This is a genomic window from Pseudomonas sp. W22_MBD1_FP4 (genome assembly GCF_052113765.1).
GTDB classification, from domain to species: Bacteria; Pseudomonadota; Gammaproteobacteria; order Pseudomonadales; family Pseudomonadaceae; genus Aquipseudomonas; species Aquipseudomonas sivasensis.
Genome location: NZ_JBGQOI010000001.1, coordinates 1 through 56,856, shown reverse-complemented (window position 1 = coordinate 56,856; position 56,856 = coordinate 1). Strand labels below are relative to the sequence as shown.

Annotated in this window: 51 protein-coding genes and 1 pseudogene (1 of these 52 only partly in view); 29 read left to right on the top strand and 23 right to left on the bottom strand. The window is 60.8% G+C overall.

All coding sequences use genetic code 11. The annotated features are described in order from the left end of the window. Window positions 1-461: the 3' portion of an MFS transporter gene (locus ACEN2T_RS00260; protein WP_442116045.1), read on the top strand. The gene continues 715 nt to the left of window position 1, outside the view; only the last 461 of its 1,176 coding nucleotides appear in the window; the start codon falls outside the window, past its left edge; its stop codon occupies window positions 459-461. On the opposite strand, the gene ACEN2T_RS00255 is transcribed toward ACEN2T_RS00260, so the two are convergent. Continuing rightward, a complete protein-coding gene (locus ACEN2T_RS00255) occupies window positions 455-1,492 on the bottom strand; it encodes an alpha/beta hydrolase family protein (RefSeq protein WP_032891141.1) in 1,038 nt (345 codons plus the stop codon). The genes ACEN2T_RS00260 and ACEN2T_RS00255 overlap by 7 nt on opposite strands. A gap of 211 nt (window positions 1,493-1,703) precedes the next feature. Next, entirely contained in the window at window positions 1,704-2,315 is a 612-nt protein-coding gene (locus ACEN2T_RS00250) for an FMN-dependent NADH-azoreductase (protein WP_032891140.1), read from the bottom strand. 125 nt (window positions 2,316-2,440) lie between these two features. Here ACEN2T_RS00250 and ACEN2T_RS00245 point away from each other — a divergent pair, with 125 nt between their 5' ends. Both ACEN2T_RS00245 and ACEN2T_RS00240 read left to right on the top strand, forming a co-directional pair. After that, window positions 2,441-3,349, top strand: coding sequence for a LysR substrate-binding domain-containing protein (locus ACEN2T_RS00245; protein WP_099602839.1), 909 nt, complete (start codon window positions 2,441-2,443; stop codon window positions 3,347-3,349). Continuing rightward, a complete protein-coding gene (locus tag ACEN2T_RS00240) occupies window positions 3,346-3,702 on the top strand; it encodes an MmcQ/YjbR family DNA-binding protein (RefSeq protein ID WP_012723994.1) in 357 nt (118 codons plus the stop codon). The genes ACEN2T_RS00245 and ACEN2T_RS00240 overlap by 4 nt, the downstream gene beginning before the upstream one ends. On the opposite strand, the gene ACEN2T_RS00235 is transcribed toward ACEN2T_RS00240, so the two are convergent. Together ACEN2T_RS00235 and ACEN2T_RS00230 are read right to left on the bottom strand one after the other, a co-directional pair. After that, complete coding sequence (locus ACEN2T_RS00235; RefSeq protein ID WP_032891498.1) at window positions 3,691-4,074, bottom strand: DUF1294 domain-containing protein; 384 nt, start codon at window positions 4,072-4,074, stop codon at window positions 3,691-3,693. The genes ACEN2T_RS00240 and ACEN2T_RS00235 overlap by 12 nt on opposite strands. Next, the gene (locus ACEN2T_RS00230; protein ID WP_032891138.1) at window positions 4,071-4,901 is read right to left on the bottom strand and encodes an undecaprenyl-diphosphate phosphatase; all 831 of its coding nucleotides are present in this window, start codon (window positions 4,899-4,901) and stop codon (window positions 4,071-4,073) included. The genes ACEN2T_RS00235 and ACEN2T_RS00230 overlap by 4 nt, the downstream gene beginning before the upstream one ends. Window positions 4,902-5,133: 232 nt before the next feature. On the opposite strand from ACEN2T_RS00230, the gene ACEN2T_RS00225 reads away from it, so the two are divergent. The 3 genes from ACEN2T_RS00225 (at window position 5,134) to ACEN2T_RS00215 (ending at window position 8,028) form a co-directional block, all read left to right on the top strand. Next, complete coding sequence (locus ACEN2T_RS00225; protein WP_442116044.1) at window positions 5,134-6,768, top strand: methyl-accepting chemotaxis protein; 1,635 nt, start codon at window positions 5,134-5,136, stop codon at window positions 6,766-6,768. Between the two features lie 178 nt (window positions 6,769-6,946). Then, on the top strand, window positions 6,947-7,510 hold the full coding sequence (pnuC, locus tag ACEN2T_RS00220; protein ID WP_442116043.1) for a nicotinamide riboside transporter PnuC: 564 nt from the start codon (window positions 6,947-6,949) through the stop codon (window positions 7,508-7,510). Continuing rightward, window positions 7,507-8,028 carry an AAA family ATPase gene (locus tag ACEN2T_RS00215; protein WP_032891135.1) on the top strand — a complete coding sequence of 174 codons (522 nt, stop codon included), beginning with the start codon at window positions 7,507-7,509 and terminating at the stop codon, window positions 8,026-8,028. Before pnuC ends, ACEN2T_RS00215 begins: the two co-directional genes overlap by 4 nt. A gap of 111 nt (window positions 8,029-8,139) precedes the next feature. Here the strand turns inward: ACEN2T_RS00215 and ggt are convergent, their stop codons facing one another. Continuing rightward, window positions 8,140-9,864 (bottom strand): gamma-glutamyltransferase, encoded by a 1,725-nt coding sequence (gene ggt, locus ACEN2T_RS00210; RefSeq protein WP_032891134.1) that lies wholly within the window; start codon window positions 9,862-9,864, stop codon window positions 8,140-8,142. A 221-nt stretch (window positions 9,865-10,085) separates the two neighbouring features. Here ggt and ACEN2T_RS00205 point away from each other — a divergent pair. The 4 genes and pseudogenes from ACEN2T_RS00205 to ACEN2T_RS00190 form a co-directional block, all read left to right on the top strand. Continuing rightward, window positions 10,086-10,301, top strand: a pseudogene (locus tag ACEN2T_RS00205) (isochorismatase); the annotation flags it as partial. Window positions 10,302-10,323: 22 nt separating this feature from the next. Further along, entirely contained in the window at window positions 10,324-11,634 is a 1,311-nt protein-coding gene (locus ACEN2T_RS00200) for an MFS transporter (RefSeq protein ID WP_442116042.1), read from the top strand. Window positions 11,635-11,882: 248 nt separating this feature from the next. Next, window positions 11,883-15,587, top strand: coding sequence for a hypothetical protein (locus ACEN2T_RS00195; RefSeq protein ID WP_442116041.1), 3,705 nt, complete (start codon window positions 11,883-11,885; stop codon window positions 15,585-15,587). 182 nt (window positions 15,588-15,769) lie between these two features. Beyond that, window positions 15,770-16,915 (top strand): MalY/PatB family protein, encoded by a 1,146-nt coding sequence (locus ACEN2T_RS00190; RefSeq protein ID WP_095184987.1) that lies wholly within the window; start codon window positions 15,770-15,772, stop codon window positions 16,913-16,915. A 44-nt stretch (window positions 16,916-16,959) separates the two neighbouring features. On the opposite strand, the gene ACEN2T_RS00185 is transcribed toward ACEN2T_RS00190, so the two are convergent. Next, window positions 16,960-17,175 (bottom strand): TOBE domain-containing protein, encoded by a 216-nt coding sequence (locus ACEN2T_RS00185; RefSeq protein ID WP_003173733.1) that lies wholly within the window; start codon window positions 17,173-17,175, stop codon window positions 16,960-16,962. 319 nt (window positions 17,176-17,494) lie between these two features. On the opposite strand from ACEN2T_RS00185, the gene ACEN2T_RS00180 reads away from it, so the two are divergent. The 3 genes from ACEN2T_RS00180 to ACEN2T_RS00170 are packed head-to-tail and all read left to right on the top strand — an operon-like array spanning window position 17,495 to window position 20,017. Continuing rightward, window positions 17,495-18,466, top strand: a complete 972-nt coding sequence (locus ACEN2T_RS00180; protein WP_095184988.1) for an aliphatic sulfonate ABC transporter substrate-binding protein — start codon at window positions 17,495-17,497, stop codon at window positions 18,464-18,466. Window positions 18,467-18,476: 10 nt separating this feature from the next. Continuing rightward, the gene (locus ACEN2T_RS00175) at window positions 18,477-19,304 is read left to right on the top strand and encodes an ABC transporter permease (protein ID WP_442116040.1); all 828 of its coding nucleotides are present in this window, start codon (window positions 18,477-18,479) and stop codon (window positions 19,302-19,304) included. Then, a complete protein-coding gene (locus ACEN2T_RS00170; protein ID WP_181639917.1) occupies window positions 19,301-20,017 on the top strand; it encodes an ABC transporter ATP-binding protein in 717 nt (238 codons plus the stop codon). Before ACEN2T_RS00175 ends, ACEN2T_RS00170 begins: the two co-directional genes overlap by 4 nt. A gap of 79 nt (window positions 20,018-20,096) precedes the next feature. On the opposite strand, the gene ACEN2T_RS00165 is transcribed toward ACEN2T_RS00170, so the two are convergent. The 3 genes from ACEN2T_RS00165 to ACEN2T_RS00155 form a co-directional block, all read right to left on the bottom strand. Further along, window positions 20,097-21,011, bottom strand: a complete 915-nt coding sequence (locus tag ACEN2T_RS00165; protein ID WP_442116039.1) for a FecR domain-containing protein — start codon at window positions 21,009-21,011, stop codon at window positions 20,097-20,099. Continuing rightward, window positions 21,008-21,526 carry a sigma-70 family RNA polymerase sigma factor gene (locus ACEN2T_RS00160; RefSeq protein ID WP_122681659.1) on the bottom strand — a complete coding sequence of 173 codons (519 nt, stop codon included), beginning with the start codon at window positions 21,524-21,526 and terminating at the stop codon, window positions 21,008-21,010. Before ACEN2T_RS00160 ends, ACEN2T_RS00165 begins: the two co-directional genes overlap by 4 nt. Window positions 21,527-21,617: 91 nt before the next feature. Next, a complete protein-coding gene (locus ACEN2T_RS00155) occupies window positions 21,618-22,559 on the bottom strand; it encodes a LysR family transcriptional regulator (RefSeq protein WP_032891124.1) in 942 nt (313 codons plus the stop codon). Between the two features lie 115 nt (window positions 22,560-22,674). On the opposite strand from ACEN2T_RS00155, the gene ACEN2T_RS00150 reads away from it, so the two are divergent. The 9 genes from ACEN2T_RS00150 to ACEN2T_RS00110 all read left to right on the top strand — a co-directional run bounded on the left by ACEN2T_RS00150 (window position 22,675) and on the right by ACEN2T_RS00110 (window position 32,034). Then, complete coding sequence (locus tag ACEN2T_RS00150) at window positions 22,675-23,970, top strand: MFS transporter (protein ID WP_032891123.1); 1,296 nt, start codon at window positions 22,675-22,677, stop codon at window positions 23,968-23,970. Between the two features lie 16 nt (window positions 23,971-23,986). After that, window positions 23,987-25,171, top strand: coding sequence for an L-rhamnonate dehydratase (gene rhmD, locus ACEN2T_RS00145; RefSeq protein ID WP_095184994.1), 1,185 nt, complete (start codon window positions 23,987-23,989; stop codon window positions 25,169-25,171). A 10-nt stretch (window positions 25,172-25,181) separates the two neighbouring features. Next, window positions 25,182-25,982, top strand: a complete 801-nt coding sequence (locus ACEN2T_RS00140) for an aldolase/citrate lyase family protein (protein WP_099602830.1) — start codon at window positions 25,182-25,184, stop codon at window positions 25,980-25,982. Between the two features lie 10 nt (window positions 25,983-25,992). Further along, window positions 25,993-27,426 carry an aldehyde dehydrogenase gene (gene aldA, locus ACEN2T_RS00135; protein ID WP_122763753.1) on the top strand — a complete coding sequence of 478 codons (1,434 nt, stop codon included), beginning with the start codon at window positions 25,993-25,995 and terminating at the stop codon, window positions 27,424-27,426. Between the two features lie 69 nt (window positions 27,427-27,495). Then, complete coding sequence (locus tag ACEN2T_RS00130) at window positions 27,496-28,371, top strand: amidohydrolase family protein (RefSeq protein ID WP_122754017.1); 876 nt, start codon at window positions 27,496-27,498, stop codon at window positions 28,369-28,371. Beyond that, window positions 28,371-28,691, top strand: a complete 321-nt coding sequence (rhaM, locus tag ACEN2T_RS00125) for an L-rhamnose mutarotase (RefSeq protein ID WP_442116038.1) — start codon at window positions 28,371-28,373, stop codon at window positions 28,689-28,691. The genes ACEN2T_RS00130 and rhaM overlap by 1 nt, the downstream gene beginning before the upstream one ends. A 39-nt stretch (window positions 28,692-28,730) precedes the next feature. Continuing rightward, complete coding sequence (gene rhaT / locus ACEN2T_RS00120; RefSeq protein WP_032891118.1) at window positions 28,731-29,789, top strand: L-rhamnose/proton symporter RhaT; 1,059 nt, start codon at window positions 28,731-28,733, stop codon at window positions 29,787-29,789. A gap of 28 nt (window positions 29,790-29,817) precedes the next feature. Further along, a complete protein-coding gene (locus tag ACEN2T_RS00115) occupies window positions 29,818-30,588 on the top strand; it encodes an SDR family NAD(P)-dependent oxidoreductase (protein ID WP_032891117.1) in 771 nt (256 codons plus the stop codon). 123 nt (window positions 30,589-30,711) lie between these two features. Continuing rightward, on the top strand, window positions 30,712-32,034 hold the full coding sequence (locus tag ACEN2T_RS00110; RefSeq protein ID WP_442116037.1) for a carbohydrate porin: 1,323 nt from the start codon (window positions 30,712-30,714) through the stop codon (window positions 32,032-32,034). A 21-nt stretch (window positions 32,035-32,055) separates the two neighbouring features. On the opposite strand, the gene ACEN2T_RS00105 is transcribed toward ACEN2T_RS00110, so the two are convergent. Next, window positions 32,056-33,501, bottom strand: coding sequence for a mechanosensitive ion channel domain-containing protein (locus ACEN2T_RS00105; protein ID WP_442116036.1), 1,446 nt, complete (start codon window positions 33,499-33,501; stop codon window positions 32,056-32,058). 169 nt (window positions 33,502-33,670) lie between these two features. Continuing rightward, the gene (locus tag ACEN2T_RS00100) at window positions 33,671-34,537 is read right to left on the bottom strand and encodes a pirin family protein (RefSeq protein ID WP_032891114.1); all 867 of its coding nucleotides are present in this window, start codon (window positions 34,535-34,537) and stop codon (window positions 33,671-33,673) included. A gap of 180 nt (window positions 34,538-34,717) precedes the next feature. On the opposite strand from ACEN2T_RS00100, the gene ACEN2T_RS00095 reads away from it, so the two are divergent. Next, entirely contained in the window at window positions 34,718-35,461 is a 744-nt protein-coding gene (locus ACEN2T_RS00095) for a response regulator (RefSeq protein WP_032891113.1), read from the top strand. 20 nt (window positions 35,462-35,481) lie between these two features. Then, window positions 35,482-36,801: an ATP-binding protein gene (locus tag ACEN2T_RS00090; protein WP_442116275.1), complete on the top strand. Its 1,320-nt coding sequence runs from the start codon at window positions 35,482-35,484 to the stop codon at window positions 36,799-36,801. On the opposite strand, the gene ACEN2T_RS00085 is transcribed toward ACEN2T_RS00090, so the two are convergent. After that, complete coding sequence (locus tag ACEN2T_RS00085) at window positions 36,798-38,735, bottom strand: TonB-dependent receptor domain-containing protein (protein WP_442116035.1); 1,938 nt, start codon at window positions 38,733-38,735, stop codon at window positions 36,798-36,800. The two genes, ACEN2T_RS00090 and ACEN2T_RS00085, sit on opposite strands and share 4 nt — an antisense overlap. A gap of 78 nt (window positions 38,736-38,813) precedes the next feature. Next, a complete protein-coding gene (locus ACEN2T_RS00080) occupies window positions 38,814-40,019 on the bottom strand; it encodes an MFS transporter (protein ID WP_442116034.1) in 1,206 nt (401 codons plus the stop codon). Between the two features lie 101 nt (window positions 40,020-40,120). Here ACEN2T_RS00080 and ACEN2T_RS00075 point away from each other — a divergent pair, with 101 nt between their 5' ends. From ACEN2T_RS00075 to ACEN2T_RS00065, 3 genes are all read left to right on the top strand, one after another. After that, window positions 40,121-41,227 carry an efflux RND transporter periplasmic adaptor subunit gene (locus tag ACEN2T_RS00075; protein WP_122681669.1) on the top strand — a complete coding sequence of 369 codons (1,107 nt, stop codon included), beginning with the start codon at window positions 40,121-40,123 and terminating at the stop codon, window positions 41,225-41,227. 2 nt (window positions 41,228-41,229) lie between these two features. Beyond that, complete coding sequence (locus tag ACEN2T_RS00070) at window positions 41,230-44,313, top strand: efflux RND transporter permease subunit (RefSeq protein WP_442116033.1); 3,084 nt, start codon at window positions 41,230-41,232, stop codon at window positions 44,311-44,313. A gap of 151 nt (window positions 44,314-44,464) precedes the next feature. Continuing rightward, on the top strand, window positions 44,465-44,851 hold the full coding sequence (locus ACEN2T_RS00065; protein WP_442116032.1) for a hypothetical protein: 387 nt from the start codon (window positions 44,465-44,467) through the stop codon (window positions 44,849-44,851). 318 nt (window positions 44,852-45,169) lie between these two features. Here the strand turns inward: ACEN2T_RS00065 and ACEN2T_RS00060 are convergent, their stop codons facing one another. From ACEN2T_RS00060 to ACEN2T_RS00040, 5 genes are all read right to left on the bottom strand, one after another. Then, complete coding sequence (locus ACEN2T_RS00060; RefSeq protein ID WP_032891104.1) at window positions 45,170-46,399, bottom strand: M20/M25/M40 family metallo-hydrolase; 1,230 nt, start codon at window positions 46,397-46,399, stop codon at window positions 45,170-45,172. A 44-nt stretch (window positions 46,400-46,443) separates the two neighbouring features. Then, window positions 46,444-47,502: a diguanylate cyclase gene (locus ACEN2T_RS00055; RefSeq protein WP_442116031.1), complete on the bottom strand. Its 1,059-nt coding sequence runs from the start codon at window positions 47,500-47,502 to the stop codon at window positions 46,444-46,446. A 107-nt stretch (window positions 47,503-47,609) separates the two neighbouring features. After that, a complete protein-coding gene (locus ACEN2T_RS00050; RefSeq protein ID WP_032891099.1) occupies window positions 47,610-48,242 on the bottom strand; it encodes a LysE family translocator in 633 nt (210 codons plus the stop codon). Between the two features lie 70 nt (window positions 48,243-48,312). Beyond that, window positions 48,313-49,182, bottom strand: coding sequence for a TIM barrel protein (locus tag ACEN2T_RS00045; protein ID WP_122753083.1), 870 nt, complete (start codon window positions 49,180-49,182; stop codon window positions 48,313-48,315). 26 nt (window positions 49,183-49,208) lie between these two features. Further along, window positions 49,209-49,373, bottom strand: a complete 165-nt coding sequence (locus ACEN2T_RS00040; protein WP_016968943.1) for a rubredoxin — start codon at window positions 49,371-49,373, stop codon at window positions 49,209-49,211. A 158-nt stretch (window positions 49,374-49,531) separates the two neighbouring features. Here ACEN2T_RS00040 and ACEN2T_RS00035 point away from each other — a divergent pair, with 158 nt between their 5' ends. Next, window positions 49,532-50,956, top strand: coding sequence for an aminotransferase-like domain-containing protein (locus ACEN2T_RS00035; protein WP_122757160.1), 1,425 nt, complete (start codon window positions 49,532-49,534; stop codon window positions 50,954-50,956). Between the two features lies 1 nt (window position 50,957). Here ACEN2T_RS00035 and ACEN2T_RS00030 read toward each other — a convergent pair whose 3' ends face one another. The 5 genes from ACEN2T_RS00030 to ACEN2T_RS00010 all read right to left on the bottom strand — a co-directional run bounded on the left by ACEN2T_RS00030 (window position 50,958) and on the right by ACEN2T_RS00010 (window position 55,857). After that, window positions 50,958-52,382, bottom strand: coding sequence for a M10 family metallopeptidase C-terminal domain-containing protein (locus ACEN2T_RS00030; protein WP_442116030.1), 1,425 nt, complete (start codon window positions 52,380-52,382; stop codon window positions 50,958-50,960). 223 nt (window positions 52,383-52,605) lie between these two features. Beyond that, window positions 52,606-53,271, bottom strand: a complete 666-nt coding sequence (locus tag ACEN2T_RS00025; protein WP_032891095.1) for a methionine ABC transporter permease — start codon at window positions 53,269-53,271, stop codon at window positions 52,606-52,608. Then, window positions 53,268-54,014: a methionine ABC transporter ATP-binding protein gene (locus ACEN2T_RS00020; protein ID WP_122753082.1), complete on the bottom strand. Its 747-nt coding sequence runs from the start codon at window positions 54,012-54,014 to the stop codon at window positions 53,268-53,270. The genes ACEN2T_RS00025 and ACEN2T_RS00020 overlap by 4 nt, the downstream gene beginning before the upstream one ends. Next, window positions 54,011-54,805 (bottom strand): MetQ/NlpA family ABC transporter substrate-binding protein, encoded by a 795-nt coding sequence (locus tag ACEN2T_RS00015; RefSeq protein ID WP_032891093.1) that lies wholly within the window; start codon window positions 54,803-54,805, stop codon window positions 54,011-54,013. The genes ACEN2T_RS00020 and ACEN2T_RS00015 overlap by 4 nt, the downstream gene beginning before the upstream one ends. Window positions 54,806-54,819: 14 nt before the next feature. Then, window positions 54,820-55,857, bottom strand: coding sequence for an isopenicillin N synthase family dioxygenase (locus tag ACEN2T_RS00010; RefSeq protein WP_095185848.1), 1,038 nt, complete (start codon window positions 55,855-55,857; stop codon window positions 54,820-54,822). Window positions 55,858-56,194: 337 nt separating this feature from the next. On the opposite strand from ACEN2T_RS00010, the gene ACEN2T_RS00005 reads away from it, so the two are divergent. Continuing rightward, the coding region (locus tag ACEN2T_RS00005; protein WP_442116029.1) for a ribonucleotide-diphosphate reductase subunit beta at window positions 56,195-56,856 on the top strand (662 nt) is incomplete at its 3' end.

Here is a 56,856-nt window from a genome sequence, read left to right as displayed (position 1 = left end):
TCTACTACCTCAATCGTGGCTGGCAAGGCGCGGCGTACTGCCTCACGGTATTTGGCGTGTGCTTTATCCTGTCGCGTCTGGTGTTTATCTCGGCGATCAGTCGTTTTGGCGGGTTCAGCGCCGCCATCGCCTGCATGCTTATCGAGACCCTCGGCCTCACCTTGTTGTGGCTGGCGCCCTCCACCGGTGTGGCGTTGATCGGCGCAGGACTGACGGGCTTTGGTCTGTCGCTTGTGTACCCGGCGCTGGGCGTGGAAGCCATCAAGCAAGTGCCCAACAGCAGCCGTGGCGCGGGATTGAGTGCGTATGCGGTGTTTTTTGACTTGGCCCTGGCGATTGCCGGGCCGTTGATGGGTTTTGTGGCGCTGAACCTGGGGTACGGCTGGATCTTCTTCTTCGCGGCGTTGCTGTCGGTCACGGCGCTGGGCGTGACTTTACTGCTCAAGCGCCGCGCTTACTGATCAGCCGTCTGCAAACCCGCACGGGTGGACGTGCCAAGGGTACGAGTGAAAAAGCGCCCGGCTTCGGAAATCAGATCGCGGTGAATGCCTTCGCGGTCGACGCCATCGGCGTCAGTGCAGATCGCCGGCATGGCGGCCAGTTGGTCACTGTCGCACGGCGCCATGAACACGAAGTGCCCTGCCCCGGCCAGTAGCTTGAAATTCGGCGGCTCAGGCAATTTGCGCGCGAGTGCCGCGGCGTTCTTGTCCACGGCCACCAGCTTGTCGCCGTCGCCGCTGTAGAGCAGCACCGGCACATGCACGTCGGCCAAGGTGTGACGGCCGAACATCAGGCTCAACGGCGCCATTAGCATCAAGGCGTGGATGCGCGGGTCGGATTGGGGCTGTAAGTCGTCACGGTCCACCACCAACTCGCCTTTGGTGGTGCAGGCGTCGCGGTCTTCCGGGCGTTCCTGGCAATAGCGGCGCAGGCGATCGAAATCCGGCTTGGCGCCAGCCAGGATCAACGCGGTTTCGCCACCGGCGGAATAGCCGATCACCCCCACCTGGTTGATGTTGACGAACGGAGACAGCATCGGATCCGCCAGGGTGGCGGTGATCGCTTCGGATATCTGGATCGGCCGCCCGTACAGGTTGCTCAGCGTGCCCAGACGGCTATGGTCCTTGTAGTTGTCGCCAGGATGCAGCACCGCCACCACCACAAAGCCTTTGCGCGCCAGGGACGTGGCCAGGTCGTGCAGGGCCAGCGGCGTGCCGGTGTTGCCATGGGACAACATCAGCATCGGGAAACGGCCGATGGCGATCTTGGAATCTTCGGTGGCGGCGACGTGATAGGCGCCCAACTGCGTGGTGTGCTCAAGGCCGGTTGACGGATAGAACGCCACGGCTTTCATTGGTTGCAAGTCGAGCGGATCGAGAAACGTCATGCGATGAAAGCCGACGCTCCAATGGGGGTGCGGCGCAGGCGCGGCGTGCACTGAAATCAGGCCGCCCAGCAGGGAAAGAACCATAACAGCACAAAGACGCATCATGGGGATGTCCACCTTTGCTGCGTGAGAACCGACATGTCGAATGAAAAGTCCAGGGCATTGACCCCATGCTTGCACAAGCTGGGCCACATCAAAGAAGACAGCGGGTAAACGAAAAAACTCCGTACTCCGGTCGCGTTCAGACGATCAGAATACAGAGTTTAGACACTCGGCTTCAGATTGAAACCGAGAGGAGGCGATATTTACTAAAGCCTTACGCGGCAGCGAACAATTGTTCGTTGATCAGTACGTTAGCGTCGCTCAGGGACTTGCTGCGCACTTCATCACCATAGGCCAGGCCTTCGGCCCGCACGATTTCGATGTTGGTGATGCCGAGGAAGCCGAACAGCAGTTTCAGGTAGCCTTCATGGGCAGCGCCCGACGCTTGACCGGCATGCAGGCCGCCGGCAGTGGAAACGATGATGACTTTCTTGTTGCCGCACAGGCCTTCCGGACCGGCTTCGGTGTAACGGAAAGTCTGACCAGCGACCGCGATACGGTCGATCCAGGCTTTCAGTTGGGTCGGGATAGTGAAGTTGTACATCGGCGCACCGACCACAATGGCGTCGGCAGCGAGGAATTCAGCCAGGGACGAAGCGCTCAGTTCAGCTTCGTGTTTTTGCGCAGCGTCGCGCAGTTCAGCGGCCGTGCCCAACGCACCCAGGGTGGCGCCGGAGAAGTGGTTGATGGCGTCGCTGGCCAGGTCGCGGTAAGTCACTTCCACACTCGGCTCAGCCGCTTGCCAGGCTTTAACCACACCAGCGCTGAGCTGACGGGAAGCCGAGTTGTCGCCGAGGATGCTGGAATCGATATGCAACAGTTTCATGATGGATCTCCGAGGTGGGATCGACTAGGGCGATCAGATGGCGGTGATGCTACGCATGAAACGAATAGTCGATAAGCCGCCTGTAATGCGATAGTTTGTCCCACTGACAGGACAATAGGCTCACCATGCAAGACCTCAACGACCTCTACTATTTTGCCAAAGTCGTCGAAGCCGGCGGTTTCGCAGCCGCCGGTCGGCTGCTGGGCATCCCCAAGTCACGGTTGTCGCGGCGCATTGCCGAGCTCGAAGAGCGCCTGGGCGCACGCCTGCTACAACGCACCACGCGCCAGTTGACCCTCACCGCCGTCGGCGAACGCTACCTGCGCCACTGCCAAGCGATGCTGCTGGAAGCCGAGATGGCCGATGAGGCCGTGGCCAGCATGTCCAGCGAACCCCGTGGACGTCTGCGGGTGACGTGCCCGGTGGGGCTGGCACAGAACATGATGCCGGACGTGGTCGCCGGGTTTCTGGCAGCACATCCTCAGGTGCAGTTGGAAATGACCTTGGTCAACCGCCGAGTCGACCTCGTGGCCGAAGGCATCGATGTGGCGCTGCGAGTGCGTGAGCAAGGCGATGAAGACCCGCTGCTGGTCACCAAGCGCCTACGCCCGGCCCAGACCGTCCTGGTTGCCAGCCCGAACTTCGTGCATGGCCGATCTATCAGCACCCTTGATGACCTCAAGCAGCTGCCGATACTCGGCGCATTGGAGGCGGACCGGATGGTGCACCAGCGCATCCTCGATCCCCAAGGCAACCCCCACGACCTGATCATGGAAGCACGCCTGGGCGTTGATGACTTCAACGTGCGCAAGGCCAGCGCCATCATGGGCCTGGGCTTTACCGTGCTGCCAATGATGTACTGCGAGGAAGAATTGGCCAACGGCCACTTGGTGCAACTGCTGCCGGAATGGTCACTGCCCGGCGGTTGGTTGCAGGCCGTCTACCCACACCGGCGCGGTGTGCTGCCGGCCATTCGTGCCTGGATCGATTACCTGGAAGAAGGCTTTAAAAGCTGCGGAGACCGTTTGCTATGAAGATGACCGAAGCGCAAGTCGCCACCTTTTGCCTGAGCCTGCCCGGCGCACGGGAGGACTACAAATGGGGCGGTGTGCGAGTGTTCTCGATTGCCGGCAACAAGATGTTCGCCCTGCAAAACCTGCGCGGCGACTCGTTGGCGTTCAAGGTCGACAAGGAACTGTTTCTCGGTCACGTGGACCGCCCCGGTATCCACCCCGCGCCATACCTGGCGCGTGCGCAGTGGATCATCATGAACACGCCCTACCCGCTGGGCGCCGAGGAACTGCGTGGCTTGTTGCAGCGCTCCCACCAACTGGTGGTGAGCAAGCTACCCAAGCGCACGCAGATTGGTTTGTTGCTAGAGGACTGACAGTAACGTGCCGCCAAGGAACAACTGGTCCAACCAGAACACTTGGTGCAACAGCACAATCACCCAGAACAGCACCTGGAAAGACACCTTGCGCGTCTTGTGCCGGAACACCTGCTGAGCAATCAACGCCCCGGGCCAACCGCCGGCCAACTCAACGGCGTGCAGGATGTTTTCCGGGGTGCGCCAGCTGTCGGTGCGCGCCTTGCGTTTATCACTCCAGTACAGGAAAAACGCGATCACGCTGACCACGCCATAGGCCACCAGCGGGATCACGGTTTCGCCGCGCTGCCACACCAGCACCGACCCCAACAGCGGCGCGGCGCACAGCAGCACAAAGATCGCCGCCTTCAAGCGCGGGTGCTGGATGATCATGCCGTTGCCGCCGCCCAGTCGATCCAACCGAACTGCCAAGTCGCCAGGATCAGTAGGCCAAACCCGATGCGGTACCAGGCAAACGCCGCGTAGCTATGGCTGGCGATGAACTTGAGCAGGCCCTTGACCGCGATCATCGCGAAGATGAACGAAGTGATAAACCCAATGGCAAAAACCGGCAGGTCCGCTGGCTGAAACAGGTCGCGGTACTTGTAGCCCGAGTACACCGCAGCACCGACCATGGTCGGCATGGCCAGAAAGAACGAGAACTCGGTAGCGGTCTTGCGCGACAGGCCGAACAGCAGGCCGCCGATGATGGTCGAGCCGGAGCGCGAAGTGCCCGGGATCATCGCCAGGCACTGGGCAAAGCCTACCTTGAGTGCATCTTTCCAGGTGATGTCGTCGACGGTCTCGGCATGCACTTCATGCTCGCGGCGCTCGGCCCACAGCATGATGACGCCGCCCACCACCAGCGCTGTGGCGACAGTGATCGGGTTGAACAGGTAGTGGTGAATCAAGTCGGCGAAAATCACCCCAAGGACCACGGCCGGCAGGAACGCGATCAGCAGGTTGATCGTGAAACGCTGCGCATTGCGCTGAGTTGGCAAGCCGGTGACAACGTCTAGAATCTTGCGCCGAAACTCCCAGACCACCGCCAAAATGGCGCCGAGCTGAATAATGATGTTGAAGGCCATCGCACGTTCACCGCCGAAATCGAGCAAGTCGGCAACGATGATCTGGTGGCCGGTACTGGAGATCGGCAGGAACTCCGTCAACCCCTCCACTACGCCGAGAATCAATGCCTGAATGGCGGTCCAAAAATCCATGCTTCCCCCAAAGGTCATGCGCTATGGCACGCCTTGTTAGTCTTTTTTAATGGTTCACTGACGACGAGCGCGCTGAAGGCCCAGTGTTGATGATGATCAACACCAGTCTGCAAAAATTCTGTGAAAATCAGGCAGTACTCAGGTTTTTCGATTACGGGCCGAAAGCCTATCAGACAAGGCGTAAAAGTCGATGCGACGCCCACAATTATAAAAAGCCCGGAGTGACAGGACGATGAACAGTTTGCGCAATATGTCGATCAGCCGACGCCTATGGCTGATCCTGATAGTCGCCCTGCTGATGCTGCTGGCCCTGGGTTTGCTGATGCTCAAGCAGATCCATGACGACCTTTACCAAGCCAAACGTCAACAGACCCAACACGTGGTCCAGACCGCCAGCGGGATCCTGACGTTCTATCACGGCCTGGAAACCACCGGTGTGATGACCCGTGACGCCGCCCAGAAACAAGCTCTGAGCGCGGTGCGGGGGTTGCGTTACGACCATGACGACTATTTCTGGATCAACGACCTCACGCCCGTGATGATCATGCACCCGGCCAACCCCAAGCTCGATGGCCAGAACCTTTCGGCTATCCGCGATCCCGATGGGTTTGCTGTGTTCAACGAGTTCGTCAGCCTGGCAAAAGCCAAGGGCGCCGGGATCGTCAACTATCGCTGGCCCAAGCCCGGCGCACAGGCCCCCGTGGCCAAGACTTCCTATATCCAGCTGTTCGAACCCTGGGGCTGGATTATCGGCTCCGGCGTCTATGTGGACGACGTGCAGGCCGAGTTCAGCGGCCAAGTGTGGAAAGCCTCCATGATCGGCCTGGGCATTGCGCTGGTGATGGGCCTGCTGGTGTCGCTGATTGTGCGCAGCATCGTGCGCCCGTTGCAGGCGGCGGTGAATGCCATGGGCAATATCGCCAGCGGTGAAAGCGACCTGACCCGCAGCCTCGACACCCACGGCCGTGACGAAATCACCCAACTGTCCCAGCACTTCAACAGTTTCACCGCCAAGCTGCGTCAGGTGGTAAGCCAGTTGCAGGTGTGCGCGAACGCCCTGGGCCAGTCCTCTACCGACCTGGGCAACAACGCCAGCTCGGCCCATGACCGCAGCCAGCAGCAGTCGCAGCAGATGGAGCTGGTGGCCACTGCCATCAACGAAGTCACCTACGGCGTGCAGGACGTGGCCAAGAACGCGGAACATGCCGCCAGCGAAATGCGCGATGCCCAGGCCCAGGCGCACCAAGGCCAGGTCAATATCGACAGCAGCCTGCAACAGATCGACCAACTCTCCAACACCATCGGCCAGGCGGTGGAAGTGATCCGCACGCTGTCCAGCGAAAGCACCCAGATCGGTGGCGTGCTGGAAGTGATCCGCTCCATCGCCGACCAAACCAACCTGCTGGCGCTGAACGCTGCCATCGAAGCAGCTCGCGCCGGGGAGCAAGGCCGAGGGTTTGCGGTGGTGGCCGACGAAGTGCGCCTGCTCGCCCAACGCACGCAAAAGTCCACCGCCGAAATCCAGGTGATGATCGAGCGCCTGCAAGGACACTCGGAAGCGGCGGTCAAGGTGATCAGCGACAGCCACAGCGCCTCCCAACTGACCATTGAGCAGGCAGGTCAGGCCGGTGCCAGCCTCACTGCGATTGGGCAAGCCTTGCACAACCTCAACGGCCTGAACGCGTCCATCGCCAGTGCCACCCTGCAACAGGCCCATGTGGTGGAAGACATCAACCAGAACGTCACCCAGGCGGCGGGCTTGTCCCACAGCACGGCACTGGCAGCGGAACAGTCCAGTGTGGCCAGCGCGCATTTGCGCGGGTTGAGCGAGCAGCTCGACGGCCTCTTGCGCCAGTTCAAGGTCTAATACTGCTCCAAATGTAGGGGGGGGCTTGCCCCCGATGGCGATATATCAGTCTGCACAGGTGCAACTGACCTTTAGCTATCGGGGGCAAGCCCCCTCCTACATTTGCCCTACTGTGTTTTGAAGATTGCTGGCCTGTGGTTACAATCCCCGCCCTCTCCCACTCCCCCAAGGAACCGCCATGTCCGGGCTTGAACTGTTCGCCGCTGCCCTGGGGGTGATCGCTGTCTGGCTGACGGTCAAGCAAAACCCATGGTGCTGGCCCATCGGGCTGGTGATGGTGTTGCTGTACACCTGGGTGTTCTACGACGTGAAACTCTATTCCGACATGCTGCTGCAGGTGGTCTACGCCGCGCTGCAAGTCTATGGCTGGTGGCAGTGGACCCGCGCGGGCGAGGTCAAGCAAGGCCGCCAGGTCACGAGCCTGGGGGTGCCGGCAATCATGACCAGCCTCGCGATCGGCGCGGTGGGCAGCCTGCTGCTCGGTGCCGCCATGGCCCACTGGACCGATGCTGCGCAACCCTGGCTCGACGCGGCCCTCAACGGCTTCAGCCTGGTGGCGCAAATGTGGATGGCGCAGAAACGCGTGCAATGCTGGCCGTTGTGGATTGCCGTGGATGTGATCTTCGTCGGGCTGTTCCTCTATAAAGGCCTGTACCTCACCGCCGGGCTCTATGCCTTGTTCACCGTGATCGCCGTGCAGGGCTGGCGTGAATGGCGCGCCGATCCGGCGTTGCGCACATGAAAGTAGTGGTTTTGGCGGGGCCTGAATCCAGCGGCAAAAGCTGGCTCGCAGCGCAGTTGCACGCGCACTTTGGTGGGTTGATGGTCGGCGAGTATGTGCGCTATTTCATTGATCACCATCAGCGCGATACCTGCCTGGCGGATATCCCGGCCATCGCCCACGGCCAACTGGCCTGGGAAGACGCGGCCCGCGCCGAACAACCTCGCCTGCTGGTTCTCGACACCCATCTGCTCACCAACAAGCTGTGGAGCCAGACCCTGTTCGGCGACTACCCGGCGTGGCTCGACGATGAGTTGTTGGCACGTCATTACGACCTGCACCTGTTGCTCTCCCCCGAAGATGTGGAGTGGACGGCCGATGGCCAACGCTGCCAGCCGGAACTGGAGGATCGTCGCGCGTTTTTCCAGCAAAGCCTGGACTGGATGCACCAGCATCAGCAGCCGGTGGTGGTGATTCGCGGGAATTGGGAGGAACGCTGCAAAGCCGCGTTTGCTGCGGTAAAACAGCTGTTGCAGTGAGCGAGCTTGTCGAATCGTCGCATCGCCCGAACCGGGTGGCGAAGCCGCCCAAAAACAAACACCGCGATCTGCCTGGCAGACCGCGGTGTTTTTTATTGGGAACCGAGGCGTTTAGTAGCCCAGGGAAAGCCCAGTATTACGACGCGGGTCGTTAGCCCCGTAGAAGCGATTGTTACCCACCGGCTTGCCACCCAGGGACGGCGCACCTACCAGGATCGCCGCCAAGTGGTTGGCATCCTGCGGCCCTGCAAACTTATGGCCCCAGCTTTCCAGAAGCTTCTGGGTATCCGGGCTGACCGCGAAGGTCTCAAGGTTGGTGGTTTCCGGCATCCACTGCTGGTGGAAACGCGGCGCATCCACGGCTTCCTGGATGTTCATCTTGTAGTCGATCACGTTCAAAATGGTCAGCAGGGTCGCGGTGATGATGCGGCTGCCACCCGGCGTGCCCACCACCATGACGGCCTTGCCATCCTTGGTCACGATGGTTGGGCTCATCGACGACAACGGCGCCTTGCCCGGGGCGATGGCGTTGGCTTCACCCTGCACCAGCCCGTACATGTTCGGCACGCCGACCTTGACGGTGAAGTCGTCCATTTCATCGTTGAGAATCACCCCGGTCTTGCTCGCCATCACGCCCGCGCCGAACCAGTCGTTGAGGGTGTAAGTGACGGACACCGCATTGCCCCATTTGTCGACGATGGAGTAGTGGGTGGTGTTATTGCCTTCATGGGGCGAGACACCCGGTTTGATCGCCTGGGAATCACCGGCCTTTTGCGGCTCGATAGCATCACGCAGCTTGGCGGCGTAGTTTTTATCCAGCAGATGCTCGATCGGGTTCTTCACGAAATCCGGGTCGCCGAGGTAGCTGTTGCGGTCCACATAGGCGTGGCGCATGGCTTCGATCTGGTAGTGCAGGCCTTGGGCCGAGTGATAGCCCAGGTCGGCCATCGGGTAGCCTTCGAGGATGTTCATGATCTGGCAGATCACTACACCGCCCGAGCTCGGCGGCGGCGCGGAAACGACGTGGTAACCCCGGTAGTCGCACTCGATGGGCGCCAGTTCGCGGGTCTTGTACTTGTCGAGGTCGGCCTGGGTGATGATGCCTTTGCCTGCCTGGCTGGAATCTACCAGGGCCTTGGCGACCCAACCTTTATAGAAACCGTCCGAACCTTTGGCGGAGATTTCCTTCAGGGTCTTGGCCAGGTCTTTCTGCACCAGTTTCTGTCCGACCTGCATCGGCTGGCCGTTGTGCAGGAAGATGGCGCGCAGGTCCTTGTCTTTTTCGAACTCGCCGGTTGCGGTGTGCAGCAGGTCGATGTCGCCTTGTTCCAGGGCGAAACCGTTTTCTGCCAGCTTGATCGCCGGGGCAATCACCTGGGCGCGCTTGAGGGTGCCGTACTTGCTCAAGGCCAGTTCCATGCCCGACACGGTCCCCGGCACGCCGACAGCCAGGTGACCCTTGGCGCTGAGGCCTTCGATGACGTTGCCGTCCTTGTCCAGGTACATATTGGCGGTAGCCGCCAGCGGGGCTTTTTCGCGGAAGTCGAGGAAGGTCTTGCGCCCGTCCGCCAGTTGCACGGTCATGAAACCGCCGCCGCCCAGGTTGCCCGCCGCCGGGTACACCACCGCCAGCGCATAGCCTACGGCCACGGCCGCATCCACCGCGTTGCCCCCGGCCTTGAGCACATCCACGCCCACATGAGTTGCCAAATGCTGAGCCGTCACCACCATGCCATTTTCACCGGCCACCGGAGCTTGGGAAGCAGCTTGTACACCACTGACCGTCAACACCAGGGCAGTGGCAATCAAGGTACGGCTGAAGGGTTGGTATTTCATCCATGGCTACTCGGGTTGTTGAGATGCACCAAAATAGCTCGTCGGCAATTTAATCCCCAGCGCAATGGCGTTTTTATTACAGAACTTGTCGGTCATAGAACGGACCGAAAAAAACCAATCTTTAGCTGACCCACTGCAATCGTGGGACAAGCTCCCCTCCCACACTTTTTTAACCGCGTTTAATCAGTGAGCGCCGGGGTTGGCTCGCAGAGTTGGTTGCGGTGGTGCACACCAATATCCGCTACCATCCCGGCCACTTCGTCGAGGGCGGGATCTAGGTCAAGAAGGCCTCGGTGATGAAAGACATGGTCGAAGGCAACCCATTGGCAGCGTTCTGCGCCGAGGTGTTGCCTCTGGCGCATGAAGCGGTGATTACCAAGCAGTACGCCAGCGCGCAGCTCGCGCCTACAACAACTGCCGACTGTATAAAAACCATAAGTCACCGCCAGGAGACACCCAATGCCCAGTGCGAATCCAGTGCCCGCGAACACAGTCGCCGACCCGGTCAACACGCTTTACCACAAGATCACTTGGAAGCTGATTCCCTTCCTGTGCTTCTGTTATCTGGCCGCGTACCTGGACCGAATCAACATCGGCTTCGCCAAGCTGCAGATGCTCGACCAACTGCAGTTCAGCGAAACCGCGTTCGGCCTCGGCGCGGGCCTGTTCTTTGTCGGCTACATCATCTTTGAAGTGCCGAGCAACCTGGTGCTGGAGCGGGTCGGCGCGAAGATCTGGATCGCACGCATCATGATCACCTGGGGCCTGCTCTCGGCCTGCACCATGCTGGTTACGTCCACGACCCAGTTCTACATCCTGCGTTTTTTGCTCGGCGCCGCCGAAGCCGGGTTCCTGCCGGGCGTGCTGTACTACCTGACCACCTGGTTTCCCACCCATCGACGCGGGCGCATCATTGCGCTGTTCATGATCGGTCTGCCGCTGTCCAGCGTGATCGGCGGCCCGCTGTCCGGCTGGATCATGGGCCACTTCGACCACGTGGGTGGCCTGCGCGGCTGGCAGTGGTTGTTCCTGATCGAAGCGGTGCCCAGCGTGTTGCTCGGCGTGCTGACCTTCTGGGCACTGCCCAACACCTACCAACAAGCCAAATGGCTGTCGGATGAAGAAAAAGCCCTGCTGGAAAGCGAACTGCGCAAGGACGACGCCGATGGCGCCGGCAGCAAGCACAGCTTCCGTGACGGCTTCTTCAACCTCAAAGTGTGGATGCTCGGCGGTATCGACTTCTCGATCCTGCTCAGCGCCTATGCCATGGGTTTCTGGATGCCGACCTTTATTCGCAACGCCGGGGTCACCGACACCTTCCATATCGGCGTGCTCACCGCACTGCCGAGCGTGGCCGCGCTGCTGGGCATGCTCTTGATCGGCGCCAGCTCCGACAAACACCGCGAACGCCGTTGGCACATCATCGTGCCGTTTTTCATCGGCGCAGCGGCGATGGCCGCCAGCACGTTCTTCACCCATAACGTCGCGGCCACCGTCGCCCTGTTCGCGGTTGCCTCGGCCGCAATCATCGGCGCAGTGCCGGTGTTCTTCAGCCTACCGGCGACCTTTCTCAAAGGCACTGCGGCAGCCACAGGTTTTGCCCTGGCGTGCTCGTTGGCGAATATCGCAGGTCTGGTGAGTAACTCGTTGATGGGGGTGGCGATCGACGTCACCGGCAGCAGCGCGGGCGCCTTGTGGTTCTTTGCCGGCTGCCTGATTCTCAGCAGTTTCCTGGTCATCGCCTTGCCGGCGAAACGGGTGAATCGTTGATAACACGGTCGCGTAATGGCTAGCAGAAAGGCGCCACGCTAGGCACGCAAAACGCTAAAGCGGTGTTGAAATAGATCGACAGTGATTTCGGGCTGGCTGCCCTGACATGGATCACGCGGCCAATATCGTTAAAACCAGTGAAATAAAATGCATTTTAAACCGTAGGAACAACCCGAACTCTCGGACCACACAGGGAAGACTTCGCCTGTCAGAAGCCTCCCTACTTCTTATCCGAGAGATCAGTTTTCATGCCATCTACTTCCGCCGTCGTCGATCACACCTCCCGCGCCCAAGCACCTTTGCTGCATTCGCAAGCTGTGCAGCCTATTCAGCGTTTGCAGCAAGCACGCCCTGAAAATCAGAGCCCCCTAAGGCAGGAAAAATCGGAGGAACACGCCAACCTGGACGACCGAAAATCATTGCTGGATGCCTTGGGCAAAACCCTGAACAGCGCCTCAACTGATCTGCCGGATCTTGATCTGACCCGCTTTGCAGTCTCGCCAGACTCTTCGATGGGTCGCGAACTTAAACTCATCAACCCGACGCACGTCAGCTTGAACTGGTTTATCAAACACCAAGGCTGGATAGCCCCAACAAACAAAGAAGCGCTGCAGAATCTCTACGACGCAATCACCTACGCGCCCCCTCCACAACCCGCTCACCGGGACTATTGGGGAATGTTGTCGCGAGAGGTGCCCCTGACACTGGAGCAGCGTCAACGAATCAATGAGATTGTCGAGGGCTGGCTGGACAAAACCAAGGGCGGACTTATCGAGAACCTGGTGGGGCTTGCGACGACAGATGCACACACGCTTGACTCGTTATCCAAAATGACCGGTGTTCAAACCAGGATTGGGAGTACCACCCAAACCACGAAAACCTTCGGGCCCTACACCCAAACCGAAACATGCACCGAGTCCCCCCTATACGCCCAGACTTATCCCGCCTGGGTAATGGGCACTAGTCGGTCGTGCTCAAAGAAAATCACCGCTGAGCCACGCTACGCGTTGTATCGACTGCTGTTGGAGCCCAAAGCCATTGAGCTAGGCAAAAAGCTGGAGGCCGAACTCGGCGTCTTGCCCACAGTGACAAGTGCCGCTGAACTGGTCCTTAGCGCACTGGTGTTATCCGTGATGCCTCAGCTCCCCACCACACGCAACTTGATCGGCAATGATTTTGCCCTTGATGCGCCTGATCATTTACGCAAGTCACCAGAAGCCATCGTCGAAGCACTGGACCTCTACCTGCTGCGCACCCACCAACATCTGAAGGCCGATAACGTCCGCACAGTCAGCTACTTGATGCTGTCCCGTATCGCCCCACAGTTTCTAGTCAAAGACCTGCCTGACTCGTTGCTGTATGGAACCCATCAGTGGGCCACATTCAGCGCCGCTGTCTCACGCATCGAGCACTCCGCGCCTGGCACAAGCGCCACTATGAATTATCAACAAGTGATGAACTATGACGCGACGACACCGATCACGGAGCAGGACAAGACCTTCGCCACCATTGCTCTAAGAGACGCCTTAGTGGACTGGGCGATTACCAACGGTCGACTCGACAAGCGAGCCGATAACAACTATTCAGAGTCCGAGATACAGCAGGCACACCAGGATTTTCAACATCAGCCCTCATCTCTGGTCCGAGCGGGCCAACAATTGGCCACCCCCCTCCCAAACCGCGAACAGATTGCCCTGGATGACCTTAAACGGGTCTTTGGCAATCAAATCGATTTTACCCGCAAAGTGCTGCAAGCCACGCCGGACAATCTGGAGTCCGACAAGAACCATTTCTACAGCCTGCTGGACGTGCATATGTCGGGAAAACTCCAGGCAGGTATGTGGCGATCAATCAGTTCCGACTTTTCCATGGCCCCCATCGAGAAGGAACTCCATCGGCTTCATAGCATTGAGTGGCTGTTCACCCAGACATTCAACAACTACTACACCGACCTGCTGCAGGGCCACACCTCGGTGGTCCGAAACCTGCTCTCGCAGCTTCCAGAGGAACACCGAAGCAGCCTGCAATGGGGCGAGCAGAAATTTTATGCGTTGAGAAAAGCCGTTACCTCGCACTATGCCCACCTCATCCCCAAGGCCGAAAAAGAAGCCAGCAAAGGTCGACAAGGGTTCATCATTCGCTCCGAACACCAGTCAAAAGTCACCTACTATGAAGTCTTCCCACAGCAAGGGAAAATCCAGATCCGTACCGATCTTCCAGCAGAGTGGCCTGAAGGTATCAACACCAGGGCCGTGGGTAACGTGGAGAACAATATCCGGCAACCGTTTGATTGGGAGGCTTACAACAGTGGGACTCCCCCTCGCGAGAATGAATTTTCTGAGGTGGTGATCGAGCACATACCAACGCCGGATAAGTGGCAACGTGGCGCCAGCGACAAGACACCCGACCTCTCCTTCCTCGGCGGAAAAAGTTTTGATCTGGCCAGGACAGCCGCGTCCAAACATCTGGCCTACGATGAGGAAACCCTGCGTCAACAGGCTAGTGGCGAAAGTGCCGTCGAATTAACAGAGCGCTATCAGAAGACCGGAGCGGCAGCGGTGCTGAGCTTGGTACCGTTTGCAAATACGTTGAAGCACGCGATCAATGGTGAAATAGCAGAAGCCTTCACCGGTTTTATTATCGACGGCGTATCGACCGCCATTCCTGTTTCGCAACCACTTCGTGCATTCGCCCACAGCATCAAGTCCAGCAAAACCCTGTTTAACATGCTGAGAAAAGCCAGCCACTCTACAGATGATCTGGTCGGGTTGCTGGGCAGCGCAGGCAAGACAGCGAAACCCTTTTATTCCACCATTCCGTCGTTTGGCGGCTTGCGACCGACAAGCAATGGCCTGGTCCAGAGCTTGGGTGTCAGCACGGCGGTCAGGATCGGAAGAACCGAGGGGGTGGACGCCGCCGGTGGTGGTGCACGTACCCTGGCCAAAATCATCGACGAGAAGTGGTACCCCGTGGACGCAGCCTCCGGCAAGGCTTACGGCACCCCCATAGAAGGCTTTGCACCGGAGGGTGGCATTGGCTTTTTTGAGCGCCCCGCTTCGCCACAACGCGAGCCGGATGCGCTGGCACAATATGAAGCCAACGTCATCAACGCTAAGTACTCGGAACCAACCAGCTTCCCGGAAGGTTTCAAACACCTGAGCCCCTATACGGTTCCTGGCTACAAGCCGTCCATGGGGGTACAGGAAATCGAGGACCTTATTGCAACGTCCAACTTTTCAACAGAGCAAATCGGCAGTCTTGTGCGCCAGCGAGAAAGACTTTTGTTGGCCCATACTCAACGCAGCGCACAGATATTCCAGCGTGAAGTCACCGCCGCCGGTGGAACCACCCGAGGCATGCCGCAAACGTATTACCTGAGCCAGACCAGCCCTGACATTGCCGGTGAATGTGCGGCCCTTTCCACCGCCATGGGCCTGGCGCTGCTCGAAGGCAATGAAGACACGCTGCTCGACAACCTGGTATTTGCCATGGCAAACCCGGAAGCTGAAAACTCAGCCAAATTCATCAGAAACCTTTCAAGCCTGCAGTCCACCGTCGGCAACGAGCTGGGATTTCATAGCAGTGCCGTGGGTAACCCGATTTCTTATAAGTCGATCATTAAAGAATTGAGCGAAGCCACTTCCTCAAAGACGCTGATGATCAGCAGCACTAACCATGGAATGCTTGCGGGCGTGAAGGTCGACCCCACCGGCACCACCCCGAAGAGCTGGTTTTTTTACGACCCCAACTACGGCAAAGCGATATTCCCCACACAAGAGTCAATGGCCAAGGGCCTGGAAAAGACCCTTAGCAACGGCATCACCGGCAAAAACCTCGATGCATTTGGTACGATCCTGACCGGAAAAAAATACAAAGTCAGTGCCTTTGATGCCGACGTGGTTGCCAGCAAATTCAATATCGATCGTGTCAGGGGATTAACCCAACCTATCTGATAAAACCCCGTCTATTTGCGCACGGCCAGGCAAAACGTTTTCAACACCATGGCCGTCGCGCAGGGCATATGACTTGATTGGGAGAACCACGGCCTTTGGGCCCGGCCTCCATACAATTATTCAATTAATGGCGCTAGAATCAGCGCCATTCTTGCACCCGCCCCCCTGACACGAGCCCCTCCATGAGCTTTGATTTCGACACGATCCACCCTCGCCTCGGCACCGGCAGCACCAAGTGGAACCGCTACCCGGCCGACGTGCTGCCAATGTGGATCGCCGACATGGACATCGCAGCGCCGCCCGCCGTGCTGCAAGCCCTGCACGAGCGCCTGGACCAGCAGATTCTCGGCTACAGCGTGGCCGGCCCGGATGTGCGTGAAGCCATCGTGGCCGACCTGTGGGCCAAGTACGCCTGGCGCGTGCAGCCCGAAGAGTTGCTGTTTTTGCCCGGCGTCGAACCCGGTTTCAATATGGCGCTCCATGCCTTTGTAAAACCGGACCAGCCGGTGGTACTGCAAACCCCAAATTATCGTCCGATTCGCTTGGCGCCAGGCAACTGGAACCTACCGCGCATCGAAGTGCCGTTCCAATCGACCGACGGTGAATACATCACCCCAATGCCCGCCATGCGCGAAGCACTGACCGGCGCCGGCGCCTTGCTGTTGAGCAACCCGCACAACCCCATCGGCAAGGTTTTCCCCCGCGAAGAGCTGCTGGCATTGGCCACTGCCTGTCTGGAAAACGACGCGCTGATCATCAGCGACGAAATCCACGCAGAACTGTGCTTCGACGGTCGTCGCCACATCCCCACCGCAAGCCTCAGCCCCGAGATTGCCCAGCGCACCATCACGCTGATGTCGGCGAGCAAGGCCTACAACGTGGCCGGCTTGAAGACCTGCTTTGCCGTGATCCAGAACGCCGAGATCCGCGAGCGCTTCAACCAGGCCCGCTGCGGCATGGTCGACAGCGTCAGCCCCTTGGGCCTGGAAGCCACCCGCGCGGCCTACAGCCAGTGCGGCCAATGGCTGGATGCATTGAAGCAGTACCTGCAAGCGAACCGCGATTACCTGCTCGACGCCGTGCAAACGCGCTTGCCGGGCGTGGTGATGCATGCGCCGCAAGGCACCTTCCTCGCTTGGCTCGATTGCAGCGCCCTGGGCATGGATGACCCGCAGCAGTTCTTTCTGGAACAGGCCAAGGTTGGGTTGAGTGCAGGTATCGAATTCGGGGATGACAGCCAGCAGTTCGTACGCCTGAACTTCGGTTGCCCGAGGGCGATGCTGGAAGAGGGTCTGCAGCGCATGGAGCGCAGTTTGCGCAACCGCTGAAGCGCGCAAAAAATGGCCCCCGCTGCAAAGGCGGGGGCTGGCGTTTACAACTTGGCGATAGACACTTCAGTGGACTTCACGAAGGCAATCACTTCGCTGCCCACTTTCAATTCCAGGTCACGCACCGAACGGGTGGTGATGACGGACGTCACGATGCCGGACGCGGTTTGCACGTCGATTTCCGACACCACTTCGCCCAGCAGAATCTCTTTGATCACGCCCTTGAATTGGTTGCGCACGTTGATCGCTTTAATGGTCATGTCGGGTTTCCTTTTGGCTGTTGGGTCAATCCGCACGAATGCGCAGGCCCTCAAAGTGCGCTATCCGAGAGAACATTAAAAGGAATATATAACTCTTTATTTATTCCATAAAAACATATGAAAACTGTTGCCCAGGAAACATCGGTTCAACAATTTGCCACCTCCTGCAACAACCGCACATGCCCCTGACCCGGTAAATCCGGGCTCCTGCCCGATGGCACAGAGACTGCATATTCCTGTAAAGCATGATTGAGCGCACCCAATCAGTTTTCTGAATATAAGAAAAACCTTCTCTCAACGCCTTGTCCGGAGCTGTTCCATGAAACCCTTCACCCAACGTCTACTCGGCGCCTGCGCCCTCGCCCTCTGCCTGCAACCGCAGGTATTCGCGGCCGAAACCGACCCCGCCGAAGTCAACCTCGACTACGCCTACTACTCGCCGGTCAGCCTGGTGCTCAAGCACTTCGGCTGGCTGGAACAGGCCCTGCCCCACAGCAAGGTCAGCTGGGTACTGAGCCAAGGCAGCAACCGGTCCCTGGAATACCTCAACAGCGGCGGCGTGGATTTCGCGTCGTCCGCCAGCTTGTCCGCCGTGCTGAGCCGGGCCAACGGCAGCCCGATCAAATCGGTGTATGTCTACAGCCGCGCGGAATGGACCGCACTGGTGGTGCGCAAGGACTCGCCACTCAACAGCGTCAACGACCTCAAGGGCAAGAAAATCGCCGCCACCAAAGGCACCGACCCTTACCTGTTCACCCTGCGCAGTCTGCAACAGGCCGGGCTGAAAAAAGACGACGTCGAGTTGGTGCACCTGCAACACCCGGACGGCCGCACCGCTCTGGAAAAGGGTGACGTGGACGCCTGGGCCGGTCTCGACCCACACATGGCCGCCAGTCAAATCCAGGCCGGTTCGCGCCTGCTTTACCGCAACAAGGACTTCAACAGCTATGGCGTGGTGAGCGTCACCGAGAAGTTCGCCAAGGCGCACCCACAGACCATCACCAAGGTGTTGGGCGCTTATGAAAAAGCGCGTGACTGGGCAGTGAAGCACCCGGATGAATTCGCCAAGTTGCTGGCCGACGAATCCGGGCTGCCATTGGAAGTGGCCAAGCTGCAATTGTCGCGCACTGACCTGAGCACGCCGTTGTTGAGCGCCAAGGATGTGCAGTCTTCCAAGGCGGCGGCGCCGATTCTGGTGTCCGAGGAATTGGTGCGCCGTGGGGTGAATGTGGACCAGGTGATCGATCAACTGATCGACCCTTCGTTTGGCCAAACCCTGCCGCAGCAGTAAGGGGCGTTTGATGAGCAGCAAAAGCCAAGCATTGCCCCTGCCGGTACCCGTGGTCAGCCAGCGCAGCGCCTGGCCACGGCGGTTAAAAGGCCTGGTCTTGCCGGTGCTGATCCTGTTGATCCTGGAAGTGGTCGTACGGGTGGGCTGGCTGCCTTCCTACCAGATGCCTGCGCCCAGCGAGATCGCCGTGACCCTCACCGACCTGGCCGAAGGCGTGTTGTGGAAACACATCAGCGCCAGCCTCGCACGGGTGCTGCTGGGCTTTGCAATCGGCGCTAGCCTGGCCCTGGTGTTCGCCGCCTGGGTCGGTTTGAGCCGTGAAGCCGAAGCCTACCTGGAGCCGACCTTCGCCGGCCTGCGTTCGATCCCGAGCCTGGCTTGGGTCCCCCTGTTGCTGCTGTGGCTGGGCATCGATGAAACCTCCAAGGTTGTGCTGATTGCCATTGGCGCGTTTTTCCCGGTGTACCTCAATGGCGTCGCGGCGATTCGCGACATCGACCGCAAGCTGGTGGAAGTCGGGCAAATGTACGGTTTCAGTCGCCGCCGCCTGGTGCGGCGCGTCCTGCTGCCCGCCGCCCTGCCCGGCCTGTTCACCGGACTGCGCAGTGGTTTGAGCCTGGCGTGGATGTTCCTCGTGGCGGCCGAGCTGATAGCGGCGACTAAAGGTTTGGGTTACCTGCTCAGCGATGGGCGGGAAACCTCGCGACCCGACATTGTGCTGGCCGCCATTATCGTGTTGGCGCTGCTGGGCAAGGTCAGCGACGGCCTGCTCGCGGCGCTGGAGAAACGCTGCCTGGCCTGGCGCGACACCTTCACTGGCCAAGGAGCGGAACAATGAGTGCGCCGTCGTTATTGGACATCCATGTGGTGCGTAAAAGCTTCGCCAGCGCCACCGTATTGAAAGACGTGCGCCTGGCCTTGCAGCCTCGCGAAGCGGTCAGCCTGCTGGGCCCCAGCGGCTGTGGCAAAAGTACCTTGCTGCGGATCGTCGCCGGTTTGGAAACGGACTTCCAGGGCGAACTGCGCAGCCCCGACGGCCAAGTGGCCTTTGTGTTCCAGGAACCGCGGCTGATGCCATGGCTCACGGTAGAACAGAACATCGGCTTCAGTGATGACAACCACTACGACAAAGCCTGGGTCTCACAGTTGATCGAGGAAGTCGGCCTTAAGGGCTTCGCCCAGGCGCTGCCCAAAGCGTTGTCAGGTGGGATGGCGCAGCGGGTGGCGATCGCTCGCGGCCTGTATTCACGCCCCCAGGTGTTGTTGCTGGATGAGCCGTTCAGCGCGGTGGATGCCTTCACCCGCATGAAACTGCAGGACTTGCTGCTGCAACTGGCGGCGCATCACGCCATCGCTTTATTACTGGTGACCCATGATGTGGACGAAGCGCTGTACCTGAGTGACCGGGTGCTGGTGATGGACAACCGGCCCAGCAGCATTCGCCAGGAACTGGCGGTCGACTTGCCGCACCCGAGGGATCGGCGTGACCCGCTGCTGGCGCAGCTCAAAGCGCTGGCCTTGACCGAGTTGCAGCGGGCCCATGTGATCTGAGGACTACTCGTAACCCGAGACGAGCGAGGTTTTCATGGCCCACAGGTTGTTGTGGCGAGCCCGCTCGCCACAACGCGCATCACGCCTTGCGCAGGCTCACCCAATAACGCGTTCGGTATTGCACGTCCAGCGCCAGGGTCGAGGCCAGCAGGTTGAGAGTGCGGTCGGTGTCATCCAGGCGGAAACTGCCGGTCACCCGTAGCGTTTCCAGACGCGGCTCCCAGCGCAACACGCCAGGGCGATAGCGCTCCAGCTCACGAAGGAAGTCCCCCAGTGGCTGGTTCTGCGCGGTCAGTACACCGTCGCGCCAGCCCAGTTGCAGCACATCAAACAACGCCCGCGCACCCAGGCCGCCGGCCTTGAGCGGCGCTTGCTGGCCTGCTTGCAAGGTCGCCATCTGGCCGCTCAGGTCGCGCACCTGAACCGTGCCCTTGAGCACCGAGACCAGACAACCGGACGCCAGTTGCCGTATGCACACGTCAGCCTGACTGACGAGCAATTGGCCGTAGCGGGTTTGCACCGTCATCGCCGCAGCGCTCGGCACCGTCAGCGCCAGTTCACCGTCGACCAAGCTGACCCGTCGCTGGGCCATATCTACGTCTACCGCCGTGGCGGTGTTGAGTTGCAGGCTGGCACCATCGGCCAGCGGCAGGCGCTTGCGCTCGCCAGTAGCGGTACGCAGGTCGGCACGCCAAGTGTCGATGGGCAATTGGCGGCTGATCAGCCACGCCGTGGGCAACAGCGCCGCCACACCCAACGCACGCTTGAGCACCGCACGCCGTCCAGGTTGCGGGCGGTCGAGGCTGGCCATGGCCAGAGCCTGGGGCAAAGCGCTGAAGCGTTGGCGCAGGGATTGGGCTTTCTGCCAAGTCTGTTCATGCTGGGGATGGCTGTCGCGCCAGTGCTGTAGCGCGGCATGATCACGCTCGGTGGCGGCGCCGGACTCCAGCAGCGCCAGCCACTGGGCAGCAGCGCGGGCGACGTCGCGGCTCACAGCTCCACCAGCAGGCAATGTTCATACGCCTGGGCCATGTAGCGCTTGATCGTGCGTTCGGACACCTCAAGCCGTTCGGCAATCTCACGATAGCCCAGGCCCTCCAGCTGGCTCCATAGAAAGGCGCGGCGTACAAGCACCGGCAAGCCATCGAGCAACTCATCCAGGGCTTGCAGGGTTTCCAGCATCAGCCAGCGCTGTTCGGGGGACGGCACGCAAGCTTCGGGCAAGCTGGCCAGGGCGTTCAAATACGCCTGTTCCAGGCTGCGACGCTGATGGAAGTTCACCAGCAGGCGCTTACCGACCGTCACCAGGTACGCCCGCGGCTCCTGCATCTGTGCAATCGGCTGCGCACTGGCCAGTACGCGCAGAAACGTATCCTGGCTCAGGTCGGCCGCATCCCAGGCATTGCCCAGGCGCCGCCGCAGCCAGCTTTCCAGCCAACTGCGATGATCGCGGTATAGGCTCGATAGCGTCAGTTCGGGGGCGTGCGTGGGGACAACAGCATCATTCATGGCAACAACCTGCACGGCGCGATTGAGTCTCAAATGAGATTCATTCTATTTAATATCGTGCCGGGACACCATGATCTTTTCAACCTCGCGTTTACAGCATCGCCGCCCTCTGCCGCAGCAGGTCAATAAACAAGCCCAGTTCGCGGCTCACCCCCTCGCCCTTGCGCAACAAGATGCCAAACGGCGCCAGCCGCACGTCCAGGGCCACCGGCAGCGCGACCACCAGGCCCATTTTCAGATAATCACGCAAGGCACTTTCCGACAGCACCATCACCGCGTCCGTCAGTTGGATCAACTGCTGCATGGAGTACACCGAGCTGCATTCGATGATGTCCGCCGGGCTTGGCAGCGCCAGGTCTTGCAGGGCCTGGTCGAAACCGATGCGCGCCGGGCTGGTTTGCGGTTGCAGGATCCACGGCCAGTCGCGCACCAGCTCTGCCAGGGATAGCCGGCCGCGTCGGACCAATGGGTGGCCGGCATGCACCACCACCAGCAGGCGCTCGTTGCCCAGGGGTTCGAAGCTGTAGTGCTCGCTGTCGGTGGCGGCGGTGCGCCGGGAGATGGCCAGGTCGATGCGCCCCTGCTCCAGCAGTTGGATCACCTGGTCGCTGGTGTCGCCCATGATGCGGATACGCAGTTGCGGGTTGAGCGCCTTGATCTGCGCAATGCAGTCCATCACCAAGTCCGGCGCGGCGCCCATGATGGTGCCGATGGACAAGTAGCCATACCCGCCCTGCTGGCGCGCCATCAGGTCTTCGGCGCAACGGTCGAGGCCACTCAGCGCCGACTCGGCAAAGTTGATCAGTTGCTGGCCCAGCGCCGTTGGCCGCATCCCCCGTGGCAAGCGCTCGAACAGGTCGCAGCCGAACATGTCTTCAATCTCGCGCAGCATGCGCGTGGCCGCCGGTTGCGACATGTTCAGGGCCTGGGATGCACGGTGCAGGTTCTGACTGGAACTGAGCGCTACCAGCATATGCAGATGCTTGTAGCGCAGGCGGTTGAACAAGCTGCGGGAGAGGACGGGACTACTCATAAATTCCTTATTACCGATACCCTGAGGGTATCACTTGTAAGCGAGATTCGATTTGTAGCGTATTGCTCGGCCGCCGTACAGTCCGTTCCATAAGAACAAAACAACGGACTCCATCATGAAAACCCTGCCCGCGCCCCTGCTCGCCAAGATTTCCTGGCGACTGCTGCCCTTCCTGCTACTGATGTACATCATGGCGTTTCTTGACCGTGCCAACGTCGGCTTTGCCAAACAGGCCTTCCAGGCCGATACCGGCTTGAGCGATGCCGCGTTTGCCTTCGGCGCCGGTGTGTTCTTCGTCGGCTACGCGCTGCTGGAAGTGCCGAGCAACCTGATCCTGCACCGTGTCGGCGCCCGTCTGTGGATGTGCCGCATCATGGTCAGTTGGGGCCTGATTTCGGCGGCGATGGTGTTTGCCCATAACGAAACCAGCTTCTATGTGCTGCGTTTTTTGTTGGGCGTGGCCGAAGCCGGATTCTTCCCCGGCGTGATCCTCTACCTCACCTACTGGTTCCCCCAGGCCGTGCGCGGCAAGGCCATGGGCTTCTTTTACTTCGGCGCCCCCCTGGCATTCATTGTCGGCAGTCCGTTGTCCGGCCTGCTGCTGGAGATGGACGGTTTCGGCGGTATTCACGGCTGGCAATGGCTGTTCGCCGTGGAAGGCTTGATGGCCAGCGCCGTGGGGATCTGGGCCTACTGGTACCTGGACAACCGCCCCGCCGACGCCAAGTGGCTGAGTGTGGATGAGCGCCAGCAAATCCAGACCTTGCTGGACACAGAAGACCAACACAAAACCTCCCACGGCCGCAGCCTGCTCAACGTGCTGTGCCAGCCGTCGGTGCTGTACCTGTGCCTGGTGTATTTGCTGATCCAGGCCAGCGTGTACGGCGTGGTGTTTTACCTGCCAACCCAAGTGGGCGGCCTGCTCGGCACCAAGGTCGGCTTGATGGTTGGGCTGGTCTCGGCGATTCCCTGGATCTGCGCACTGTTTGCCGCCTGGTGGATTCCCGGTTATTCCGACCGCACCGGCGAACGCCGCCGCACCGCTTGCCTGACCTTATTGATGGCCGCCGCCGGCATTGCTTGCTCGGTGACCTTCGCCAACCCGCTGCTGGGCATGCTCGCCTTGTGCTTTGCCGCCTCGGGTTTTATCGCGGTGCAGCCGGTGTTCTGGACCTTTCCTTCCAGCTACCTGGCCGGCAGTGCCGCTGCTGCGGGCATTGCGCTGATCAACTCATTCGGTGCCCTCGGCGGCTTCATCGCGCCGATCATCAAGCACTGGGCCGAAGGCGCCTTCCATTCTCCGGCAGCCGGTTTGTACCTGCTGTCCGCCACCACGGTACTGGCTGCATTGCTGGTACTGGGCATCCATTCACCCGGCCGCACTGCATCGAACACGCCGGCCACTGTTTAACGTCAGGAGTCACACCATGGGTCATCTCACCATCAAACACGTGCGCGCTTTTGTATTGCGAGGCGGCGGCGCCGATTACCACGATCAGGCCGACGGCCACTGGATCGACGATCACATCTCGACGCCCATGAGCAAATACCCCGAGTACCGCCAGAGCCGCCGCAGTTTCGGCATCAACGTACTCGGCACGCTGGTGGTGGAGATCGAAGCCAGCGACGGCACTGTCGGGTTTGCCGTGACCACTGGCGGCGAACCGGCGGCGTATATCGTCGAGAAACACCTGGCGCGCTTTATCGAAGGCGCCCGCGTCACCGATATCGAAAAGATCTGGGACCAGATGTACCAGTCCACCCTCTACTACGGTCGCAAGGGCCTGGTGATCAACACCCTCTCCGGCGTCGATCTGGCGCTGTGGGACTTGCTCGGCAAAATCCGCCAGGAGCCCGTGCACCAGTTGCTCGGCGGTGCGGTACGCGACGAATTGCAGTTCTACGCCACCGGCGCCCGCCCGGACTTGGCGCAGAAGATGGGTTTTATCGGCGGCAAGATGCCCCTGCACCACGGCCCCAGCGAAGGCGAAGAAGGCCTGCGCAAAAACCTCGAACAATTGGCCGACATGCGCGAAAGGGTCGGCCCAGACTTCTGGCTGATGCTCGATTGCTGGATGAGCCTGGACCTCAACTACGCGACCAAACTCGCCATCGGTGCCCACGAACACGGGCTCAAATGGATCGAAGAAGCCCTGAGCCCGGACGATTACTGGGGCTACGCAGCCCTGCGCAACAATGTGCCCAAGGGCATGCTGGTGACGACCGGCGAACACGAAGCCACTCGCTGGGGCTTCCGCATGCTGCTGGAAATGGGCTGCTGCGACATTATCCAGCCGGATGTCGGCTGGTGCGGCGGCCTCACCGAGCTGGTGAAAATTTCGGCCTTGGCCGATGCCCACAATGCGATGGTCGTGCCCCACGGCTCGTCGGTGTACAGCTACCACTTCGTCGCCACCCGCCATAACAGCCCGTTCGCCGAATTCCTGATGATGGCGCCGAAGGCCGATGAAGTGGTGCCGATGTTCCACCCGCAACTGCTCGGCGAACCGGTGCCGGTGAATGGCCGCATGCGCTTGTCGGTGCTCGACAAGCCCGGTTTCGGCGTAGACCTGAACCCGGATTGCCAACTGCACCGTCCGTACAATCGCTGAGGAAAACGCCATGAATATGCCCCGTAATGGCTTCAAGGCTGCCCTGGCCAAGGACGCCACCCAATACGGCATCTGGGCCGGTTTCGCCACCGGCTACGCCGCCGAGATCGTCGCTGGCCTCGGTTATGACTGGATGCTGATCGACGGTGAACACGCGCCCAATACCGTGCCCAGCGTGCTCAACCAACTGCAGACGGTGGCGCCCTACGCTACCGCGCCGGTGGTACGCGCGGTGAATGGCGATGCCAGTCTGATCAAGCAACTGCTCGACGTCGGCGCCCAGACGCTGATGATCCCCATGGTGGAAACCGCCGAACAGGCTCAAGCCCTGGTGCGCGCCATGCGTTACCCACCCCATGGCGTTCGCGGCGTCGGCGGCGGCTTGACCCGCGCCACCCGCTGGGATGGTGTAACGAACTACCTGCAAACCGCCCACGAGGAGCTGTGCCTGATCGTCCAGGTCGAATCACGCCTGGGCGTGGAAAACGTCGCCGCCATTGCCGCCGTGGAAGGCGTGGACGCAGTGTTTATCGGCCCCGCCGACCTCTCCATCGGCCTCGGCCACGCCGGTAACCCCGGCCATCCCGAAGTTCAGGAACGCATCAAGTACGCGGTGGACGCCACCCTCGCCGCCGGCAAAGTCAGCGGCATCCTGGCGCCCAACGAAGACGACGCGCGCCGTTACCAAGCCTGGGGTTGCCGTTTTATCGCAGTGGCCATCGACATCAGCCTGTTACGCCAGAGCGCGTTGGCCACCCTCGCACGCTATCGCCCGGTTGCCGACGCGCCCACACCATCACGTACTTACTGAGGAGCTGCCCATGTCATCCGTTCCCGTGTACCAGAACTTCATCAATGGCCGCTTCGTTCCCAGCGAAGCCCATCTGGATGTACTCAATCCGGCCAGCGGCGCCTTGCTGTCCAAGGTGCCCGCCTCTACCGCCGCTGACGTCGACCAAGCCCTCGCTGCGGCGCGCGGTGCGCAAAAAGCGTGGGCGCGCAAGCCGGCCATCGAACGCGCCGGGCACTTGCGCCGCATCGCCGCCAAGCTGCGGGAAAACGTCGCGCACCTGGCGCGTACCATCACCCTGGAACAGGGCAAGGTCACTGGCCTGGCCGAAGTCGAAGTGAATTTCACCGCCGACTACCTCGACTACATGGCCGAATGGGCGCGGCGCATTGAGGGCGAGATCATCACCAGCGATCGGCCCAACGAAAACATCTTCCTGTTCCGCAAACCCTTGGGCGTAGTGGCGGGCATCCTGCCGTGGAATTTCCCGTTCTTCTTGATCGCCCGAAAACTGGCCCCGGCGTTGCTCACCGGCAACACCATCGTGATCAAGCCCAGCGAAGAAACCCCGAACAACTGCTTTGAGTTCGCCAAGCTGGTGGCCGAGACCGACCTGCCCGCCGGTGTGTTCAACGTGGTCTGCGGCGACGGCCAGGTCGGCGGCGCACTCACCGCCCATAAAGGCGTGGACATGATCAGCTTCACCGGTAGCGTCGCCACCGGTTCGCGCATCATGGCCGCCGCTGCGCCAAACATCACCAAGCTCAACCTGGAACTGGGCGGCAAGGCTCCGGCCATCGTGCTGGCAGATGCCGACCTGGAGTTGGCAGTTAAAGCCATTCGCGACTCGCGCATCATCAATACCGGGCAAGTGTGCAACTGCGCGGAGCGGGTATACGTGGAGCGCAAGGTCGCCGACCCGTTCATCGAGCGCATCAGCGCGGCCATGTCAGCCACGCGCTACGGCGACCCGATGGCCATGGCCGACGCGGAAATGGGCCCACTGATCAACCGCCAGGGCCTGGAAAACGTCAACCGTAAGGTGCGCACCGCACTGAGCCAGGGTGCCACGCTGGTAAGCGGCGGACAGATTGCCGACCTCGGCGCGGGCTTTCACTTCCAGCCGACGGTATTGGCCGGGTGCCGCGCCGACATGGAGATCATGCGCGAAGAAATTTTTGGCCCGGTGCTGCCGATCCAGATTGTCGACGACCTCGACGAAGCCATCGCCATGGCCAATGACTGCGACTACGGCCTGACCTCATCGATCTACACCCGCGACCTCGGCAAGGCCATGCACGCGGTGCGCGAGATCGACTTTGGTGAAACCTACGTCAACCGCGAAAATTTCGAGGCCATGCAGGGCTTCCATGCCGGGGTGCGTAAATCCGGGATCGGCGGCGCCGATGGTAAGCATGGCCTGTACGAATACACCCATACCCATGTGGTGTACCTACAGAGCTGAGGTGGTGAAGCGGGCCCGTGCGCGTTAGCGTGCTGGCCCTTCCTGAGAAAATCCCACAAGGATTGCGCAATGCCTCTGATGCCTTACAGCGGCCCCATCATCGATAGCCACTTGCACCTGTTCGACCCGCGTCGCCCCCAAGGCATTCCGTGGCCCGAGCCGGGCAATCAGCTGTATGCCGCCCATTTACCGAGCGATTATTGGGCCTTGGCCAGCTCACACAATGTGGTCGGCGCCATTGCTGTGGAAGCCAGCCCATGGCGTGACGACAACCGTTGGTTGCTCGAAACCCTACGCAGCGACCCGCGTATGCTCGGGTTCGTTGGCAATCTGGACCCACTGCACGCCGACTTCGCCGCCGACCTCGATGCCCTGGCGCAAGAGCCGCTGTTCCTCGGCTTGCGCTACGGCAACCTGTGGGACCGCGACCTGCTGCAGGACCAGACGCGCCCCGGTTTTATCGACGGTCTGCGCCAACTGGCCGCCTGTGGTCGGGGCCTGGACAGCGCCAACCCGAACCCGCGTTTGATCAAGGGTTTGTTGCACCTCAGCGATACGCTGCCCGAGCTGCGCATCATCGTCGACCACTTGCCCAATGCTCAGGTGCCGGCCGGTGAAGAGGCGGCGTATCACGCCGACCTGTTGCGCCTGGCGCAGCGGCCGAACGTGTTCGCCAAACTCGCGGAAATCCCCCAGCTCGGCCCCCAAGGTCTGATCGTCGATACGGCGTTCTACAACGACCGCCTGGCGGTGTTGTGGGAGGCGTTTGGTGACGAGCGCTGCTTCTTCGGCAGTGACTGGCCCAACAGCGATCACCTGGCCGATTTCGCCACCACCCTGGGGCTCGTAAAAAGCTGCATGGCGGACAAATCCGAGGCGGTGCAAGGCCAGTTTTTTCTGCACAACGCAGTGCGTATCTACACCCCGACCCATGGAGCGCCGTGATGCAGACCCGTGCCTTTCGCATGAACCTCTACCCGGGCCAGGCCGATGAATATCGCCGACGCCACGACGAAATCTGGCCGGAACTGGCCCAAGCCCTGCTGGACGCCGGCGTGGTGGACTACCGGATTTTTTTTGACGAGCCCGCCAACACGCTGTTCGCCGTCCTCACCCATGAAGACGCCCACGGCCTGGATGAGCTGCCCGGCACCGCGCTGATGCAACGCTGGTGGACCTACATGCAGGACATCATGCCCAGCCACGCGGATGCCTCGCCGATCAGTGTCGACCTGCTGCCCATGTTCCACCTGGCCCGCCCCTGATCTAACTGACCCACACAACAATAAAAAGGATTCGACTACGTGGAAATCATTCTCCTCGGTGTGATTCTGCACTTCATCGGCGGCTTCGCCTCCGGCAGTTTTTACATCCCCTACAAGAAGGTCCGCGGCTGGGCCTGGGAAAGTTATTGGATCACCGGCGGCCTGGTGTCCTGGTTGATCGTGCCGCTGATCGCCGCGCAACTGACGGTGCCGGGCTGGGTGGACATTCTGCGCAATGCCGACACCAGCACGCTGCTGTGGACCTATATGTTCGGCGTGTTGTGGGGCATCGGCGGGCTGACCTTCGGCCTGACCATGCGCTACCTGGGCCTGTCCTTGGGCATGTCGCTGATCATGGGCCTCACCTCGGCCCTCGGAGCGTTGATGCCGGCGCTGTACCGCGACCTGTTCACCGATGCGACCGAAGGCACCTTGACCTCGATGCTGGCCTCCCAGGGCGGGCATTGGGTGTTATGGGGCGTGGCGGTGTCGCTGGTCGGTATCGCAGTGTGCGGCAAGGCTGGATTGATCAAGGAACGGGAAGTGTCCCAGGCGGTGAAGTTCGCCAGTGTCAGTGAATTTTCCCTGGGCAAGGGCATGCTGGTGGCGGTGATTTCCGGGGTGCTCAGCGCCTGTTTCAGCTACGGCATTTCTGCCGGACGCCCGTTGGCCGCCGCGGCGGTGGAACATGGCGCCAACAGCCTGTTCCAGAACAACGTGACCTTTATGGTGATCATGTGGGGCGGCCTGACCACCAACGGCATCTGGTGCCTGTGGCTGAACTGGCGCAACCGTACCTTCCATAACTACACCGATCGCAGCACGCCGCTGCTGGGCAACTACCTGCTGGTGGCCATCGCCGGCACGCTGTGGTTCTTGCAGTTTTTCTTCTACGGCATGGGCGAAAGCCGCCTGCAGAACGACGCCAGTTCCTGGGTGCTGCACATGTCATTCATCATCATCGTGTCCAACTGCTGGGGCCTGTATTTCCGTGAATGGCACGGCACCAGCGCCGCCAACAAGGGCGTACTGGTGGCCGGGATCGCGGTGATCCTCGGCGCCATCGCCATGGTCGGTTATGGCAATTACCTCGGCTGATGCCGCTAATTTTTGAAGGAGTGTTTTTATGTTGCTTGCAGACAAAACCGTGATCATCACCGGCGCCTCCCGTGGCATCGGCCGCGCCGCCGCCCGTGAATGTGCGCGCCAGGGCGCCCGTGTGGTGATCGGCCACAGTGGCAGTGGCCAAGGCACCGAGGCGGCGTATTCGCTGATCGAAGAGATCAAGGCGTTTGGCGGCCAGGCCGTTGAAGTGGGGGGCGATGCGGCCGACCCGGACACCGGCGACAAGCTGGTGGCCGGCGCCGTGCAAGCCTTCGGCAGTGTCGACGTGTTCGTCAACAATGCCGGCATCTGCCCGTTCCACTCGTTCCTGGATATGCCCCGCGAGGTCTATCTGAAAACCGTCAACACCAACCTCAACGGCGCCTACTTCGCCGTGCAGGCGGCGGCCAACCAAATGAAAAACCAGGGCCGTGGCGGCGCGATCATTGCCGTCAGCTCCATCAGCGCGCTGGTCGGCGGCGGCATGCAAACCCACTACACGCCGACCAAGGCCGGCCTGCATTCGTTGATGCAGTCCTGCGCAATTGCACTGGGGCCCTATGGCATTCGCTGCAACTCGGTACTGCCGGGGACCATTGCCACCGACATCAACAAGGAAGACCTGGCCGACGAGGAAAAGCTCGCCTACATGACCTCGCGCACGCCGCTGGGTCGCTTGGGCGAACCGGATGATGTGGCTGGGCCGATCGTGTTCCTCGCCTCGGACATGGCGCGCTATGTAACCGGCGCCTCGTTGCTGGTGGATGGCGGGTTGTTCGTTAACCTCCAGTAAAACCGCGCTCTCAAACACCCAAGAACCAATGTGGGAAGGGACTTGCTCCCTCCCACAGGGGGTCTCTGTGTGCCTGAAATTTGTGTTGTACCTGATAAAAACAACAATCCCAGGAGTACTTCCATGCGCACCACCCTCCCCCTGGCCCTGCTCTGCAGCGCCATGTCCACCTGTGCCTTCAGCGCCGGCCTGGTCGATCCCAACTCCCCGGCCATGCTCGGCGACTGGAGCGGCCTGCGCCCCCAATTGGCCGAACAAGGCTACGACTTCACCCTCAAATACGTCGGCGAAGTCGGCTCCAACCTGGGCGGTGGCTACAACTCCCACACCACCGCGCGCTGGAGCGACCAGTTGATCCTGGGCGTGAACATGGACCTGCAAAAACTCCTCGGCTGGCAGGACGCGACCTTTCGCATCGGCATCGGCGAGCGCCATGGCAAGGACATCACCAACGACCGCGTGCACCAACCCAACGCCACGGGCCTGACGTCCACCATGGAAGTGTTCGGCGGCGGCAACGCCTGGCGGCTGTCGCAGTTCTGGTACGAGCAAAAGTTCTTCGACCGGAAATTCGCCCTCAAACTCGGTCGCTTCGGCCATGGTGAAGACTTCGATCAGTTCCCCTGCGAATTCCAGAACGTCACCCTGTGCGGTTCCCAGGAAGGTAACTGGAACGGCGTGTGGAACAGCTTCCCGATCAGCCAGTGGGCAGTGCGCGCCAAGTACCAATTCACCGATGAGTTCGCCATGCAGGTCGGCGCCTACGACAAGAACCCTGGCAACGCCGAGGCCAGCAATGGCTTCAAGCCGTTTATCAGCGGCTCCCAGGGCACCAGTTTCCCTATCGAAGCCATCTGGAAAGGTCAGATCCAAGGCCTGAATTCGGAGTACCACGCCGGTTACTACTACGCCAACGCCGACACCAAGGACATGCTCAAGGACGCAGACGGGAACTACGCTGCCAGCTCGAAAAAGCCCTATCGGATGTATTCCAGCAACAGCGGCTGGTGGCTGTCGGGCCAGCAACAATTGACCACCGTCGGCGGCAACAGCCAGCGCGGGCTCAACGTATTCGCCAACCTGACGGTGAATGACCCGGACAAAAGCGTGATCAAGAACCTGATCCAAGTCGGCCTGATCTACCGCGGCCCGTTCGATTCACGCCCGAACGACACCATCGGCCTTGGCGCGTCGAAGTTGCAGGTCAGCGACCGCTATACCCGCAACACGCAGACGCTCAACGCGGCCAATGGCGTCAGCGATATCGACGATCCGCTTTACGTGCCCGAGCAGCGCCGCGAGTACAGCTACGAGATCAACTATGGCGTGCAGGCGACCCAATGGCTGATGGTGCGGCCTAACCTGCAATACGTGAAATACCCCGGCGGGCTCACACAAACCAGCGGCGCGGTGGTCGGTGGCGTGCAGTTTATTGTTGATTTCTAGATGCCCGTGCCAGCGCGCCCCTCAAAGACCGCGCTGGCGAAGCCATTGCAAAAAGCCCTTCTTGACCGGTACCACTGGCGCGTCTTGGGTCAGCACCTGAGCGGCGTGCAAGCGGAAATCCAACAGGGTTTTCATGGCGTCGGCGATGTCATGTCGCGCGTCCAGGCACGGCGTCAGGTACGCCTTCTCGATGCGGTACAACGTGCAGAACGTCTTGGCGGTGAAGTCCGCCAAGGCCGCTTGCTCAGTCAGAATCCCCGCTTCGCCGATCACCTCGCCGGGGCCCATGCGCCCGGCTTCGAACGCGTGGCCGCCCTTGATCAGCATCACCGACACCACACCCGACTCGACGATAAACAAATGATCGCTGACCTCCCCCGCCGGCAGGATCATCTCGCCGGCGCGATAGGTGTGCAGGGTCATGTTCTGGCTGAAGGTGTCCTTTTCCTCCTGGCGCAAAGTGGAGAAAATCGACGAACTGTCCAACAGTGCCCGCGCCGGAGAGGTCGGCACTGGGGTCGCGCTTTCGACGGCGGACAACAGGCTCACGCCCGCTGCCTGCAGGTGCCGGAACGCCAAGTCGTAGAGTTGGTTGCGCACTTCGCGCTTGAGGGTCATGGTCGGCACGAACCCGCTGATTTCATACTCCACGCCGCCACTGGCGGAAGTCTTGAACGCCACACTCGGCGCCGGTTTGGCCAGCAGCGGACGGCAACCCTGCATGGCCCGCTCCAGCGCTTCGATCACCGTTTGCGGCCGTGCATGGGGGCTGACCTGCAGGCTGACCGCCAGGCCAAACATATCCGCCGGGCGCGAAAAGTTGATGATCTTGGCCTTTGCCGCCAGGGAGTTGGGAATCACCGCCATGCTGCCCTGGGAGGTTTGCAGGCGCGTGGCGCGCCAGTCGATGTCCGTGACCCGGCCTTCAGTGCCGTCGATGGAAATCCAGTCATCCAGTTGATAGGGCTTGGTGGTATTGAGCACGATCCCGGAAAACACATCACTCAAGGTGCTTTGCAACGCCAGGCCGACAATGATCGCCACCGCGCCGGACGTGGCCAATACGCCCTTGACCGGCAGATCGAGCACATAGGCCAGCGCAGCAATGATCGCGATCAGGAAAATCACCGCGCCCATCAAATCCTGCAACAGCCGCCCGGTGTGGCCAACCCGCTGCATCATCAACGCACCGAGCAATACCGTCAGCGTGCGCGCCGCGAACAACCACCAACCAATCTGCAACGCCGTGGCGGCCATGTGCAACGCGGTGTTGTCGGCGTAGGGCGCGACGAGCATGGGGTTCATGCCGTCGTTGAACAGCACGGCACTGAAGACTGCAAAGATCACCAACCGCGCTGCGAGTTTCCAATTAGCCAAGTTGGCGGAGATAAGTCGCCACACGGCGATGTCGATAAGCATCAGCGCCAGGGCGCACAGCATCGGGTGATCGGAGATAAATGAGGGCATCCAGGCGACTCCAGGGCGAATGACGGGAAGATCGCATGAATTGAGAACACTGGAAAACAAAATGTAGAAGCCGGCTTGCCAGCGAAAGTATCGACTCGGTGTGCCAGGGACACCACAGTGATGCTATCGCCGGCAAGCCGGCTCCTACCCTTTTGTTTACGGCTAACTGTCAGGCATGCATCTGCCCAAATTTACCCGATTGGAAATCCGCAAACGCCTGATGAATCTCCTGCTCGGTGTTCATCACAAACGGCCCGTGCCCCACGATGGGCTCGTCAATCGGTTCGCCGCTGAGCAGCAGCACCTTGGCGGCGTCGTTGGACTCCAGGACCAGTTGCGTGCCATCGCGCTCAAACAACGCCAGTTGGCCTTGGCGCGCGACTTCTTCGCCATTGACCAGCACGGTGCCGCGCAGGATCACCAGGGCGGTGTTGCGCCCGGCGTGCAAGTCCAGGGTCACGGGCTTGCCGGCGTTAAGACGCAGGTCCCACACGTCAATCGGCGTGAAGGTGCGTGCGGGGCCTTTAGCGCCGTCGAACGCTCCGGCGATCAGGCGCAGGTGCCCGGCGTCATGGGGCAGCGCAAGCACGGGAATATCGCCATCGACAATGGTCTGGTAACCGGCGTCGGCCATTTTGTCCTTGGCGGGCAAGTTGACCCACAGTTGCACCATCTCCAGCGCGCCGCCTTTACGGGCGAACGCTTCGGAGTGGAATTCTTCATGGAGAATGCCTTTTGCGGCCGTCATCCATTGCACATCGCCGGGGCCGATGGTGCCGCCTGCGCCGGTTGAATCGCGGTGCTCGACTTCACCGTCGTAGACGATGGTCACGGTTTCAAAGCCGCGATGGGGGTGTTGGCCTACGCCGCGACGTTGTTCGGTGGGGGAAAATTCGGCCGGGCCGGCGTGGTCCAGCAGCAGGAATGGGCTGATGTGTTTGCCCAGGTTGTCGTAGGAAAACAGTGTGCGCACCGGGAAACCGTCGCCGACCCAATGGGCGCGAGGGCTGGTGTAGATGCCGATGAGTTTTTTCATGGTGATCCTCCAAAGTGCATACACCTTAAAACCGATAACAATTGAGCGGTAGACGGCTAAAACACCCTAGAGCGTCCTATTGATGGAACGGAGTACCAGTGCCCCACCATAAAAACCGCGTTAATGATAATGACTCGTAGTAATATCCGCCCTCTCCCGCTCAACCTTCCGAGGGCCGCAATGCCGTTTGCCCCTGCGCCTGTCGCACCGCGCGTGCTGGTGGTGGATGACCACCGCAAAATCCGCGAACCCTTGGCCACTTACCTGCGTCGCCACACCTTCGATGTGCGCACCGCCGAAGACGCGGCTGGGATGTGGCAATTGCTCAAGACCCAGGCGTTCGACGTCGTAGTGCTCGACGTGCTGCTGCCGGATGGCGATGGTTTCGAGCTGTGCAACCAGTTGCATCGGCGCAGCAATACCCCCGTGATTCTGTTGACCGCCCGCGATACCGCCGCCGACCGTATCCGCGGGCTGGACCTCGGCGCGGACGATTACGTGACCAAGCCCTTCGAACCCCGCGAACTGGTCGCACGCATCAACAGTGTGCTGCGCCGCCAAGGCCGCAACACCGGGCCGGCCGCGCCCAGCGGTGGCCCACAGGCTTACCGGTTCGCTGGCTGGCAGTTCAGCGTGAGCAGCGCCACGTTGTGCCGCGACGCCAGCCCGGCAATCCAGCTCAGTACAGCGGAAAGCCGTTTGCTGCAGGTGTTCCTTGCCCACCCCAATACGTTGCTGCCCCGCGAACGTTTGATCGACCTCACCGCTGCCGCCGACAGCGACGTCAGCGACCGCGCCATCGACCGCCAGGTCAGCCGCCTGCGCCGCAAGTTGGCCCACGGCGATGCCACGCCGGACCTGCTGCGCACTATCTGGGGCGGCGGCTATCTGTTGGCGGCCGAGGTCAGTGAATGCGCGCCCTGAACAGGCTGTGGCCGCGCACCCTGGCGCGGCAGTTGAGCCTGTTGTTGCTGCTGGCCTTGCTCGCATCCAACGCCATCGCGATGTTGTTTTTGCAACGCACCGGCAGCCTGATCCACCCACTGTCGCGCAGTTTCAGCCTGGAGCGCCTGGGGATTGCGCACCACACGGCAATCGACCTGACCCCCACTGAAACCGAGCACCTGCTGGCCGGGATGAGCCACGACGACACGCGCTTCTGGATTGCACCGACGCCCGAAGTGGCGCCGTTTGAACTGCGCCCGGAGGAGCAGCGACTGGCCAGTGAGCTGCGTCGCCAATTGCACCTGGATGACGCGGCTGCCATCGGCATGCAGTTGGAACGCATCAGCGGTGCCGACGCCCGCACCCATGTGTTCAGCCCCGCCGGCTGGGCGCCGTTGCGCTTGCGCAGCAGCGTGCCACTGCCGAACGGTACCTACCTGAATGCCGTGCAATACCCCGCCGGCGCCTATGAATGGGGCCGCGTGCTGGCCTACAGCCTGCCGGTGACAACGCTGCCGGTGCTGCTGATCGTGATGTTTTTCATTGCCCGCGTGGTGCGCCCGATCAAGACCCTGGCCCAGGCCACGGAGCGCGTCAGCCGTGGTGAATGGATCGCTCCCCTGCCGGAAATCGGCCCACAGGAAGCCCGCGACCTCACTGCCGCTTTCAACACCATGCAGGCCAATCTTGCCCGGCATGTCGAAGGCCGTACGCGGATGCTTGCAGCGGTCAGCCACGACCTGAACACGCCGATCACCGAACTGCGCCTGCAAGTGGAATTGCTGGAGCCCGGCGACGCCCGGGATGACATGCTCGAAAGCCTCGCGCAATTGAGTGCGATGGTGCGTGAAACCCTGAGTTTTGTGCGCGATGACGCGGTGCAGGAAGCGACCGCCACGATGTCGATGAGCGGCCTGTTGGATGACCTGGCCAAGCGTTATCAGCGCATGCGGCAACCTGTCAGTTGGGCGGGTGCGCCACACCTGATGCTGACCTGCCGGCCTCTGGCGCTCAAGCGCGCGTTAACCAACGTGATCGACAATGCCCTGCACCACGCTGGGGATGCCCACCTGAGCTTGATCCAAGAAGATAACGGCTGGCTGCGTATCGAGGTGCTCGACCACGGCCAAGGCTTGCCCGAGGCCTGGCTGGACAAAGTCTTCGAACCCTTTGTGCAACGCGGCGTGAGTGACGGTGGCGTGGGGTTGGGCCTGGCGATTGCACGTTCGTGCATCCAGGCCCATGGCGGCGAGCTGGTGTTGCAGAATCGCCCACCGGCCGGCCTGTGCGCGGTGGTGCGATTGCCGGCGGCACTTTAGAAGTTGAGCGTGGCACCCATCCACAGCGTACGACCGTAGTTCACCGTGCCGTAGGTTTCATCGTCCAAACGCTTGTCGGTGAGGTTGTTGAGGGAGGCGTTGAGGGTCAGCGAGTCGCTCACGTCGTAGGAGCCGCCCAGGTCGGCGGTGGTGTAGCCCGGTGCGGGTTCGTCGGTGATGGTGTTGCCGGTTTCTTCGCCGTAGTAACTCAGCGACGCCCAGGCCTGGGTGCGGTCGTTGATGCTCCACTCGGTGCGCACATTGGCTTTTTGCTTCGGCGTGAGAGCCAATGGTGCACCTTTGTTGGCGCCGCTTTTCTGCTCGGAATCGGTGTAGGTGTAGTTGGCCTTGAGCAGCACGCTGGCGTTGATATCCCATTGGCCGTTGAGCTCGACGCCCTGGATGATCGCTTTGTCGACGTTGACCCGTTCCATGATGGTGTAGCCGTTCCAGTGCTGGTCGGTGGTGACGGTAGAGAGCTTGTCCTGGAAGTCGTTGTAGAACAGCGTCACGCCGCCCGACAGGTCATCGCGGTTGCTCCACAGCGCAGAGACTTCGTAGTTGGTGCTGGTTTCGGGCTTGAGGTCCGGGTTGCCGAACATCACGAAGCGGTTGCGGCGCAGGTAAGCGTAATCCTCGACCACGGCACGCAGTTCCGGCGCCTTGAAGCCACGGGCGATGCCGCCCTTGAGGGTCCACTGATCGGTGGCGCGCCACACGCTGTAAATCCGCGGGCTGAGGTGCGCGCCGTACTCTTCGTGCTCATCCAGACGCAGGCCGGTGGTCAAGGCGAAGCTGTCGGTGACTGACCATTCGTTTTCGGCGAACAGGGCTTTTTGCACCACCGAGAATTTATAGTCGACGCGGTCACCCAGGCCCTGGTTCCAGTCGGTCAGCTCGCTTTCGTTCCATTGCACGCCCACGGTGCTGACGTTTTGAGCGGTGGGCACCACCAGTTTGGCGTCGAATACGGTGTTCTTGATTTCGGGTTTGCGCCCGTAGATATCGGTCTGGGCCGGGGTGGCCTTGCCTTCGCGGGTCGAGGTTTCCTGGGACAGGGCGATGTCCGAGGTTGCCCAGCCCCAGCGGCCTTGATGGGACAGGGACCAGTGATCGCGGTTGTTTTCCTGCTCGCGAGTGGCCCAGTTGGCGCTCATGCCGTCGCCGTTCTTCAGGCGCGTGGCACCCGCTTCCAGCAGGATGTCGTGGTCAATATTAGGAGTGAAAGCCAGGCGCGCGGTGAGGTCGCGGTGGTCGGCCTTGCTGAAGCCATTGGTCTGTTCGATGTCATCGTCGGCCTGGCGATCGAGGTAACGGCCCCACACCTGCAAGCCAAGGAAATCTTCCTTGAGCGGGCCGCTGAGGTAGAACTGCGTCTGGCGCGCATTGCCCTGGTCGCTGTGCTGGCGGGCTGAGTAGTCATAGCCGATGGAGCCGCCCCAGGTCGGCGAGACCTTGCGGGTGATCACGTTGATCACACCGCCGATCGCATCCGAGCCGTACAGCGACGACATCGGGCCCCGCACCACTTCGATCCGCTCGATGGCGGCGGCTGGCGGTACAAAGCTCTGTTCATAGCCACTGTTGCCGTTGACCCGTGACTCCCGTGCGCTCTGGCGTTTGCCGTCGACCATGATCAAGGTGTAATCGGCCGGCATGCCACGGATGGAGATGTCGGTTTCATTCGCCCCACCATTGACCGTCACGCCCTCCACATCCCGCACCGCGTCGCCAAGGTCGCGGTAGGACTTGCGGCGCAATTCCTCGCCGTCGATCACCGTCACCGAGGCCGGCGCATCCTCCACACTCTGGGCATAACCGGCGGCCGTCACCACCACGTCGTTGAGTTCCAGGGCAACAGGTTCGTCGGCATGGGCGCTGAAGCTGCTGGCGACCAGCAGGGCCAGGGGCGTAACGCGAAAGGCAGGAAGCATGGGCGTAGACCTTAGGATTGGACTCAAAAGAGAATCGTAATCATCTAGCCCCGATTAAATTGGACAAAGTGTGACAGCTCAAGCCACCGGCACCAGCGCCACACGCCGTTCACGCAGTAGATGAAACGCCACAAACGCCATCACCGCAAAACCCGCCTGGATCATGATCATCGGTAAGGCACTGCCGTCGCGCAGTTGGCTCAGCAGCAGGCCACTGCAGGTGGCGCCGAACATCTGCGCAAAGCCCATCAGGCCTGCCGCCAACCCGGCGCGGTGCGCGTTGGGCATCACCCCGCCCGTGACCGCGCCGGGCAACACCAGCCCGCCGCCGAGCGTCGCCAGGGCAATGGGAATATCCAACCCCAACACCGACAAGCCGAACAGCCCGTAAATCACCGCCGCCAACACCCCGCCGAGGGCTACCAGCGTCACCCCCATCGCCACAATCCGCCGCGCCCCCAGGCGCAGGATATTGCGCCGGGTGTAGGTGGACCCGACGATCAGCATCGACACGATCACGCCAAAATTGATGCCGTACTCCAGGCTGCTTAAGCCGAGCAGGTTGATAAACACCGCAGATGATCCGGCAATCACCGCGAACATCGCGCCGTAAGTGCACGCCAACGCCACGGCGAATGCGCGGTATGGGCGGCCCTTGAGCAAATCCAGGTACTGCCCGCCGAGGGTGCGCCAGTGGCCGGCCTTGGGGTCGAGGTAAGGGTTGCTTTCGCGAAAGAACAGCAGCACCAGCAGCAACACCACACTGCCGATCACCAGCGCCAGTAGGATCGGCGCATGCCAGCCCACCACGTTGATCAGCAGTCCGCCGACCATTGGCGCGACGACGATTGCGTAGAGCATGCCGATCATCGTCAGCGCCAGGGCCGGCCCCGCTTCGACCTTCCACACATCGCGCACCACCGTGCGCGCCAACACCAGCGCCGCACAGGCGCCGAGGCCTTGCAGCACGCGGGCGGCGATAAATTGATGCATGTCGCTGACCAGCAGCATCGACATAGTCGCCATCACATACAGCACTAACCCGCCGATCAATACCGGACGCCGGCCGATGCGATCCGACAATGGCCCAAACAGTAATTGCCCCAGTCCAAACGCTGCGACAAAGGCAGACAGCGCCATCAGTGCCGACCCCGGCGGCGCCACCAGCGCCTGCTCAATGGCGCCGAGGCCGGGGATGATTAATTGGGTCGAGACTTCGCCGAGTGCCGTTAAGGCCACCAGTAGCAACAGCAAGCTTCGCGACGGAACCGGGGCATTCGACATGGGGATTATCCGGGGCTGGCTTAATTTATATTTCGACCATAATATGCGTAAAAAATTATGTCCATAATTTTTTGCCCACTGGTCAGCCCCTGGAGCCCGACATGAACCCTCTCCCCCTGCGTCTTTTCTCGCCCCTGGCTTTGCTGATGATCCTCAGCGGCTGTAACAGCCAGGCCGACACCGCCGCCCAAGCGCCCCAACCGCGCCCGGTACTCGTCGCCAAGGTCGAAGCTGCCGGCACGCAACAAAGCGCCTACACCGGTGTGGTCGCGGCGCGTACGGAAAGCGACTTGGGCTTTCGCGTCAGTGGCAAGGTGATCGAGCGCAAGGTCGATCCCGGCCAGCATGTCTCTCGTGGCGACACCTTATTGGTACTGGATATCGGCGACTTCGAATTGGCCCTGCGCTCGGCCAAGAACCGCGTGAATGCCGCCCAGGCACAACTGCGTCAGCGCCGCGATGATGCCAACCGCTATGAACGCCTGGCGAGTACCGGTGCTGTGTCGCGGCAGATCTTCGACCAATCGGCGACCAACCTGCGCGTCGCCGAAGCGGAATTGGCCTCGGCCCAATCCGACGCCAGCCAAATCGAGAACCGCCGCACTTACTCAGTGCTCAAGGCCGACGGCGACGGCATCATCACCGACGTACGCGTCGACCGCGGCCAAGTGGTCGCCGAAGGGCAGATCGTCGCGCGTCTGGCCCGTGATGGCGCCCGCGAAGCCATCGTTAACCTGCCGGAAAACCAGCGCGACCTGGCCTCGCAAAAAGCTCTGGCCTTCCCGTTCGGCGCCCCTGACCAGGCGGTAGCGGCCACGCTGCGCGAACTCTCCGCCAGTGCCGATCCCGTCACTCGTACGTACCGCGCGCGCTATGTGCTGCACGGCGCCGTCGACCGCTTCGCCCTCGGCTCAACCATCACCGTGCGCCTTCAAGGTAACGGCCAGATGCAACAGACCCGCGTGCCCATTGGTGCGCTGCACGATACAGGGCAAGGCACCGGGGTGTGGGTGGTCGGCGCCGATAACACAGTCGCCTTTGCCCCCGTCAACGTCGCCAGCCTCGGCCAGGAAGATGCCCTGCTCAACAGCGGCGTGAACCCGGACACCGTCATCGTCGCCCTCGGCGCCCACCTGCTGCACAGCGGGGATGCGGTGCGCCTGCTGCCCGCCCAGGCGCTGGCCCTCAACCGCAAACAGGACCAATGAGCATGCGCGGCATCAACCTCTCTGAACTAGCGGTCAAGCACCGTGCGGTCACGTTGTTCCTGATCATTGCGATCCTTGCCGCCGGCATTTTCTCGTTCGGCAAACTGGGGCGAGCCGAAGACCCGTCCTTCACCGTCAAGGTGATGACCATCACCGCCGCCTGGCCCGGCGCCACTGCCCAGGAAATGCAGGAGCAAGTCGCCGACCGCCTGGAAAAACGCCTGCAGGAGCTGGATTACTACGACCGCGTCGAGACCATCGCCCAGCCAGGTTTTGTGTCGATGCGCATGACATTCCTCGAATCCACCCGCCCCGGCGAGATTCAGGGCTTGTTCTACCAGACCCGCAAAAAGCTCAGCGATGAAGCGTCGAGGCTGCCCAAGGGAGTGATCGGGCCGTTTTTCAACGATGAATATTCCGATGTGTACTTTGCGCTGTACGCCCTGGAGGCCGAACACCTGCCCCATCGCCAGCAGGTGCAAATGGCTGAAGAGCTGCGCCAGGGTTTCCTCAATCTGCCGGGGGTGAAGAAGGTCAATATCCTCGGCGAGCAGGCCCAGCGGATTTTCGTCGAGTTTTCCTATGAGCGCCTCGCGACCCTGGGCATCAAGCCCGACCAGATCTTCGCCGCCCTCGCTGCGCAAAACGCTGTGGCGCCGTCGGGCTTTGTGGAAACCGCCGGTGCCCGCGCCTATATCCGTATCGACGGTGCCTTCGACAGCCTGGCGCTGATTGAAAACGTGCCCCTGGAAGTCAACGGCCGACTGCTGCGCATTGCCGATGTGGCGACCGTCAGCCGAGGTTATGAAGACCCGCCCAGCTACCGTATCCGCCATCAGGGCGACCCGGCGCTGATGCTCGGTGTGATCATGGAGAAACACTGGAACGGCCTGGAACTGGACAAGCGCCTCAAGGACCAGGAAGCCCGGATCCAGGCAGACCTGCCACTGGGCGTGAACTTCGCCAAGGTCTCCGACCAGGCGAAAAACATCAGCCTGGCGGTCAATGAATTCATGCTGAAATTCTTCGTCGCCCTGGCAGTGGTGATGATCATCAGCCTGTTGGCCTTGGGCTTTCGCGTGGGCCTGGTGGTGGCGGCGGCAGTGCCACTGACGTTGTCCATAGTGTTCGTGATCATGCTGGTCACTGGGCGTGAGTTCGACCGCATCACCCTCGGCGCGCTGATTATCTCCCTCGGCCTGCTGGTGGACGACGCGATCATCGCCATCGAGATGATGGTGGTGAAACTGGAAGAAGGGTTTGACCGCATCCACGCCGCCACTTACGCCTGGAGTTCCACCGCCGCGCCGATGCTGACCGGCACACTGGTGACCATCATCGGCTTTCTGCCGGTAGGATTTGCGCGCTCGGGCGCCGGGGAATACGCCGGCAATATCTTTTGGATCGTCGGCTTCGCGCTGATTTCATCGTGGCTGGTGGCCGTGGTATTCACCCCGTACCTGGGCGTCAAGCTATTGCCGAACATCAAACCGGTACCCGGTGGCCACGACGCCATCTACGCCGGGCGCTACTACCAGAAACTGCGTGCGGTAGTGGAGCTCTGCGTGCGCAGGCGCTGGTTGGTGACCGGGCTGGTGGTGACGGCGTTTGTGCTGTGCGGACTGGGCATGGGGGTGGTGAAGAAGCAGTTCTTCCCCAACTCCGACCGATCCGAGCTGATTCTGGAGGTGTACATGCCGCCCGGCAGCGCCTTCAAAAGCACCGAGGCAGTCGCGGCGCAACTGGAAAAAGCGCTGATGCAAGAACCCCAGACGAGCATGGTCGACACCTACGTGGGCGGCGGCGCGCCACGGTTTTTCCTGTCGCTGAACCCTGAATTGCCCGATCCGGCCTTCGCCAAACTGATCGTGCAGACCCCTGACTCCCACGCACGCGATGCCCTCAAACTGCGCATGCGTGAGCGTATCGCGGCAGGCGAATTCCCTGCGGCGCGGGTGCGCGTCACGCAATTGCTGTTCGGTCCACCGGTGCCCTTCCCGGTGGTATTCCGTGTGTCCGGCCCGAATCTGGAAGTGCTGCGCGGCCTGTCAGAAGACGTGCGCAAAGTCGTCGCCGCTAACCCGTTGACCAAGGACGCCTTCCTCGATTGGGGCGAGCGCACCAGCGGTTATCGCCTGGTACTCGATCAAGACCGCCTGCGACTGCTGGGCTTCACGCCCAACGAGGTCAAGTCCCAGCTCAACGCCCTGCTCAGCGGCAACCCGATCACCGAGGTGCGTGAAGGCAACCGCACCGTGTCCGTGGTGGCCCGCGCCCAGGGCAACCAACGCGAGAACCTCGGCAACCTCAACAACATGACCCTGACCAACAGTGCCGGCACCTCAGTGCCGCTGGCCCAGGTCGGGCATTTCCAAGCGGTGATGGAAGAGCCGATCCTCAAGCGCCGTAACCGAGCGACCACCGTGGAAGTGCGCGCCGACATCATCGACGGCGTGCAACCGCCCGACGTCGAAATGGCGGTCTACAAAGACCTGCAACCGCTGATCGCCAAGCTGCCAGCCGGCTATCAACTCAACATCGGCGGACCGGTGGAAGAAAGCGCCAAGGCCAACGTCGCCCTGGCCGCACTGTTTCCGATCATGATCCTGCTGACCCTCACAGTGATCATGTTCCAGGTGCGCTCCTTCGGCGTGATGTTCATGGTCTTCGCCACCGCGCCCTTGGGCTTGATCGGGGCTGTGCCGACGCTGCTGCTGTTCAATCAGCCGTTCGGGTTCAACGCGATATTGGGGCTGATCGGCATTGGCGGCATTCTGATGCGCAACACATTGATCTTCACCGACCAGATTCGCCAGAACCAGGAACACGGCATGGCGATTCGCGAAGCCATCGTCGAAGCCACGGTGCGACGTGCCAGGCCCGTGATCTTGACCGCACTGGCCGCGGCGCTGGCGTTCATTCCGCTGACGTTGTCGGTGTTCTGGTCATCCCTGGCCTACGTGCTGATCGGCGGAGTGCTGGTGGGCACCGTGTTGACGCTGCTGTTTTTACCAGCGCTATGCAGTTTGGTACTGGGGCGGCAGAAGATAAAAGCTGTCGAAACTTCCCACGCAAGCGCCGGATAAGCGCTACTCCCCGCTGCGGAAAACGCCTGCAAAGTCCCTCGCCTGAATACACAGTGCGAGGGATTGCAGATGGTTTTTTTCGTTAAGGCCCTGATTATTGCGACGGTTCCTCCAAGGGATACACACTATTGCACCCCCAGAGGGAACACCCATGAAGTCACGTGAAATAACCATTATCAATAACGGTATACGTGAATGCGCAGTCATCGAATACGCGGGAGGAAAACCAACGCTTAGTCTATTGCTGAGTAATGGCGAACGGAAAACGTACACCGCATTAGACCTGTTCGAGAGCTTTGGCTTATTGAGAGCAGACTTGAAAGATATTAGATTTTTGTGCAAAGGCGCAAAAATCAATGTTCACACGTCTGGAATGTCTTCACAGATGTCGAATGGTCTTGTTGCCTACGAGATGACTATGGGAAACCCTGATGGTGAACTCACCAGTATTTTTGCTTATGAGGAAAGCGACCTCACCAACGATATTCAGGAGCAGCGCGATTTCTGCCAGCGCTGGTCCGAGTCAATTAAAGACTAAAAGCCCAAGCCTGCTCACCACAAACGTTCACTCATTAAAATGAAATTCGTGCAGGGTCAAATTACCGCTTTGCCAACTTCGTAATCATCAAACTCAACAAATAGATTGAGCCCCATCAACTTAGTAACAACACCGCCAACCCCCTGACACCCCCCAATCCCTGTGGTGAGCAGGCTTGCCCTGCGCCGGGCTGCGAAGCAGCCCCTCTCAGGCAGATGCGGTATATCAGGTAGATCGGCGGTGTCAGGTTTGGGCTGCTTCGCAGCCCGGCGCAGGGCAAGCCTGCTCACTACAGAATGAAACGCGTACCGGGTCAAATCACCGCTTCGCCAACTCCATAATCATCCGACTCAACAAGTAAACCCGAGGCGCCACGCTCTCCACCTCCGCGTACTCGTCCGCCGTATGGATATTGCCTCCCACAATCCCAAACCCATCCAACGTCGGCGTCCCTACCCCGGCTGACAAACTCGCGTCCGCCGCGCCGCCGCTGCCCTCAATCGTCAGTTTCTTACCCAACTCCCCATAAATCCCCTGGGCAATCGCTACCAGCTTGTCCGACTCCGCCGTCTGCGGCATCGGCGGCAGGCCGCGTTTGAGGGTGGTGGTCACTTCGGTTTCCGGGATCAGTTTGTTCGCGGAAACCCGCACCAAGTCTTTCTCGATCCGATCAAACTCTTCCGGCAATGCTGCGCGGACATCTGCCTTGGCGGTGGCTTGGTCAGGAATCACGTTGGTGCGGTCGCCAGACTTGATTACGGTGAAGTTGATGGTGGTTTTCTTTTCTTCATCACCGAGCTTGCCCAGTTGCAGGATCTGGTGCGCGGCTTCCATGGCGGCGTTGCGGCCCAGTTCGGGGGCGACGCCGGCGTGGGCGGCTTTACCTTTGACTTCGACCACGGCGGTGGCGCTGCCTTTGCGCCACACCACCAGGCCGTCGGCGGGGCGGCCGGGTTCCAGGTTCAGCGTGACGTCGTGGGCCTTGGCGGTGTTGCGAATCAGCTCGGAGGCGATGTCGGAGCCGGTTTCTTCGCTGGCGTCGAGGAGGAAGGTGATGCGCTCGTAGTCTTTGAAGCCCTGATTCTTCAGGACTTTGAGCGCGTAGATGCCGGCGACGATGCCGCCCTTGTCATCCATCACGCCGGGGCCATAGGCGCGACCGTCTTTGATATGAAACGGGCGCTCGGCCGCGGAGCCTTCCTTGAACACGGTGTCCATGTGGGCCATCAGCAGAATCTTCGCTTTGCCGGTGCCTTTGAGGGTCGCGATCACATGGCTACTGTTGGCGGCCGCATCCGGTATGCGTTCGATGTTGAAGCCCAACTGCTTCAACTCATCCACGGCAATGTCGCTGACCTGGGTCAGGCCCGGTCCGTAGCCGGAGCCCGAGTCGATATTCACCAGGCGCTCCAGCAGTTTCAGGGCCTCGGCCTTGTACTGTTCGGCATCCGCCTGGATCTGTTTGTGGGGTTCGGCGCTGTAGGCCGGAAGTGCGAAGGACAAGGCCAGCGTGGCGGCCAGGAGGGTACGGGGGAAGGCGAAGCGCATAGACCGATCCTTGTTTTTTGTTGAGGTGCAGCCACCCTACCCCACTAAACGGAGCGCAACCAACTCCCGTGCACCGCGCTGACACGGTTGCGCCCGCTGCTCTTGGCTTCATACAGGGCCTGGTCGGCATCGTTGAGCCAGCCGGTGGAGTCGACATGTTCCGGTTGATACCGCGACAGGCCGATGCTCAAGCTGGCACGCAGAGTTGGGTCCTGGGCGTACGCCAAGGCATTGAAGCGGTCACGCAAGGCATCCATCACTTCGGTGGCATGGTTGAGCGGCATTCCCGGCAGGATCACGCAGAACTCATCGCCGCCATAGCGCCCGGCCAGATCGGTGGCGCGCAGGTTCTGGCGCAGTATTTTGCTGAGTTGGCGCAGGACGATATCGCCCGTGACGTGGCCGTAAGTGTCGTTAATGGTCTTGAAGTGGTCGATGTCGATCAACGCAATCGCGGCGCCCTGCTGCTCGCGACGGCAGCGTTGGAACTCGATTTCCAGATGATCTTTCCAAGCGCCGTGGTTGAGCAGACCGGTCAGGCTGTCGGTGCGACTCAGGGCGAGTAATTCACGTTTGTGCTGGGACAGATTCACGGCCTGGCGGTAGCAGATCCAGCCAAGCGCCAGGGGATAGAGCATCAGAATCGGCAAGCATGCATAGACTTGAGCTTGGGTGGTCGTGGCTACAAAGGCCGGCGCGAAGATCAGCAACGAGGTGCCGATGCCAAGCGCTTGCGCCACCCACCCCGCCAACATAAGGCGCGGGCCGCCGAGGGCGACATTGTTCATGGTCATCATCGACAGCGTGGTTATGCTGGGCAGTGGGTTGAAGTGCATGGCCCCAACCCAGAACCCGCCGCAGAACGAATCGAACAACACGTTGCGGTGTTCACTGCGCAGCATGTTGGCGGTTCGTAGAGACAGTCGGTACGCCAGATGAGGCCAGACGATGGCGTTAATCAGCATCCACGCCCATACCCACGCAGAGGGGTTAAGTGGATACATGCCAAACACCACACACACTAAACCGAGCGTCAGCCCCAACGTGCGGGATTTATACAAGCGGGTAGCAAGCGGAAGTCCCTTTCCTCCGGCGGCTGGCATGGTTGGGTGTCATCCTGGATGAATGCCTGGAGTCTATCAGGGCGCCAGTAATTCGCCACTACCACTCATAAGCTCATTCCACGGCGCAAATGCACGAGCCAAAGCGCTTAGTGAGAAAAGCCCCGGGCCAGCATCAACGCCACACCCAGCAGCAACACCGCCGTGACCCGCTGCAACAACACGCGGCGCTTGGGGTTTTCCAAGACGTGCTTGATGCGTTGGCCGAAGTAGCAATACAGACAGCCACTGGCAAATTGCAGCATCAGGAACGTCGCGCCGAGTATCGCGATATCCGCCGCCGAACTGTGCTCCCCTGCCCCGGCAAACTGCGGGAACACAGCGCTGAACATGATGATGGTCTTGGGGTTGGAAAACCCGGTCAGCAGCCCTTTGCCGAACAGGCTGCGTGAGCCCTCCACGGCGCCGGCCTTGCCGATCGCCACACCGCTGCTGGTCCACTGCTTGTAGGCCAGGTAGAGAATGTAGGCCACACCGACAAACTGGATGGTCTGGGTAATGGCAAGGTTGCCCTTGATCAGCTCCGAGAAGCCCACGGCAAAAATCAGGATCGAAATTAGGTAAGACACGCTGGCGCCGATCTGCGCCGGGATCGAGCTGCGCAAACCGTCCTTCAAGCCCAGGCTCAGCAGCAACAGGGTCATGGGGCCAGGGCTGAAAGTCATGGTGGCGCAGAACAGCAGGAAATAGAGAAACGAAGACAGCGTTAACGCAGTGGTCATGGGCCAGGGCCTTGAGTAGGTAGAAACGAAAGCCGTGGGACGGGCACACCGGCGCCCGCCCCGGTATCCATCAGGCGACAGCGATCTCGGTGGTCAGGGATTCGCGGTACATCACCGCCAGCTCACCAAGGGCGGCCTTTGCGGTCTGGTTGCGGGTTTCGAAGGCCACCAGGCCTTTCCAGTTGGTTTCGACAATGGCCTGCACCACGTCGGCGTAATCGCAGTTGCCGTCATGAATACCAAAGTGCTGGTCCTGCACACCATTGTTATTGCTGAAGGAAATACCCTTGATCAGGTGGTGATACTTACGCACCACCTCGGCCGGCAGACCGTTTTCGATATTGGCGTGGCCCGCATCGAGGAAGAAGTACACGTTGGGGTGGGCTTGCAGACGCTCGAACACAAAGGCGTATTCCGCTTCATGGGTGAAGATGTAGTGGAACGGCCGGTAATTGACGTAGTTCGACAGGTTTTCCAGGTAGATGTCCACGCCCTTGGACTCGGCGTAACGCGCCAGTTCCTGGACCGACTTGAGGTAGTGCTCCAGGGCGACTTTCTTGGCCATCAGCACCATCTTCGGCTCGACGATGCAGCCACCGTGGATGATCAGCGGCGCGCCCAGGCGGCTGGCAATATCAACTTCTTTCTTCACGTATTCGACGGCCGCCATGCGAAAGGCGTCCACATCACTGCCCAGCGGCGCCTTGAAATTGCCGTGGTACACCGGTTTCACACCAGTGGCCGCGATCTGCTCCTGCAGGCTGGCGATGCGCTCATCGGTCCAGTCATCGACCATTTCGCCGAACAGGCTGCCATCGATATACCAGTGGGTGCACCCGCCTTCGATGGCAGTGTCCAGGCCCTTCTCGGCGGCCAGGTATTTCTGGTGGGCCACACCGGTACAGAACGGCACGGCGGCGTTAATCAGTTTGTTTTCCATGAAGCGATTCCTTTCGTGATGGAGCGTTACAGTTCAATGGCCATGAAATCGGCCTTGGTCACGCCGCAATCCGGGCATGTCCAGTCTTCCGGCACCTCTTCCCAAGGGGTACCGGCCGGGATTCCGTCTTCAGGAATGCCCAATTCTTCTACGTACATAAATCCGCAGGGCGCACACATATAAGTCTTCATGAGAATGCGAAATCCATGGTTCGCTGGTAGGAAAGTTCGCCAATTCCGGGCGAGATGGCGCGCAGTCTAGGGGAGCGGCATTGCACAAGGCAGGTGAAGTGATGCCTAATCCGGCCTAACTTCACCGGTAAAATCACCAGCAAACACAAGGAAGGTTTATGTTTGTATCCGCCATCGCCTTTGTGGACGGCACGCCGAAGGTGCAGCAGATCGTCGAGGCGTTCAGCCAAGCCATCGAAAACGGCGAATGGGCGCCCGGCAGCAAATTACCGTCGGTGCGCGAACTGACCCAGACCCTGGGCGTCAGCAAGTTCACCCTCAATGAAGCTCTGGACCGCCTGCGCGGGCGCCACCTGCTCACCTCCAGCCAGGGCCGTGGCTACTTCGTGGCGATGGACAGCGCGCGCCCGGCCTCGGTGGCGTGGGTCGACCTGCTGCCCCAGGACCTGCTTAGCGTGTTGCGTCGCCCGTTGGTCACCGCAAGCGGCGAACTGCGCCCTGGCGGCGGCCACCTGCCGGAAGAATGGCTGGACGCCGATGCTATCCGCCAGGCCATGCGCAGCGTGGTACGCGCGCCGTCGCTGCGCATCGCCGGGCTGGGCACACCGGCCGGACTACTGCCGTTGCGCCAGGCCCTGCAACAGAAGCTGCACGGCGAAGGTTTGTCGGTGCCGGTGGAGCAGATCATCACCACGCCCAACACCGTGCAGGGCCTGGACATGCTGATGCGCCTGCTCGCCCGTCCCGGCGACACGGTGCTGCTCGACGCGCCGTGCTACTTCAACTTTCACGCCAACCTGGCGTTGCATGGGGTCAAGGTGGTGACGATCCAGCGCCGTCCCGATGGTTTCGATTTCTTCGCCCTCGAACAGCTATTGGCCGAACACCGTCCCAGCCTGTACCTGACCACCAGCGTGCTGCATAACCCGACAGGTCACTCCTTCAGTCCCAGCCAGGCGTTTCGGCTGTTGCAACTGACCCAGCAGTATCACTGCCATATCGTCGAGGATGACCTCTACGGCGACCTGCACCCCAACCCGCCACCGCGCCTGGCTGCCGTCGCCGGCCTGGAGCAAGTCACCTATCTGTCGGGTTTCTCGAAGATTCTGAGCGCCAACACCCGCGTCAGTTTTGTGGTGGCCGCACCGCAACTGGCGGCCAACCTGACCAATATGAAGTTAATGAGCGGCGGCGTGACTTCGGAGCTGTTCGAGCAGATCGTCTACCGCATGCTCAGCGAAGGCAGCTACGCCAAGCACCGCAAGCGCATGGTCCAGCGCTTGATGGAAGCCGGTGGCCGCGTCGAGCAATGGCTCAAGCGTTGCGGGTGTGAATTGCCGATGGCGTATGAAGGCGGGATGTTTATCTGGGCGCGGCTGCCGCCGGGGGTCAACGGCGAGCTGTTGGCTCAGGAGGCCTTGAAACGCAGCATGGTGCTGGCGCCGGGCGCGCTGTTTGGCTACGACCCGGCCCATCGCGATTCGATGCGTTTCAACGTGGCCCACAGCGATGAGCCACGGGTGCAACGGGTGTTTGAAGCGCTGTTGCGCCAGAGTATCGGGCAGGATCACGCCCCTGCCTGAATCAACCTACGATATCGCCGCGTTGCAGTTTGCCCTCCACGACAAGGACAAAGTTCGCCTCACCAGGCTTGCCGGTAATCTGTAACGCGCTCATTTCCAGAACCGGGTCATACACAAGCTTTGCCTCACCGACGGCGCCGGAAAATTCGCTGACAAAGCTCAGCGCTGACTTGCCCAGCGCTGCCGTAAGGCCAGACACATCGACCCGGTCTTCGCCACTGACAAAGTCCATGATCCGGTCGAGGGCGACCTCAGTCGATTCACGGGTATGCCCATAGACGAATACGTCCTTGCCCTTTTCTCCCCACAGTATGTCGGCCCCTTCTGCTCCGTATAAACGGTCGTCGCCCTCGCCGCCTTTCAGCGTGTTGGCAACTTCATTGCCCACCAGCAAGTCATTGCCGGCACCGCTGATGACGTTCTCAAGGGTTGTCCCGTACGCGATAGCGATATTGCCCTTGAGGCCGCCCACATCGGAGAAGGTCCCTTCTTTCAAGCTGATTTGCTGATCTTGCCTGTAGCCGGAGAAGTCCAGCGTATCAACGCCACCGCCATCCCAAATGGCAGCCACCATCTTGTCTTCAGGGGCATGAACACTCAGGAAGTCTCGATCCGAATTGGCGTTGAAACCATAGCTAGTGTCATTTTTGCGGGTGTCACGGTTCGCACCGTATTTCTTCTGGTAAGCGCTGATATCGTCCAGTTGCGGCGCCGACGACATAAAGCCGCGGTGGTGCATGTACGTACTGCGCTCGCCTCTGTAGCTCATGACGGTATGACTACGAGAGTCCTCTGAGGAATCGACCTGCCCTGGTTTCAACCCCGCGGCACCGTACGCCCCTGGATGGCTAAGGCCCATAGCGTGTCCCAGCTCATGAACAACGGTGCGCCGACCGGAATTACCAAGGGCCGCGTTGGCCACCGCAGACTGGGTTTTTGTGTTCACAAACCAGACATCACCACTGTTTTTATTGCCGGGATAAGGCAAAAAAGCATGGTTGGTGTAGGAATAGGGACGGCCATTGCGATCGATCATATGGCCGTAATTGCCGATCGTGATATGCCCCTCGCTGCTGGGACTTCTCGCCCCTTGGGTAAAGCTGACGTTGGCGACATCTTCGATAGATTGCAGGCTGAGCCGGGTCTGTTGCCGCTGGTGCTCGCCAATCGGAGTAAACCCGACTCTGCCGAACCGTCGTGTATCCGCGCCGGCAGGCGGGACACGAAACTCGTAGGTCACATCGGTACGACCGTCACCATTCTTGTCCGGCCAACCAGGGCTCTGTCGCCAGAGCTGTTGGGTGGCGTCCTCCGACGACTTGGACGGCAATCCGTTGTGTTCGATGCCCTCACCGCGCTTATCGCGCTGCAGGAATTGTTGGAGGTTCTGGAAGGTAGTGCTGGTGTGGGGGGAAATAGTCGTCATGCTCATACTCTGATCAGGCGAGGAAGGTCCCCGGATCATCAGCATTGCGCCTGAGCCGCGATGTCAGGCTTGTGCGCAACCACCAAGCGTTCGCGCTGATAACAGCCTGGCAATCGACGCTCCAGACGGTAGGAAATAATCACCGCCCCGCGCGTCCCTTGAGCATGCAGTGATTGACCCGCACGACGATGGCGTGCGGCACACCCCACCCGGCGCAGCACCTCTATCGGCGATGGGCCAATGACCGCACGCAACGATCCCCCAGGCTCTGCACGCCCTGCACCAACACCACCAGCACAATCACCGTGACTACCATGATCTGGTTGTTGAAGCGCTGGTAACCGTAGCGGATAGCGAGGTCGCCCAAGCCGCCACCGCCGATCACCCCGGCCATGGACGAAAAACCGATCAGCATCACCAGGGTCAAGGTCACTCCGGCCACCAGTGCCGGCAAGGCTTCGGGCAACAGGACCTTGAGGATCACATGGCGAATATCACCGCCCATGGCCACGATGGCTTCGATACGACCCTTGTCCACTTCATCCAGGGCGGTTTCGACAATGCGCGCAAAGAACGGAAACGCGCCAATGGTGATCGGCACCACGGCGGCGGTGCTGCCCAGGGTGGTGCCGACGATCAGGCGCGTCAGCGGGATCAGCGCGATCAACATCACCACGAAGGGCAATGAACGCCCAAGGTTGATCACCCCGCCCAATACCCGGTTGAGGCGCGGCAACGGTAACAAGCCATCGCGTCGGCTGATAAACAGCAACACGCCCAGGGGCAGGCCGATCAAGAGAGTGAATAGCCCGGCCAGCAGCACCATATAGAGGGTTTCGCCGGTGGCGTTGAGCAGCAACTGCAGGATGTCGTTCCAATCGGTTTTCATACGGCCCTCACCACTTGCGGGCTCGGCGTCAGCGAGCGGCCCAGGCGCGAGGATGGGTCGGCCTGCAACTGCAGCAGCGTGCCACTTTCCACCACGCGGCCATCCGCCAGGGACACCGCGCTGTCACAGATCGCCTTGACCACGTCCAGTTCGTGGGTGATCAGCACGATGGTCACGCCGAGCTGTCGGTTGATGTCGCGCAACAGCTCAAGAATCGAGGTGGTGGTTTCCGGGTCGAGGGCGCTGGTGGCCTCATCCGACAGCAGATACGCCGGCCGCGCCGCCAATGCACGGGCAATGCCCACGCGCTGCTTCTGTCCGCCAGACAACTGTGACGGAAACGCCTGGGCCTTGTCGCTCAACCCCACCAACGCCAGCAGCTCTGCAACTCGCGCCGCACGTTCGGCCTTGGGCACATTGGCGATTTCCAGCGGCACCGCGACGTTATCCGCCACGTTGCGCGAATGCAGCAGGTTGAAGCCCTGGAAGATCATGCCGATGCGTTGGCGTTGCTGGCGCAGTTGCTTGTCGCTCAGCAGGGTCAGGTCCTGGCCATCCAGCAGGATGCGCCCGGATGTGGGCCGTTCGAGCAGATTCAGGCAGCGCAGCAAGGTGCTTTTACCTGCGCCACTGCGCCCCACAATGCCAAAAATCGCGCCGTCGGCGATCTGCAACGACACGTTATCCAGCGCCGCTGGCTGGCCGTCCGCGTAGGTTTTGCTGACGCCCTCGACAACGATCATTCGACGGCCACCGGAATCACCGAACCGGCGTATTTCTCAGTAATGAACTTGGCCACCGCTGGCGAACGAAGATCGTTGGCCAGTTGTTGGATGCGCGGGTCTTGCAGCAGCTTCGGTGTGGTCACCAGGATATTCGCGTAGGGGTTGCCCTTGGCCTGCTCCAGGCCCAGTGCATCCTTGGCCGGTTCCAAGCCAGCTTCGAGGGCGAAGTTGCCATTGATCACAGCCAGGTCTACATCGTCCAGAGCGCGAGGAATCTGCGGCGATTCGATTTCCAGAATCTTCAAATGCTTGGGGTTTTCGGCAATGTCCTTAGGTGTAGCCTGGTCCTTGGAAGCGTCGTTGAAACCGGGCTTGAGCTTGATCAAGCCATTGGCTTGCAGCAGGTACAGGGCACGGCTGAGGTTGGTGACATTGTTCGGCACAGCGACGGTGCCTTTGTCCGGCACCTGAGCGAAGTTGGTATGGCGGCGGGAATAGATGCCCAGTGGCTCGATATGCACGGTGGCGGCCACCGCGAACTTCTGGCCCAGAGCCTGCTCCTGGGAATTGAGGTACGGCAAGTGCTGGAAGTAATTGGCGTCCACATCGCCATGGGCCAGCAATTCGTTGGAATTCACGCCGCTGGGGATTTCGATGATCTTCAGGTTCAGGCTCGGGTCGAGCTTCTGCACGTATTCAAGGATCTGTGCATGGGGAATCGGGTCAGCGGCCACGCGCAATGCATCAGCGGCCGACACACTGAATGAGGCCAGCAACGCCGCCAGGGTAAGGGTGGTGGTTTTCAACATGGATGATCTCCTGATCAGGCGGACAGTGCGTGGGGTAGCGTGGCGTCGGCGTAGAAGCGTTGGGCGACATCGGGGTGGGAGCGCAGGCGGCCCTTGAGATAATTCCAGCCCACGTCACGCAGCAACGGGTTGCGCGGATCGCTCTCCGGGCCATGGGCGTCGCGCAACAGTTCGGGCGTCAGTTGGTACACCGGCACCACCGCGTCCAGTTGCGCACCAAGGAAAAACGCCAGGGACAAGCGCTCGCTGCCCACCGGCGGCGACACCACCCGGTGCACGGTGGCGCGCAGGTAACCGTTACTGGCCAGTTCAAGCAGCTCGCCGATGTTGACCACGAGGGTGTCGGGGCGCGGCGCGGCATCGATCCAACGGCCCTCTTCCACTTCCACCTGCAAACCGGCCTGCTGGTCTTGCAGCAGAAAGCTGAGGAAACCCGAGTCCTTGTGTGCGCCCACGCCTTGGCGACTTTGCTGGGCGTGGCGGCCGGGGTAGCGGATCAGCTTGATGTGTTCGTTGGGTTTGTCGCCATACAACGCGTCGAAAGCGTTTTCCGGCAGGGACAAGGCCTGGGCGAAGGCGCGCAGCAGGCGCAGGGCCATTTGTGTCATCGCCTGTTGCCAGCCCAGTACCAGCGGTTTGAGTTGGGGTAACGCGGTCGGCCATTGGTTGGGGCCTTGCAGGCGTGCCCAGGCGGCCGGGTATTGATCCACCGCCAACGGCTCTCGTTCTGCGCCGACGTCGAACTGTTCACGCAGGTCCGGCTGGCCACGGGTGATCTCGGACGCCGCGCGGTTGTAACCGCGAAAATGCGGCGAATTGAGCATGCCCACCGCCAGCTTGTCGGCCTCGGGCAAGGCAAAAAATGCGCGCGCCTGCTGCTGCACCTCGGCCAGCAGCGACGGGTCGATGCCGTGGCCGGTGAGGTAGAAAAATCCGATATGCCGCGCTGCCAGGCGCAGCTCATCGAGAAACTGCTGGCGCTGCTGCGGGCTGCCGTCGAGTTGCGACAGGTCCAACAGCGGCAAGGTGGTGATTGACTGCACGTGGGCCATCGGCGGCTCGCTCCTTGAACAGAATCCGTTAGAAGCATCCAAGCTAAACGATCTTAAAAACCTCCAATAAATATCTTTTTGGAATTAGCTTAGGCGCGCCGTAGAGCCTTCCCGAGGCCCATGGCCCCTGCGACAGTCAAGCCATTGTTGTTCGTTGACCAACCTTGTTACACACCATATAGTGTGCCCACAAACAGAACAGACCACTACATAGTGTGCAGTATCGGTATTTACCGACCACACTATGCGCACTATTTCAATGCCTAGTAGCCTGCAAATCGCATATTTTTTGGACGGCTTTACAGGCCGTCAAAACAGAACAGAAGGGAGTATTTCAATGCTGAGTTGGGATGAAGTCGACAACGAAGACACCGGTGCAGCGGTGATCAAGGGCGCCAACGCCGGCCACGCCAGTGAAGCCAACATGGACCGCCTCGACGGTGCCGGCGCCGCTGCCGCGCTGGAAGCACGCCATGTGACTGCCAACGACTCCGCCGCCATCGTGCGCGCCAAGGCTGCCCTGGACAAACTCGACGTCGCCGAAGGCCTCGCCGAGCTGGAAGGCTCCGCCGCCCGCGTCGCCGTTGACGAAAAGCGCATGATCAACTGCCGCGCCGACCTCAACCAACTCGTGCCCTTCAAGTACGACTGGGCCTGGCAGAAGTACCTCGACGGCTGCGCCAACCACTGGATGCCGCAAGAGGTCAACATGACCGCCGACATCGCCCTGTGGAAAAACCCCGAAGGCCTGACCGACGACGAACGCCGTATCGTGATGCGCAACCTGGGCTTCTTCTCCACCGCCGACTCCCTGGTTGCCAACAACCTGGTGCTGGCCGTGTACCGCCTGATCACCAACCCGGAGTGCCGCCAGTACATCCTGCGCCAGGCCTTCGAAGAAGCGATTCACACCCACGCCTACCAGTACTGCATCGAATCGTTGGCCATGGATGAAGGCGAGATCTTCAACATGTACCACGAGATCCCATCGGTCGCCAA

Excerpts from the sequence above, each read along its gene's own strand:
- ACEN2T_RS00035 (WP_122757160.1), top strand. The coding sequence starts at position 49,532 with ATGTTTGTATCCGCCATCGCCTTTGTGGACGGCACGCCGAAGGTGCAG.
- ACEN2T_RS00175 (WP_442116040.1), top strand. The coding sequence starts at position 18,477 with ATGAGCAGCAAAAGCCAAGCATTGCCCCTGCCGGTACCCGTGGTCAGC.
- pnuC (WP_442116043.1), top strand. The coding sequence starts at position 6,947 with ATGTCCGGGCTTGAACTGTTCGCCGCTGCCCTGGGGGTGATCGCTGTC.
- ACEN2T_RS00170 (WP_181639917.1), top strand. The coding sequence starts at position 19,301 with ATGAGTGCGCCGTCGTTATTGGACATCCATGTGGTGCGTAAAAGCTTC.
- ACEN2T_RS00255 (WP_032891141.1), bottom strand. The coding sequence starts at position 1,492 with ATGATGCGTCTTTGTGCTGTTATGGTTCTTTCCCTGCTGGGCGGCCTG.
- ACEN2T_RS00105 (WP_442116036.1), bottom strand. The coding sequence starts at position 33,501 with ATGCCCTCATTTATCTCCGATCACCCGATGCTGTGCGCCCTGGCGCTG.
- ACEN2T_RS00150 (WP_032891123.1), top strand. The coding sequence starts at position 22,675 with ATGAAAACCCTGCCCGCGCCCCTGCTCGCCAAGATTTCCTGGCGACTG.
- ACEN2T_RS00240 (WP_012723994.1), top strand. The coding sequence starts at position 3,346 with ATGAAGATGACCGAAGCGCAAGTCGCCACCTTTTGCCTGAGCCTGCCC.
- ACEN2T_RS00060 (WP_032891104.1), bottom strand. The coding sequence starts at position 46,399 with ATGCGCTTCGCCTTCCCCCGTACCCTCCTGGCCGCCACGCTGGCCTTG.
- ACEN2T_RS00100 (WP_032891114.1), bottom strand. The coding sequence starts at position 34,537 with ATGAAAAAACTCATCGGCATCTACACCAGCCCTCGCGCCCATTGGGTC.
- ACEN2T_RS00130 (WP_122754017.1), top strand. The coding sequence starts at position 27,496 with ATGCCTCTGATGCCTTACAGCGGCCCCATCATCGATAGCCACTTGCAC.
- ACEN2T_RS00200 (WP_442116042.1), top strand. The coding sequence starts at position 10,324 with ATGCCCAGTGCGAATCCAGTGCCCGCGAACACAGTCGCCGACCCGGTC.
- ACEN2T_RS00075 (WP_122681669.1), top strand. The coding sequence starts at position 40,121 with ATGAACCCTCTCCCCCTGCGTCTTTTCTCGCCCCTGGCTTTGCTGATG.
- ACEN2T_RS00010 (WP_095185848.1), bottom strand. The coding sequence starts at position 55,857 with ATGGCCCACGTGCAGTCAATCACCACCTTGCCGCTGTTGGACCTGTCG.
- ACEN2T_RS00115 (WP_032891117.1), top strand. The coding sequence starts at position 29,818 with ATGTTGCTTGCAGACAAAACCGTGATCATCACCGGCGCCTCCCGTGGC.
- aldA (WP_122763753.1), top strand. The coding sequence starts at position 25,993 with ATGTCATCCGTTCCCGTGTACCAGAACTTCATCAATGGCCGCTTCGTT.
- ACEN2T_RS00160 (WP_122681659.1), bottom strand. The coding sequence starts at position 21,526 with ATGAATGATGCTGTTGTCCCCACGCACGCCCCCGAACTGACGCTATCG.
- ACEN2T_RS00110 (WP_442116037.1), top strand. The coding sequence starts at position 30,712 with ATGCGCACCACCCTCCCCCTGGCCCTGCTCTGCAGCGCCATGTCCACC.
- ACEN2T_RS00245 (WP_099602839.1), top strand. The coding sequence starts at position 2,441 with ATGCAAGACCTCAACGACCTCTACTATTTTGCCAAAGTCGTCGAAGCC.
- ACEN2T_RS00225 (WP_442116044.1), top strand. The coding sequence starts at position 5,134 with ATGAACAGTTTGCGCAATATGTCGATCAGCCGACGCCTATGGCTGATC.
- ACEN2T_RS00020 (WP_122753082.1), bottom strand. The coding sequence starts at position 54,014 with ATGATCGTTGTCGAGGGCGTCAGCAAAACCTACGCGGACGGCCAGCCA.
- ACEN2T_RS00155 (WP_032891124.1), bottom strand. The coding sequence starts at position 22,559 with ATGAGTAGTCCCGTCCTCTCCCGCAGCTTGTTCAACCGCCTGCGCTAC.
- ACEN2T_RS00015 (WP_032891093.1), bottom strand. The coding sequence starts at position 54,805 with ATGTTGAAAACCACCACCCTTACCCTGGCGGCGTTGCTGGCCTCATTC.
- ACEN2T_RS00230 (WP_032891138.1), bottom strand. The coding sequence starts at position 4,901 with ATGGATTTTTGGACCGCCATTCAGGCATTGATTCTCGGCGTAGTGGAG.
- ACEN2T_RS00190 (WP_095184987.1), top strand. The coding sequence starts at position 15,770 with ATGAGCTTTGATTTCGACACGATCCACCCTCGCCTCGGCACCGGCAGC.
- ACEN2T_RS00195 (WP_442116041.1), top strand. The coding sequence starts at position 11,883 with ATGCCATCTACTTCCGCCGTCGTCGATCACACCTCCCGCGCCCAAGCA.
- ACEN2T_RS00235 (WP_032891498.1), bottom strand. The coding sequence starts at position 4,074 with ATGATCATCCAGCACCCGCGCTTGAAGGCGGCGATCTTTGTGCTGCTG.
- ACEN2T_RS00250 (WP_032891140.1), bottom strand. The coding sequence starts at position 2,315 with ATGAAACTGTTGCATATCGATTCCAGCATCCTCGGCGACAACTCGGCT.
- ACEN2T_RS00030 (WP_442116030.1), bottom strand. The coding sequence starts at position 52,382 with ATGACGACTATTTCCCCCCACACCAGCACTACCTTCCAGAACCTCCAA.
- ACEN2T_RS00050 (WP_032891099.1), bottom strand. The coding sequence starts at position 48,242 with ATGACCACTGCGTTAACGCTGTCTTCGTTTCTCTATTTCCTGCTGTTC.
- ACEN2T_RS00180 (WP_095184988.1), top strand. The coding sequence starts at position 17,495 with ATGAAACCCTTCACCCAACGTCTACTCGGCGCCTGCGCCCTCGCCCTC.
- ACEN2T_RS00140 (WP_099602830.1), top strand. The coding sequence starts at position 25,182 with ATGAATATGCCCCGTAATGGCTTCAAGGCTGCCCTGGCCAAGGACGCC.
- ACEN2T_RS00095 (WP_032891113.1), top strand. The coding sequence starts at position 34,718 with ATGCCGTTTGCCCCTGCGCCTGTCGCACCGCGCGTGCTGGTGGTGGAT.
- rhmD (WP_095184994.1), top strand. The coding sequence starts at position 23,987 with ATGGGTCATCTCACCATCAAACACGTGCGCGCTTTTGTATTGCGAGGC.
- ACEN2T_RS00185 (WP_003173733.1), bottom strand. The coding sequence starts at position 17,175 with ATGACCATTAAAGCGATCAACGTGCGCAACCAATTCAAGGGCGTGATC.
- ACEN2T_RS00080 (WP_442116034.1), bottom strand. The coding sequence starts at position 40,019 with ATGTCGAATGCCCCGGTTCCGTCGCGAAGCTTGCTGTTGCTACTGGTG.
- ACEN2T_RS00045 (WP_122753083.1), bottom strand. The coding sequence starts at position 49,182 with ATGGAAAACAAACTGATTAACGCCGCCGTGCCGTTCTGTACCGGTGTG.
- ACEN2T_RS00215 (WP_032891135.1), top strand. The coding sequence starts at position 7,507 with ATGAAAGTAGTGGTTTTGGCGGGGCCTGAATCCAGCGGCAAAAGCTGG.
- ACEN2T_RS00040 (WP_016968943.1), bottom strand. The coding sequence starts at position 49,373 with ATGAAGACTTATATGTGTGCGCCCTGCGGATTTATGTACGTAGAAGAA.
- ggt (WP_032891134.1), bottom strand. The coding sequence starts at position 9,864 with ATGAAATACCAACCCTTCAGCCGTACCTTGATTGCCACTGCCCTGGTG.
- ACEN2T_RS00055 (WP_442116031.1), bottom strand. The coding sequence starts at position 47,502 with ATGCCAGCCGCCGGAGGAAAGGGACTTCCGCTTGCTACCCGCTTGTAT.
- ACEN2T_RS00065 (WP_442116032.1), top strand. The coding sequence starts at position 44,465 with ATGAAGTCACGTGAAATAACCATTATCAATAACGGTATACGTGAATGC.
- ACEN2T_RS00025 (WP_032891095.1), bottom strand. The coding sequence starts at position 53,271 with ATGAAAACCGATTGGAACGACATCCTGCAGTTGCTGCTCAACGCCACC.
- rhaM (WP_442116038.1), top strand. The coding sequence starts at position 28,371 with ATGCAGACCCGTGCCTTTCGCATGAACCTCTACCCGGGCCAGGCCGAT.
- ACEN2T_RS00085 (WP_442116035.1), bottom strand. The coding sequence starts at position 38,735 with ATGCTTCCTGCCTTTCGCGTTACGCCCCTGGCCCTGCTGGTCGCCAGC.
- ACEN2T_RS00070 (WP_442116033.1), top strand. The coding sequence starts at position 41,230 with ATGCGCGGCATCAACCTCTCTGAACTAGCGGTCAAGCACCGTGCGGTC.